At 73.6% G+C, this 55,311-nt stretch carries 54 protein-coding genes, 1 tRNA gene and 1 riboswitch (1 of these 56 running past the window's edge); of the genes, 18 read left to right on the plus strand and 37 right to left on the minus strand.

The window, feature by feature from the left end:
• Window positions 1-275 precede the first annotated feature (275 nt).
• Both ACIQVT_RS11445 and ACIQVT_RS11450 read right to left on the minus strand, forming a co-directional pair.
• Window positions 276-1,451, minus strand: coding sequence for a hypothetical protein (locus ACIQVT_RS11445; protein WP_403750796.1), 1,176 nt, complete (start codon window positions 1,449-1,451; stop codon window positions 276-278).
• Window positions 1,451-2,113 (minus strand): RNA polymerase sigma factor, encoded by a 663-nt coding sequence (locus ACIQVT_RS11450; protein WP_403750798.1) that lies wholly within the window; start codon window positions 2,111-2,113, stop codon window positions 1,451-1,453. Before ACIQVT_RS11450 ends, ACIQVT_RS11445 begins: the two co-directional genes overlap by 1 nt.
• A gap of 434 nt (window positions 2,114-2,547) precedes the next feature.
• On the opposite strand from ACIQVT_RS11450, the gene ACIQVT_RS11455 reads away from it, so the two are divergent.
• Complete coding sequence (locus ACIQVT_RS11455) at window positions 2,548-3,138, plus strand: Uma2 family endonuclease (RefSeq protein WP_403750800.1); 591 nt, start codon at window positions 2,548-2,550, stop codon at window positions 3,136-3,138.
• On the opposite strand, the gene ACIQVT_RS11460 is transcribed toward ACIQVT_RS11455, so the two are convergent.
• The 5 genes from ACIQVT_RS11460 to ACIQVT_RS11480 form a co-directional block, all read right to left on the minus strand.
• Entirely contained in the window at window positions 3,135-3,899 is a 765-nt protein-coding gene (locus tag ACIQVT_RS11460) for a hypothetical protein (RefSeq protein WP_403750802.1), read from the minus strand. The two genes, ACIQVT_RS11455 and ACIQVT_RS11460, sit on opposite strands and share 4 nt — an antisense overlap.
• Window positions 3,900-3,977: 78 nt before the next feature.
• A complete protein-coding gene (locus ACIQVT_RS11465; protein WP_403750804.1) occupies window positions 3,978-4,619 on the minus strand; it encodes an RNA polymerase sigma factor in 642 nt (213 codons plus the stop codon).
• Window positions 4,620-4,752: 133 nt separating this feature from the next.
• Window positions 4,753-5,094, minus strand: coding sequence for a hypothetical protein (locus ACIQVT_RS11470; protein WP_403750957.1), 342 nt, complete (start codon window positions 5,092-5,094; stop codon window positions 4,753-4,755).
• A 214-nt stretch (window positions 5,095-5,308) separates the two neighbouring features.
• Window positions 5,309-5,875, minus strand: a complete 567-nt coding sequence (locus ACIQVT_RS11475; protein ID WP_403750806.1) for a hypothetical protein — start codon at window positions 5,873-5,875, stop codon at window positions 5,309-5,311.
• Between the two features lie 144 nt (window positions 5,876-6,019).
• Window positions 6,020-7,708 (minus strand): glycoside hydrolase family 20 protein, encoded by a 1,689-nt coding sequence (locus ACIQVT_RS11480; RefSeq protein ID WP_403750808.1) that lies wholly within the window; start codon window positions 7,706-7,708, stop codon window positions 6,020-6,022.
• A gap of 151 nt (window positions 7,709-7,859) precedes the next feature.
• On the opposite strand from ACIQVT_RS11480, the gene ACIQVT_RS11485 reads away from it, so the two are divergent.
• The 9 genes from ACIQVT_RS11485 to ACIQVT_RS11525 all read left to right on the plus strand — a co-directional run bounded on the left by ACIQVT_RS11485 (window position 7,860) and on the right by ACIQVT_RS11525 (window position 15,519).
• Entirely contained in the window at window positions 7,860-8,408 is a 549-nt protein-coding gene (locus ACIQVT_RS11485) for a 2-oxo-4-hydroxy-4-carboxy-5-ureidoimidazoline decarboxylase (protein ID WP_403750810.1), read from the plus strand.
• Window positions 8,409-8,598: 190 nt separating this feature from the next.
• Window positions 8,599-8,979, plus strand: a complete 381-nt coding sequence (gene sdhC / locus ACIQVT_RS11490; protein ID WP_403750812.1) for a succinate dehydrogenase, cytochrome b556 subunit — start codon at window positions 8,599-8,601, stop codon at window positions 8,977-8,979.
• Between the two features lie 8 nt (window positions 8,980-8,987).
• The gene (locus ACIQVT_RS11495; protein ID WP_121787255.1) at window positions 8,988-9,482 is read left to right on the plus strand and encodes a succinate dehydrogenase hydrophobic membrane anchor subunit; all 495 of its coding nucleotides are present in this window, start codon (window positions 8,988-8,990) and stop codon (window positions 9,480-9,482) included.
• A gap of 19 nt (window positions 9,483-9,501) precedes the next feature.
• Entirely contained in the window at window positions 9,502-11,256 is a 1,755-nt protein-coding gene (gene sdhA / locus ACIQVT_RS11500; protein ID WP_403750814.1) for a succinate dehydrogenase flavoprotein subunit, read from the plus strand.
• On the plus strand, window positions 11,256-12,035 hold the full coding sequence (locus tag ACIQVT_RS11505) for a succinate dehydrogenase iron-sulfur subunit (RefSeq protein WP_403750816.1): 780 nt from the start codon (window positions 11,256-11,258) through the stop codon (window positions 12,033-12,035). The genes sdhA and ACIQVT_RS11505 overlap by 1 nt, the downstream gene beginning before the upstream one ends.
• A 124-nt stretch (window positions 12,036-12,159) precedes the next feature.
• Window positions 12,160-13,533, plus strand: a complete 1,374-nt coding sequence (locus tag ACIQVT_RS11510) for an FG-GAP and VCBS repeat-containing protein (RefSeq protein ID WP_403750818.1) — start codon at window positions 12,160-12,162, stop codon at window positions 13,531-13,533.
• Window positions 13,534-13,622: 89 nt separating this feature from the next.
• Window positions 13,623-14,033 (plus strand): VOC family protein, encoded by a 411-nt coding sequence (locus tag ACIQVT_RS11515; protein ID WP_403750819.1) that lies wholly within the window; start codon window positions 13,623-13,625, stop codon window positions 14,031-14,033.
• Between the two features lie 43 nt (window positions 14,034-14,076).
• A complete protein-coding gene (locus ACIQVT_RS11520; protein ID WP_403750821.1) occupies window positions 14,077-14,817 on the plus strand; it encodes a TetR/AcrR family transcriptional regulator in 741 nt (246 codons plus the stop codon).
• Between the two features lie 90 nt (window positions 14,818-14,907).
• Window positions 14,908-15,519: a Uma2 family endonuclease gene (locus ACIQVT_RS11525; protein WP_403750823.1), complete on the plus strand. Its 612-nt coding sequence runs from the start codon at window positions 14,908-14,910 to the stop codon at window positions 15,517-15,519.
• Window positions 15,520-15,529: 10 nt separating this feature from the next.
• On the opposite strand, the gene ACIQVT_RS11530 is transcribed toward ACIQVT_RS11525, so the two are convergent.
• Both ACIQVT_RS11530 and ACIQVT_RS11535 read right to left on the minus strand, forming a co-directional pair.
• On the minus strand, window positions 15,530-17,074 hold the full coding sequence (locus tag ACIQVT_RS11530; RefSeq protein WP_403750825.1) for an ABC transporter substrate-binding protein: 1,545 nt from the start codon (window positions 17,072-17,074) through the stop codon (window positions 15,530-15,532).
• 175 nt (window positions 17,075-17,249) lie between these two features.
• Window positions 17,250-17,489, minus strand: a complete 240-nt coding sequence (locus tag ACIQVT_RS11535; protein ID WP_403750827.1) for an SCO4848 family membrane protein — start codon at window positions 17,487-17,489, stop codon at window positions 17,250-17,252.
• A 91-nt stretch (window positions 17,490-17,580) separates the two neighbouring features.
• On the opposite strand from ACIQVT_RS11535, the gene ACIQVT_RS11540 reads away from it, so the two are divergent.
• Window positions 17,581-18,816 (plus strand): D-alanyl-D-alanine carboxypeptidase family protein, encoded by a 1,236-nt coding sequence (locus ACIQVT_RS11540; RefSeq protein WP_403750829.1) that lies wholly within the window; start codon window positions 17,581-17,583, stop codon window positions 18,814-18,816.
• Here ACIQVT_RS11540 and ACIQVT_RS11545 read toward each other — a convergent pair.
• The gene (locus tag ACIQVT_RS11545) at window positions 18,764-19,672 is read right to left on the minus strand and encodes a YihY/virulence factor BrkB family protein (RefSeq protein ID WP_403750831.1); all 909 of its coding nucleotides are present in this window, start codon (window positions 19,670-19,672) and stop codon (window positions 18,764-18,766) included. The two genes, ACIQVT_RS11540 and ACIQVT_RS11545, sit on opposite strands and share 53 nt — an antisense overlap.
• Before the next feature lie 85 nt (window positions 19,673-19,757).
• On the opposite strand from ACIQVT_RS11545, the gene ACIQVT_RS11550 reads away from it, so the two are divergent.
• The gene (locus ACIQVT_RS11550) at window positions 19,758-20,513 is read left to right on the plus strand and encodes an SDR family NAD(P)-dependent oxidoreductase (RefSeq protein WP_403750833.1); all 756 of its coding nucleotides are present in this window, start codon (window positions 19,758-19,760) and stop codon (window positions 20,511-20,513) included.
• Window positions 20,514-20,534: 21 nt separating this feature from the next.
• Here the strand turns inward: ACIQVT_RS11550 and ACIQVT_RS11555 are convergent, their stop codons facing one another.
• From ACIQVT_RS11555 to ACIQVT_RS11575, 5 genes are all read right to left on the minus strand, one after another.
• A complete protein-coding gene (locus tag ACIQVT_RS11555; protein ID WP_403750835.1) occupies window positions 20,535-21,119 on the minus strand; it encodes a 2'-5' RNA ligase family protein in 585 nt (194 codons plus the stop codon).
• Between the two features lie 159 nt (window positions 21,120-21,278).
• A complete protein-coding gene (gene trpS, locus ACIQVT_RS11560; protein WP_403750837.1) occupies window positions 21,279-22,292 on the minus strand; it encodes a tryptophan--tRNA ligase in 1,014 nt (337 codons plus the stop codon).
• Window positions 22,293-22,393: 101 nt separating this feature from the next.
• The gene (locus ACIQVT_RS11565; RefSeq protein WP_403750839.1) at window positions 22,394-23,848 is read right to left on the minus strand and encodes a glycine hydroxymethyltransferase; all 1,455 of its coding nucleotides are present in this window, start codon (window positions 23,846-23,848) and stop codon (window positions 22,394-22,396) included.
• A gap of 32 nt (window positions 23,849-23,880) precedes the next feature.
• Window positions 23,881-23,971, minus strand: a riboswitch (ZMP/ZTP riboswitch).
• A 101-nt stretch (window positions 23,972-24,072) separates the two neighbouring features.
• Window positions 24,073-25,257 (minus strand): glutathionylspermidine synthase family protein, encoded by a 1,185-nt coding sequence (locus ACIQVT_RS11570; protein WP_403750841.1) that lies wholly within the window; start codon window positions 25,255-25,257, stop codon window positions 24,073-24,075.
• Between the two features lie 13 nt (window positions 25,258-25,270).
• Complete coding sequence (locus ACIQVT_RS11575) at window positions 25,271-25,675, minus strand: hypothetical protein (RefSeq protein ID WP_403750843.1); 405 nt, start codon at window positions 25,673-25,675, stop codon at window positions 25,271-25,273.
• 117 nt (window positions 25,676-25,792) lie between these two features.
• Here ACIQVT_RS11575 and ACIQVT_RS11580 point away from each other — a divergent pair, with 117 nt between their 5' ends.
• Entirely contained in the window at window positions 25,793-26,629 is an 837-nt protein-coding gene (locus tag ACIQVT_RS11580; RefSeq protein WP_403750959.1) for a hypothetical protein, read from the plus strand.
• Window positions 26,630-26,700: 71 nt separating this feature from the next.
• On the opposite strand, the gene ACIQVT_RS11585 is transcribed toward ACIQVT_RS11580, so the two are convergent.
• Complete coding sequence (locus ACIQVT_RS11585; protein WP_403750845.1) at window positions 26,701-28,101, minus strand: PLP-dependent aminotransferase family protein; 1,401 nt, start codon at window positions 28,099-28,101, stop codon at window positions 26,701-26,703.
• A gap of 46 nt (window positions 28,102-28,147) precedes the next feature.
• On the opposite strand from ACIQVT_RS11585, the gene ACIQVT_RS11590 reads away from it, so the two are divergent.
• Complete coding sequence (locus ACIQVT_RS11590; protein WP_403750847.1) at window positions 28,148-28,648, plus strand: carboxymuconolactone decarboxylase family protein; 501 nt, start codon at window positions 28,148-28,150, stop codon at window positions 28,646-28,648.
• Window positions 28,645-29,367 carry an isocitrate lyase/phosphoenolpyruvate mutase family protein gene (locus tag ACIQVT_RS11595; RefSeq protein ID WP_403750849.1) on the plus strand — a complete coding sequence of 241 codons (723 nt, stop codon included), beginning with the start codon at window positions 28,645-28,647 and terminating at the stop codon, window positions 29,365-29,367. Before ACIQVT_RS11590 ends, ACIQVT_RS11595 begins: the two co-directional genes overlap by 4 nt.
• A gap of 6 nt (window positions 29,368-29,373) precedes the next feature.
• On the opposite strand, the gene ACIQVT_RS11600 is transcribed toward ACIQVT_RS11595, so the two are convergent.
• From ACIQVT_RS11600 to ACIQVT_RS11625, 6 genes are all read right to left on the minus strand, one after another.
• Window positions 29,374-30,327, minus strand: a complete 954-nt coding sequence (locus ACIQVT_RS11600) for an ABC transporter substrate-binding protein (RefSeq protein WP_403750851.1) — start codon at window positions 30,325-30,327, stop codon at window positions 29,374-29,376.
• 1 nt (window position 30,328) lies between these two features.
• Window positions 30,329-32,275: an ABC transporter permease gene (locus ACIQVT_RS11605; protein ID WP_403750853.1), complete on the minus strand. Its 1,947-nt coding sequence runs from the start codon at window positions 32,273-32,275 to the stop codon at window positions 30,329-30,331.
• Window positions 32,275-33,612: a glycine betaine/L-proline ABC transporter ATP-binding protein gene (locus tag ACIQVT_RS11610; protein ID WP_403750855.1), complete on the minus strand. Its 1,338-nt coding sequence runs from the start codon at window positions 33,610-33,612 to the stop codon at window positions 32,275-32,277. The genes ACIQVT_RS11605 and ACIQVT_RS11610 overlap by 1 nt, the downstream gene beginning before the upstream one ends.
• Window positions 33,609-35,141, minus strand: a complete 1,533-nt coding sequence (locus ACIQVT_RS11615) for a GMC family oxidoreductase (protein WP_403750857.1) — start codon at window positions 35,139-35,141, stop codon at window positions 33,609-33,611. The genes ACIQVT_RS11610 and ACIQVT_RS11615 overlap by 4 nt, the downstream gene beginning before the upstream one ends.
• Before the next feature lie 42 nt (window positions 35,142-35,183).
• Window positions 35,184-36,704: an aldehyde dehydrogenase family protein gene (locus tag ACIQVT_RS11620; protein ID WP_403750859.1), complete on the minus strand. Its 1,521-nt coding sequence runs from the start codon at window positions 36,702-36,704 to the stop codon at window positions 35,184-35,186.
• Window positions 36,705-36,853: 149 nt separating this feature from the next.
• Entirely contained in the window at window positions 36,854-37,819 is a 966-nt protein-coding gene (locus ACIQVT_RS11625; protein ID WP_403750861.1) for a LysR family transcriptional regulator, read from the minus strand.
• 100 nt (window positions 37,820-37,919) lie between these two features.
• On the opposite strand from ACIQVT_RS11625, the gene ACIQVT_RS11630 reads away from it, so the two are divergent.
• Window positions 37,920-39,341 (plus strand): MFS transporter, encoded by a 1,422-nt coding sequence (locus tag ACIQVT_RS11630; RefSeq protein ID WP_403750864.1) that lies wholly within the window; start codon window positions 37,920-37,922, stop codon window positions 39,339-39,341.
• A 620-nt stretch (window positions 39,342-39,961) separates the two neighbouring features.
• A complete protein-coding gene (locus ACIQVT_RS11635) occupies window positions 39,962-40,900 on the plus strand; it encodes a serine hydrolase domain-containing protein (RefSeq protein ID WP_403750866.1) in 939 nt (312 codons plus the stop codon).
• A 58-nt stretch (window positions 40,901-40,958) separates the two neighbouring features.
• Here ACIQVT_RS11635 and ACIQVT_RS11640 read toward each other — a convergent pair.
• The 5 genes from ACIQVT_RS11640 to ACIQVT_RS11660 all read right to left on the minus strand — a co-directional run bounded on the left by ACIQVT_RS11640 (window position 40,959) and on the right by ACIQVT_RS11660 (window position 45,253).
• Window positions 40,959-41,031: transfer RNA gene (locus tag ACIQVT_RS11640), tRNA-Gly, on the minus strand.
• 77 nt (window positions 41,032-41,108) lie between these two features.
• Window positions 41,109-42,098, minus strand: a complete 990-nt coding sequence (locus tag ACIQVT_RS11645; protein WP_403750868.1) for a malate dehydrogenase — start codon at window positions 42,096-42,098, stop codon at window positions 41,109-41,111.
• A 352-nt stretch (window positions 42,099-42,450) separates the two neighbouring features.
• On the minus strand, window positions 42,451-43,794 hold the full coding sequence (locus ACIQVT_RS11650) for a DUF2690 domain-containing protein (protein WP_403750870.1): 1,344 nt from the start codon (window positions 43,792-43,794) through the stop codon (window positions 42,451-42,453).
• Between the two features lie 141 nt (window positions 43,795-43,935).
• The gene (locus ACIQVT_RS11655) at window positions 43,936-44,409 is read right to left on the minus strand and encodes a DUF3017 domain-containing protein (protein WP_403750872.1); all 474 of its coding nucleotides are present in this window, start codon (window positions 44,407-44,409) and stop codon (window positions 43,936-43,938) included.
• Complete coding sequence (locus ACIQVT_RS11660) at window positions 44,399-45,253, minus strand: bifunctional methylenetetrahydrofolate dehydrogenase/methenyltetrahydrofolate cyclohydrolase (protein WP_403750874.1); 855 nt, start codon at window positions 45,251-45,253, stop codon at window positions 44,399-44,401. Before ACIQVT_RS11660 ends, ACIQVT_RS11655 begins: the two co-directional genes overlap by 11 nt.
• A gap of 242 nt (window positions 45,254-45,495) precedes the next feature.
• Between ACIQVT_RS11660 and ACIQVT_RS11665 the strand changes: the two genes are divergently transcribed.
• Window positions 45,496-46,101, plus strand: coding sequence for a hypothetical protein (locus tag ACIQVT_RS11665; protein ID WP_403750876.1), 606 nt, complete (start codon window positions 45,496-45,498; stop codon window positions 46,099-46,101).
• Between the two features lie 81 nt (window positions 46,102-46,182).
• Here the strand turns inward: ACIQVT_RS11665 and ACIQVT_RS11670 are convergent, their stop codons facing one another.
• From ACIQVT_RS11670 to ACIQVT_RS11715, 10 genes are all read right to left on the minus strand, one after another.
• On the minus strand, window positions 46,183-46,827 hold the full coding sequence (locus ACIQVT_RS11670) for a LuxR C-terminal-related transcriptional regulator (RefSeq protein WP_403750878.1): 645 nt from the start codon (window positions 46,825-46,827) through the stop codon (window positions 46,183-46,185).
• Window positions 46,791-48,113 (minus strand): histidine kinase, encoded by a 1,323-nt coding sequence (locus ACIQVT_RS11675; RefSeq protein WP_403750881.1) that lies wholly within the window; start codon window positions 48,111-48,113, stop codon window positions 46,791-46,793. The genes ACIQVT_RS11670 and ACIQVT_RS11675 overlap by 37 nt, the downstream gene beginning before the upstream one ends.
• Window positions 48,114-48,259: 146 nt before the next feature.
• Complete coding sequence (locus ACIQVT_RS11680; RefSeq protein WP_403750883.1) at window positions 48,260-48,715, minus strand: MaoC family dehydratase; 456 nt, start codon at window positions 48,713-48,715, stop codon at window positions 48,260-48,262.
• Window positions 48,716-48,844: 129 nt separating this feature from the next.
• On the minus strand, window positions 48,845-49,888 hold the full coding sequence (gene sbnB / locus ACIQVT_RS11685; protein ID WP_403750885.1) for a 2,3-diaminopropionate biosynthesis protein SbnB: 1,044 nt from the start codon (window positions 49,886-49,888) through the stop codon (window positions 48,845-48,847).
• 108 nt (window positions 49,889-49,996) lie between these two features.
• Complete coding sequence (locus ACIQVT_RS11690) at window positions 49,997-51,715, minus strand: phytoene desaturase family protein (RefSeq protein ID WP_403750887.1); 1,719 nt, start codon at window positions 51,713-51,715, stop codon at window positions 49,997-49,999.
• Window positions 51,715-52,443, minus strand: coding sequence for a 3-oxoacyl-[acyl-carrier-protein] reductase (gene fabG, locus ACIQVT_RS11695; RefSeq protein ID WP_403750889.1), 729 nt, complete (start codon window positions 52,441-52,443; stop codon window positions 51,715-51,717). Before fabG ends, ACIQVT_RS11690 begins: the two co-directional genes overlap by 1 nt.
• Window positions 52,440-53,567: a beta-ketoacyl synthase N-terminal-like domain-containing protein gene (locus ACIQVT_RS11700; RefSeq protein ID WP_403750891.1), complete on the minus strand. Its 1,128-nt coding sequence runs from the start codon at window positions 53,565-53,567 to the stop codon at window positions 52,440-52,442. Before ACIQVT_RS11700 ends, fabG begins: the two co-directional genes overlap by 4 nt.
• Entirely contained in the window at window positions 53,564-54,832 is a 1,269-nt protein-coding gene (locus ACIQVT_RS11705) for a beta-ketoacyl-[acyl-carrier-protein] synthase family protein (protein ID WP_403750893.1), read from the minus strand. The genes ACIQVT_RS11700 and ACIQVT_RS11705 overlap by 4 nt, the downstream gene beginning before the upstream one ends.
• Before the next feature lie 5 nt (window positions 54,833-54,837).
• Window positions 54,838-55,089 carry an acyl carrier protein gene (locus ACIQVT_RS11710; RefSeq protein ID WP_403750895.1) on the minus strand — a complete coding sequence of 84 codons (252 nt, stop codon included), beginning with the start codon at window positions 55,087-55,089 and terminating at the stop codon, window positions 54,838-54,840.
• A gap of 199 nt (window positions 55,090-55,288) precedes the next feature.
• On the minus strand, window positions 55,289-55,311 hold the 3' portion of the coding sequence (locus ACIQVT_RS11715; protein WP_403750897.1) for an ABC transporter permease. The gene runs 835 nt beyond the window's last position; only the last 23 of its 858 coding nucleotides appear in the window; its start codon lies beyond the right edge, outside the window; its stop codon occupies window positions 55,289-55,291.

Raw genomic sequence — 55,311 nt, forward strand, 5'->3', positions numbered from 1 at the left:
TAGGGGGGGGGGGGGGGGGGGGGGGGGGGGGGGGGGGGGGGGGGGGGGGGGGGGGGGTGGGGGGGGGGGGGGGGGGGGGGGGGGGGGCGGGGGGCACGGGCCCCCCCCCGCGCCAGGTGCACGAGCCGTGGGTACGGGGGGAACCCCGGCTCAGTGCGACGGCCGATGACCAGTCGGCTCACTCTCTACTGCGTACGACGGTCCAGAAACGTCACACCTGGCGCCGAAAAATTTTCGACGCCAGGGAAACCGCAGGTCAGGTGGGGTTGCTTCGGTCAGGGCGCGGTGTATGCGGGAGTCGGCGAGGGGGCCGCGGGAGCGTGGACGGAGGGAACGGGGACGGAGACGGCGCCACCGCGGTGACGGCCGCCCTTGCCGCCGGTACCACCGCCGTCGCCCTTCCCATGCCCCCTGCCACCGGCGTGGCCCTTGCCCCCGCCGTGCCCCTCGCCCTCGCCCCCGCCTTTGTCCTTGTCCCCACCCGCGCCCTTGTCCCCGCCGGCGCCCTTGCCCTTGTCCCCGCCGTTGCCGTTGCCGTCGCCGTCGCCGTCGCCCCGGCCGGTGGTCTTCCCGGCGCCCGTGCCGCCGGTACCGGAGCCGGTACCGCCCAGCACGACCTTGCAGTACTTGGTCACGCGGGCCGAGCCGCCCGCCAGGTCGACCAGGGCGCGCCTGCGGCCGGTGTCCAGTACCCGGCCGTCCCGCAGGACCCGGCAGGCCTCGGCGGCGCCGGCCCACCCGGCGCCGTTCGTCGCGGAGGGCGCCCCGGAACCCGGGGTGCCGCTCGGGTCGGTCCCGCCGGCCGGACCGGACGACTCGCCGGAGGCGTCGGTGCGGCGGTCCCCCGGCCTGCCGCCCGGCGTGCCCGTGGCCGAACCCGAACCCGGACCCGTGCCCGTCACGTGGTCCGGTGTGGCCCCGGGAGACGGCGGGGTGAGCGGCTCCTCGGAGGTCTCGTCGGCGGGGACGGACGCGGCGGGGCCGGGCTTCTCGTCCCCGAACGGCGTGGGCAGCACTCCGCTCCCGGCGGCGACGGCGACACCGCCGAGCGTGCCCGCGGCCACCGCCGCGGCGAGCGCCAGGCGCACCGGGCGGCCCCAGCGGGGCCGCCGGGACGGCATTCCGGTACGGGTCCGGGCCCCGATGCGGACCAGGCCGGCGTCGGAACAGGGCACCGCCGCGCGGGAGCCGTCGGCCGCGGGCGAGGTGGCGGCCCGGTCGGCGTCGGCGGCCTCGCGGGCCTTGCGGAACGCGGCCAGGGCGGCCTGTTCGCCGGGCAGCTCACCGGTGCCGGGGGCGGCCTCCGCGGCCAGCCCGGACAGCGCGCCGAGCGCCTGGGAAAGGCGTTCTGCCTGGTCACGGGCGTGAGCATCGACGGCTTCAGGGGTCTCACCGCGCAGTAGGCGGTCCGCCGTCGCACGGTTGAGCCACCTGTACTGCTCGTCGGCCATCACATGTCCTTCTGCGTCCGCGTACGCGTATGCGTCACAGTTGCGGACGTCACCGCGCCACGGTGTGGTTCTCGTTGGGGCGGAAGCGCGTCGAGTCCGCCCGCCGATTCCGGATCGGCGCCGATCAGCTCCGCGAGCCGCTTCAGACCGCGGTGCGCCGCGGTACGGACTGCGCCGGCGCGCTTGCCGAGCGTCTCGGCGGCGGTCTTCGCGTCCAGGCCGACGACCACGCGCAGGACGACCGCCTCGGCCTGGTCCTGCGGGAGCCGGGCGATCAGCGAGAGGGTGCGGTCGGTGGTCAGGGCCTCGATGGCCTCGCCGGCCGTGTCGGACTCGGCGGCCCGGCCGGTCAACTCCGTCTCGTCGCCGCCGATGGCGGGGCGGCGGCCCCGCATGCGTATGTGGTCCAGCGCGCGGTTGCGGGCGATCCGGGCGGCCCAGCCGCGGAACCGGTCGGCGTCCCCGCTGAACCGGTCCAGGTCGCGGGCGATCTGGAGCCAGGCCTCGGAGGCCACGTCCTCGGCGTCCGGATCACCGACCAGTGTGCGCACGTATCCGAGCAGCCGCGGGTGCACCGCGCGGTACACCGCTCGGAACGCGGTCTCATCACCGGTCTGTGCCGCACGCACCGCGGCGGTCAGCTCCGCGTCGTCCCCCAGCACCGCACTCCCTTTAACGCCTGTCTTCGGTCGGCGCGAAAGGCACGTTACGGCGTGAAACCGTCTTCCGTCCACGTCTGTAGAAGATGCAACTAACTCGTGACCGGGCTCGGGTGTGCGCAGGGTGAGGCCGGGTCGGGGCGGTGTGTGCCCGAGGTGTGGCGGGGTGTGACAGAAACCGTGTGTGCGGCGCTGAAGAAAATACGGGCCGTGCGCGGCCCGTCCGCGCGACGGCCGGGGCCTCTCCTGTGGGGGGTGGCGGCCCCGGCCGTCGCCCCGGCCCACCACTCACGCCGGACGGCGACAGAGGGCGTGAGCGTCCGCGGCCACGGGGGCGACCGCCACTCGTCGAGGAGCGGAGTCAATTACGCTGACGCCAGGTGCGTGGTCCATGTGATCAGCCCGGGATCGATGCCCCGACCGCTCCTTGGCAATGCATGGAGGAAGCCGTGACCGCCGAACTCCCCGACTGGATGATCCCTCCCCGGCCCAGCGGCTGGGAAGCCGACGACCTCGATCACCTCCCCCAGGCCCCGCGGCACACCGAACTGATCGACGGAGCCCTGATCTTCATGCTGTCGCCACAGCGGTCCTGGCACTCCCGGCTCGTGGAGAACATGACCTTCGCCCTACGGCAGGCGGTTCCCACGGGGTTCGAGGTCGAGCGCGAGATGACCGTACGCCTCGACGGCAAGAGCCGGCCAGAACCCGACATCCTGGTCACCACCGCCGCGTACGACCCCGACCGCACCTGGTACGCACCCGACGACGTCGCCCTCGTCATCGAGGTCGTCTCGGAGGAATCGGCCGACCGCGACCGCTCGCTCAAACCCTTCAAGTACGCGCAGGCCGGGATCACCCACTTCTGGCGCGTCGAGGACGAGGCCGGGTCCCCCGCCGTCCACACCTACGAGCTCGACACCATGACCGGTACCTACGTGCCCATCGGCATCCACCGGGGCCGGCTGAGGACTCCCGTGCCGTTCCCGGTCGACATCGATCTCGACCTCCTCCTGCCCAAGGTCTAGCGCTTGCCCTTCGCCGGGGGTGCGGGCTTGGCGTTCTCGTGCGTGCCCCGGCCCTTCTTGTCGCCCTTCGCCCGGCCGGGCCGGCTGCCCCGGCCCTTCCCCGTGTCGGTGGTGGCGCGGGCGCGTGACCTGCCGGGGGGATCGGTCCGGGGGCCCGGCGTCGGGGCGGCGCAGTGGGCGGCGGCCTTTCCGGGACCGCCCGCCGCGGTGACCGGTCGCCGCCGGGCCGCCTGCGCCGGGGCGCCGCCCCGCTTCCCGGTCGGGACGTGGGCCCGGCAGTGGGCAGGGGTGTCCCGAGCGGCCGCCGGGTGCGCGGGTGCCGGGGTGACGGGACCGGCGGAACCGGTGTCCCCGCGCCCGGTCGGGCGGGCGTCGGCGGAGACGGCCGGGGCCGCCGGGGACGGGGGCGCGGGGCGCGGGCCGGAGTCGGCGGAGCCGATCGCGGCGACGGCGACCCCGCCCAGCGTGAGGCTGGCCAGGGCCAGCGACAGCGTGGTCCGTAACGACCGGCGGGCCCGGCGCGGGCGACCGGGCCGCCAGTCGTCCCGGGCCCGGGTCCGCGCGTCGTGGGCGCCGGCCGCGCGGGCGGCCCGGAAGGCGGCGACGGCGCCCCGCTCGGCCTCGGGGTCGACCTCGTCCCGGCGCAGTGCCGCGCGGAACCGGCTCTCGAACCCGGGGGCGTCGGGGGTGGAGACGGCGGCGGCGAAGGGGTGCGCGGACCGGTGGCCGGGCGGCCCCTCGCCGCTGTGCCGTTCAGCCATGCCCGTTCCCGTCCCTGTGTCCGCACCCGTGTCCGTACACGCCGTACGTCCGTTCATACGTGCCGCATGCCGTGGCGTTCATCCCGACTCCCCCAGCGCCGGGGCGTCGCCGTCCGTCACACCACCGCCGGTGCCGTCCGCCGGGCGGGGCTCGCCGAGCCGCCGGGCCAGGCGGCGCAGGCCCCGGTACGCGGCCGTGCGCACCGCGCCGGGGCGCTTGCCCAGGACCCGGGCGGCGGCCGGCCCGTCGAGGCCGACGACCACCCGCAGCAGCACCGCCTCGGCCTGGTCGCGGGGCAGCGCCCGCACCAGTTCCAGCGCGCGGGCGGTGGACAGCGACTCCAGGGCCTGCTCGTGCGTGCTGTGCCCGCCGGGCAGGTCCAGGGCGTCCTGCCCGAGCTGCGCCGCCCGCGGCCGTATCCGCTGGCGGCGCAGGTGGTCCAGGGCCCGGTGCCGGGCGATGGTCGCCGTCCAGCCGCGGAAGCCGGCGCCGTCGCCGCGGAACCGGCCGATGTCCCGGGCGATCTCCAGCCAGGCGTCGGACGCGACGTCCTCGGCGTCCTCGCCGACCAGGCCCCGCAGATAGCCCAGCAGACCGGGCTGCACGATCCGGTAGGCCACCGCGAAGGCGCTCTCGTCACCGTCCTGGGCCCGCGCGACGGCCGCGCCCAGCTCCCCGTCCCGCGGCTGCGGGCGGCGGGGTTCCCCTCCCTGGCCCAAGACCGTCCTCGTTCGTGCCGAGTTCCTGGCCACTGCGTGGCGCCTGTCTCACGGTCCGGCACGCCCGGCCGTGTCACCGCCCTCCACGATCATCAGCGTCGGCCCGGACGGAAGTGTCACAGCGGGCGGCCGGTCAGCCGCGGGCGGTCGCGTCGCGGCACAGCAGCCGGAGCGAGCCGTGGCCGTCGTAGCAGCGGCGGGCCTCGTCGACGGGGTCCCACAGCCGGCCGTCGGGGGTGCGCAGCCAGTGCTCGCCGCCGCTCGCCCACCACTCGGCGCCCGTCTGGCGGACGATCACCTCGCCGGCGTAGGCGCCGAGAGCGCGCAGCACGTGCGCGACGGCCTCGTCCGGCGGGCCCTCACGGCGTATCTCCTCGATCATCCGGTCGACGCGCCACAGGCTCTGCGCCGAGTAGTCGAGCCGGACGCGGGCGCCCTCGCGCAGGGTGGCCACCGCGTCCGCCGCCCACCGCACGGGTCTGGCCGCGGCCTGCGGCCTGGTCTCCTGCCGCGCCGTCCCGTACGGGTCCGTCGCCCGGCCTGTCGCGTGCTCTGTCGCGTGGTGCGTCGCATGGGTCGTCACATAGGGAAGAGCGAGCCGGGCGGGAGTTCTGTCACCCGGTCCGCGGCGTTCCGGCGAACGTCGCGGGAACGCCGCAGGTCCGCCGCGGGACGGGGACGAAACGTCCTCAGGCGCCCGGCCCGGCGGCGCCGCGCGCCCGGCGGGAGACGACCGCGCGCAGTACGCGACGGCCCTCGACGGACACCTCCAGCGCCGCGCGCAGGCCGTGCGCGCCGTGTCCGGCGACGAGTTCCAGCACCGCCGTCTGGCGGCGCAGCTCGGCGGCGACCAGCGGCGACGGGCCCCCCGTGTCCCCCGCACCGTCGGCGTCCGGGTCGGCGGCGGGGTCGAGCAGCCGGTGGACGCGCAGCGAGGCGGCCGAGCAGGCGTCGGCCCAGGGGCGGAGGGCTTCGGCGGTGCGCTCGGCGGGGGCGGTCTCCAGCATGCGGCGGACGAGCCGCGCGGCGTCGTCCGCGACGGACCCGGTGACCCCGGCGGCCTCCACGGGCCCGAGTGCCGCGCGGGCCTTCTTGAGGTTCCCGGCCCAGTCGGAGTCGTCGGCGAGGTTCGCCCAGAGGGGGCGCAGCAGCTCGTCGTCGCCGCCGAGCAGCGGCAGACACCGATCCGTACAAGCCAATCCGCCGGCGGCCAGTCCGCGCGCGTCGGCCCGTGCGACCAGTTCGACCAGGCTCATGAAATGTCCCCTCGCCAGGGCGCCGACCGGTACGGAGCCCGCACTTCCCCTTACTGCGTGCGACGGCGCGGGAGTGTCACATCAGCCGGTTTTCGGCCAACCGCGGACCGCGCGTACGGCTCCCGGAGCGGGGGCACCCGGCCCTCAGCCCAGTCGGTCGGCCAGCTTGCGGAAGTCGGCCCAGGAGAGCGCGGGGGTGCGCGGGTCCCAGAGCTTCTGCACGGTGGCCCGCAGCGGCATCCTGATCCCCGCGGCGACCTGGCCCTCCGTCTGCGCGCCGGCCCGGTCGCACCAGACGGCGAACGAGCCGCCGAGGATCTGCGCGTCGTAGCGGGCCGGTACGGCGGTCGTGCCGCGCAGCACCCGCGGGTTCCACTGCTGGTAGATGCGCTGTCCGGTCGGGTAGACAAAGGTCTGCGGCTGCCCGAGGACGTAGTAGAGGAACTCGTCGTTGTAGTTGAGGACCTTCCGGCCGGCGCTCAGGTACTCGGCCGGTGGCCGGGCGCCGATCTCCTTGCCGGTCCAGTAGGCGACCTGGAGCCCCTGATCGGGCTGGACGGCGGTGTTCCGGAGGAAGCCGTCGTTCCAGGCGCGGACGGTCCTGCCGTGGGCGCGGACGGTGGCGTAACGGTCGTTGAGCCAGTCGGTGGTGAGGTCGGCGACGGTGCCGCCGGCGCCGTGGGCCTGCCGCGCGGCGGCGGCCAGCTGGGGGTAGGAGGTCTGCGGGTCCCGCACGGTGAGCGCCTGGTACTCGTCACCGCCCAGGTGCCACCGGCCGCCCGGGAACAGCGGCGCGTACTCGTTCAGCAGGTCGTCGACGATCCGGGCGGAGGCGTCCTTGGAGATGTCGACGGCCCCCTTGGTGGGGACGCCGCTCGCGTTGCGCAGTTGGAGGTCGGGGTGGGCGGCGATGACGGCCCCGAGGTGCCCCGGCGAGTCGATCTCCGGGACGACGGTGATGTGCCGGGCGGCGGCCAGCGCCACGATCCGTTCGACCTGCGCCTTGGTCAGATGGTTCGGGGAGACGATCTCCGGGTGGGTACTGGACTCGATCCGGAAGGCCTGGTCGTCGGAGAAGTGCAGTCCCAGCTCGTTGAACTTCAGGTCCCCCAGCTCGCGTATCCGGTCCTCGATCCAGGTCTCGGAGAACGGCTTGCGGGCGATGTCGAGCATGAAGCCGCGGTCCGGCTTGGCCGGCCGGTCCCGGACGACGCCCTCCGGTGCCGTGCCGCCGCCGTGGACCTCCTGCTTCAGGGTGCGGGTGCCGTAGAAGACCCCGGCCTCGCCCGGCCCGCCGATGTCGACCCGCCCGTCGTGGACGGTCAGGGTGTACGACTCCTGGCCGCCGCCCCCGCCGCCGAGGGTGAGCCGGACGTCCCCGGCCCGGACGTCGCCCGCGCCCTTGCGCCCCGCGTAGGTCAGCCCGAGCTCCCCGGCTATGAGCCGGCCCTCGTCGGCCAGCTTCGGGTCGCCCACCACCACCCGCTCCCCGTGCCGGGGCCGCCAGCCGGGGCCGCGCGCGGGGGTGTGGGAGCGGACCGCGGGTATCGTGCGCGGGGCCCGCGACAGCGGGTAGGACCGGCTGGGCGTCGGGGCGGCCGAGGCGGCGGCCCTGTCGCCGGGGTCGGCGGCCGAGGGGGCCGTTCGGTCCGTGCCGGACACCCGTCCGGCCGACGGCCGCGGCGCGCTCCGGTCGGGCTGCGCGCCACCGCCGTCCGAGGCCCACACGCCGACGCCGGTGCCCAGCGCGACCGTCCCGACGAACGCGGCGGCCACCACCGCCCGCTTCGGTATCACCTGCCGCGCCGTTCCCCGGCGCTTGTGCTGGGTCACCCTGCCACCGTACGGCTCCGTCCGGCACAGCGGTCATCGAGGTGTTCGGAAACTCTTCCGTTCGAGTGAAATTCACGCATCACGGCGACACACCGTGACCACTCTCGATAACCTGACCACATCTTTCACAGGACCCCCTGCCACACCGCATGTGACGCGAGGACCCACGCTGCCCGCCCACCGTCTGCCGTATCTCCCGACGCCCCTCGACGCCCTCAACACCGCTGCCGCCGACGAGGTCCACGCCCTCCTCACGCGCTGTCTGCGCAGCGCGCGCTGGTCCCGCCGGATCGCGGACCACCGCCCGTACCCCGACGTGGACGCCCTGCTGGCGGCGGCGGACGAGGCGGCGTACGACCTGTCGCCGGGCGATCTGGCGGAGGCGCTGGCGGGCGAGTCACTGCCGGAGCTGCCCGGCGGCACCTACTCGGCGGCGCACATGGCGCTGGGCGCGGCGCAGGCGGCGTACGAGGCGCGCTTCGGACACGGGTTCGTCATCTATCTCGGCGACGTGCCCCCGGACGAGGCCCTCGACCGGGTCCTGGAGGCGATCCGGTCACGATTGGCGAACGATCCCGAGGAGGAACGGGTCACCGCCGCGGAGGAGCTGCGACGCCTCGCGCGGGGCCGTCTGGGCCAGTTCCTCGGGACCACCGGAAGCCGCGCGACCAGCCCGAACGCCCCCGTATCGGGCAAATGACCGCATCACGCGTCCCGGGTGGCTCCCCGCTAGCCCAACCGCGTGCCAGTTTGATCACACAGCCAGGCCCCCCGTCAGCGACGGCGCGGCGCCTCGCTACGATGCTTAGGGCCGGTGGACCGTACCCGGCCGGGCCCGACCGACAGTGAAGCCGGCGCGGCCCTAATCCCCGCTCCCGGAGGGTTCTTCCGTGCCGGCTGGAACGCTGTACCGCGGCCGGGAAGGAATGTGGTCCTGGGTGGCTCACCGAGTCACCGGCGTCCTCATTTTCTTCTTCCTGTTCGTTCATGTGCTGGACACCGCTCTCGTGCGTGTCTCCCCCGAGGACTACGACAAGGTCGTAGCCACGTACAAGACGCCGATCGTCGCGCTGCTGGAGTACGGCCTCGTCGCCGCCATCCTCTTCCACGCGCTCAACGGCCTGCGTGTCATCGCCGTCGACTTCTGGTCGAAGGGCACGCGCTACCAGAAGCAGATGTTCTGGGCCGTGATGGGTGTCTGGATCGTCCTGATGGCCGGGGCGATCTACCCGGTCCTCGGCCACGCCGCCCGTGTCCTCTTTGGGAGCTGACGCCGCCGATGTCGAATAACTCAGTCACGACTGAAACCGCCGCGTCCGGGGTCGGCCCCGTCGAGGGTGCCCCCGTGTACACCGTCGACAACCCGGCTCCGCTGATCGAGGCGCCGCGCAAGCGGACCAAGAAGTCCCCGAAGTCGACCCGCGGCAACTTCGAGCTGGCGGCGTGGGTCTTCATGCGCCTGTCCGGCATCGTGCTGGTCGTCCTGGTCCTCGGCCACCTGCTGATCCAGCTCGTGCTGGACGGCGGTGTCTCCAAGATCGGCTTCGCCTTCGTGGCCGGCCGCTGGGCGTCCCCGTTCTGGCAGGTCTGGGATCTGCTGATGCTGTGGCTGGCGATGCTGCACGGCGCCAACGGCCTGCGCACGGTCATCAACGACTACGCCGAGCGGCCCAACAGCCGCCTGTGGCTCAAGGGCCTGCTCTACACCGCCACGGTGTTCACCATCCTGCTGGGCACGCTGGTGATCTTCACCTTCGACCCGAACATCCGCTAGGCACGGGGCTGCGAGAATCATGAAGATCCACAAGTACGACACCGTCATCGTCGGCGCCGGCGGCGCGGGCATGCGCGCCGCCATCGAGGCGACGAAGCGCAGCCGCACCGCGGTCCTGACCAAGCTCTACCCCACTCGCTCCCACACGGGCGCCGCGCAGGGCGGCATGGCCGCCGCGCTGGCCAACGTGGAGGAGGACAACTGGGAGTGGCACACCTTCGACACGGTCAAGGGCGGTGACTACCTGGTCGACCAGGACGCCGCCGAGATCCTGGCGAAGGAGGCCATCGACGCCGTCCTCGACCTGGAGAAGATGGGCCTGCCGTTCAACCGGACCCCGGACGGCACCATCGACCAGCGCCGCTTCGGCGGTCACAGCCGCAACCACGGCGAGGCCCCGGTCCGCCGGTCCTGCTACGCCGCGGACCGCACCGGCCACATGATCCTCCAGACGCTGTACCAGAACTGCGTCAAGGAGGGCGTGGAGTTCTTCAACGAGTTCTACGTCCTCGACCAGCTGATGGCCGAGGTCGACGGTGTGAAGCGGTCGGCCGGCGTGGTGGCGTACGAGCTGGCCACCGGCGAGATCCACATCTTCCAGGCCAAGGCCGTGATCTACGCCTCGGGCGGCACCGGCAAGTTCTTCAAGGTGACGTCGAACGCCCACACGCTGACCGGTGACGGCCAGGCGGCGGTCTACCGGCGCGGGCTGCCGCTGGAGGACATGGAGTTCTTCCAGTTCCACCCGACCGGCATCTGGCGCATGGGCATCCTGCTGACGGAGGGCGCCCGCGGTGAGGGCGGCATCCTGCGCAACAAGGACGGCGAGCGCTTCATGGAGAAGTACGCGCCGGTCATGAAGGACCTCGCCTCCCGTGACGTCGTCTCGCGCTCCATCTACACGGAGATCCGCGAGGGCCGCGGCTGCGGTCCCGAGGGCGACCACGTCTACCTGGACCTGACCCACCTGCCGCCGGAGCAGCTGGACGCCAAGCTCCCGGACATCACCGAGTTCGCGCGGACGTACCTCGGCATCGAGCCCTACACGGACCCGATCCCGATCCAGCCGACCGCGCACTACGCGATGGGCGGCATCCCGACCAACGTCGAGGGTGAGGTCCTGGCGGACAACACCACCGTCGTCCCGGGTCTGTACGCGGCCGGCGAGGTCGCCTGTGTCTCCGTGCACGGCGCCAACCGCCTGGGCACCAACTCGCTGCTGGACATCAACGTCTTCGGTCGCCGGGCGGGCATCGCCGCCGCCGAGTACTCCGCGAAGGCCGACTACGTCGACCTGCCGGAGGCGCCGGAGTCCCTCGTCGTCGAGCAGATCGAGCGGCTGCGCAACTCCACCGGCAGCGAGCGGGTGGCCACGCTGCGCCGCGAGCTCCAGGAGACCATGGACGCCAACGTCATGGTGTTCCGCACCGAGCAGACGATCAAGACGGCCGTGGAGAAGATCGCCGAGCTGCGCGAGCGCTACCGCAACGTGGCGATCCAGGACAAGGGCAAGCGGTTCAACACGGACCTCCTCGAGGCGATCGAGCTGGGCAACCTGCTCGACCTGGCCGAGGTCATGGCGGTGTCGGCGCTGGCCCGCAAGGAGTCCCGCGGCGGTCACTACCGCGAGGACTACCCGAACCGCGACGACGTCAACTTCATGCGCCACACCATGGCGTACCGCGAGGTCGGCGCCGACGGCTCGGAAACCGTCCGTCTCGACTACAAGCCGGTCGTCCAGACCCGCTACCAGCCGATGGAGCGTAAGTACTGATGGCTACCCCTGTTCTGGACAAGGCGGACGAGGCCGGCCGGCCCGAGCCCGGTTTCGCCGACTCCCCCTACATCACGGTCACCGTCCGCGTCCGCCGGTACAACCCGGAGGTCTCGGCCGAGGCGAGCTGGGAAGACTTCCAGCTGGAGATCGACCCCAAGGAGCGTGTCCTCGACGCCCTCCACAAGATCAAGTGGGATGTCGACGGCAGCCTGACGTTCCGCCGCTCGTGCGCGCACGGCATCTGCGGCTCGGACGCCATGCGGATCAACGGCAAGAACCGTCTGGCCTGCAAGACGCTGATCAAGGACATCAACCCCGAGAAGCCGATCACGGTCGAGCCCATAAAGGGCCTGACGGTCCTGAAGGACCTGGTCGTCGACATGGAGCCGTTCTTCCAGGCGTACCGGGACGTGATGCCGTTCCTGATCACGAACGACACCAACGAGCCGACCCGGGAGCGACTCCAGTCCGCCGAGGACCGCGAGCGCTTCGACGACACCACCAAGTGCATCCTGTGCGCCGCGTGCACGTCGTCCTGCCCGGTGTTCTGGAACGACGGCCAGTACTTCGGTCCGGCCGCGATCGTCAACGCCCACCGGTTCATCTTCGACAGCCGTGACGACGCGGGCGAGCAGCGCCTGGAGATCCTCAACGACCGCGACGGCGTGTGGCGCTGCCGCACGACCTTCAACTGCACGGACGCCTGCCCGCGCGGTATCGAGGTCACGAAGGCGATCCAGGAGGTCAAGCGCGCGCTGATCACGCGTCGCTACTGATCCGCCGTACCTCTGCGGCTCCTCGGGCCCCGCTCCCGGTCACGCGACCGGGAGCGGGGCCCGCGCCGTACAACCGTCGCGCGGCGTCGTGGGTCTGCCTGTGTGTACGCGATCAAGGAGACACATGCGCACGCACAGGAAGCTCGCCGTCGCCCTCGCGACGGCCACGGCCGCCTCGCTGACCGGCGGCCTGCTGGCCCTCTCGGCCGGCCCGGCCGCCGCGGCCGGCCCCGCCAAGTACGCCGACGACTTCAACGGCGACGGCTACCGCGACTACGCCACCGGCTGGGACGGCGCGGTCACCGTCACCTACGGCACGGCGACCGGGCCGGGCCCGAAGACGGTCCGCTTCACCCAGGACAGCCCCGGCATCCCCGGCACCGCGGGCGACGCCGGCGGCTACGCCGACAGCTTCGGCAACCAGCTCGCCCAGGCCGACCTCAACGGCGACGGATACGCCGACCTCGCCGTGGCCGACAGCAGCGAGAAGAGCGGTACGACGGCCGGCGCGGGCGCCGTCACCATTCTGTGGGGCTCGAAGACCGGCCTCGGCACGCAGGCCACCCGCCTCTCGGCGCGGTCCAGGACGGCGTTCGGCGCGGCCCTCGCCGCCGGCGACTTCAACGGCGACGGCAAGCCGGACCTGGCCGTCACCGACGCCACCGGCACCCTCTACGTCTACCGGGGCGGCTTCTCCCGCTCCGGTACGACGGGCAGCGTCACCAAGCTGGAGGTGAGCCCCAGCGGCGCCGAGGTGCTGGAGCCGACCGATCTCGTCGCCGGCAAGGTGAACAAGGACAAGGCCACCGACCTCTACCTGATCGGCCAGGGGTACAAGAACGGCCGGATGACGCAGGCCGCGTTGTTCGTGCAGGGCGGCTCGACCATCAAGCGCGGCAAGTACACCACGTACAACGCCGCGCAGGCGGACTTCGGTGCCACCGGCGTGATCGCCGACTTCGACAAGAACGGCTACGGGGACCTCGCCGTCAGCGACACGCCGTACAACAGCGGCGCGGGTTCCGTGGTGGTCCTGCGCGGCGGCGCGAGCGGCCCGGGCACCTCCTACCGCCTGACGCAGTCCACCGCCGGGGTGGCGACGGCGGCCACGAAGAACGACCGTTTCGGCTACTCCCTCTCCGCCGGCGACACCAACCGCGACGGCTACCCGGACCTCGCCGTGGGCGTGCCCGAGGAGGAGTCCGGCACGGTCCACAACGCGGGCGGCGTGCACGTCCTGCGCGGCGGGAGCAAGGGCCTGACCGGCACCGGCTCCCAGTGGTTCACCCGCGCCACGGCGGGCGTGCCGGGCAGCGCCACGGCGGACGAGATGGCCGGCCTCAACGTGCGCCTGCGCGACTTCGACCGGGACGGCGACGCCGACCTGCTGTTCTCCGGCGACCCGTACCGCAGGAGCGTGCTGCTGCGGGCGTCCGCGAGCGGCATCACGACCGGCGGCGCCTCGGAGACCGGCCTGTTCCCGGCCTTCCCGCAGTGACGGTCCCGCCGTGACCCGGGGGAGCCCCACCGCGATCCGCTGCGGTGGGGCTCCTCGCATCCGGGCAGCCGGGCTCCTAGTGTGACGACATGTCAGACGAAGGGTCGTACGAACTGCTCGGTCTCGACAACGTGCTGCTGCCCGTCGGTGACCTCGGCGAGGCGGTCGCCTACTACGAGCGGGCCGGGTTCACCGTGGGCTTCCGGTTCGACGAGGGCGGCCTCGCCCTGCTGAAGGTCGGCGCCGAGACCCCGGGCATCCTGCTCCAGGCCGAGGAGCAGCTGGGGCACCGGTCGCCGCCGTGGCCGTCGGCGCGGATCTGGCTGGAGGTGCCGGACGCGCGGGCGGCGGCACGGGAGCTGGCCGCCGCGGGGATCGCGCCGCTGGACGAGGTCGCGCAGGGGGCCACCGGCTGGACCGTGGAGATCGCCGACCCGTGGGGCAACGTCCTGGGCTTCACGGACTACACCAAGCGCCCCCAGCTGGGCCGGCGCGGCTGAGCCGGGGCGCCGGGGCGGCCAGGTCACTCGTTAGGCTCCTACCGTGCCCGCGAAGAACGACGGCCCCGGTGCGGCCGGCCCCCAGAGCAGCAAGTCCGAGCAGACCCGCGCGCTGATCCTGGAGACCGCGATGCGGTTGTTCCAGGAACGCGGGTACGACAAGACGACGATGCGGGCCATCGCCACGGAGGCGGGTGTCTCCGTCGGCAACGCCTACTACTACTTCGAGGGCAAGGAACACCTGATCCAGGGGTTCTACGACCGGATCGCCGCCGAGCACCGGGCGGCGGTCCGGGAGGTGCTGGACCGGGAGACCGACTTCGAGGCGCGGCTCGCGGGGGTGCTCACCGTGTGGCTGGACATCGCCCGGCCGTACCACGAGTTCGCGGTGCAGTTCTTCAAGAACGCCGCCGACCCCGACAGTCCGCTCAGCCCCTTCTCCCCGGAGAGCGAGCACGCGCGCGAGGCGGCGATCAGCGTGCACCGGGAGGTCCTGGCGGGTTCGAAGTCCAAGGTGGCGCCCGAACTGCGGGACGTCCTGCCGGAGCTGATGTGGCTCGCGCAGATGGGTCTGGTCCTGTACTGGGTCTTCGACCGCACGGAGGACCGCGAGCGCAGCTACCGCCTGGCCCGGCGGGGCGCCCGGTTGACGGCGCGCGGTGTGTCTTTGGCCCGCTTCCGCGTCCTGCGCCCTCTGGTCCTGGAGGTCCACGAGCTGTTCACGGACTTCCTGCCGGGCATGACGAAGGCACTCCCGTCCCCGGACCGCAAGCGGGACGCGTGATCACTTTCGGGTGAACGCGTGGAAAGGGGCCGTCCGACCCCCGCTCTGCCTACGATGTTGTTCTCGACACCAGCCCCTGGGAGGCACGCGATGTCCGCTGCATCCGTCGAGCAGCCGCCCTTCCACGACGATGAGCCGTTCTCCCTCACGGCCATCGCCGACGAGATCATGGAGCGTCATCCGGGCTACCGCGTCGAGATCGTCGGAGGCCACCTCCTCGTGACCCCTTCACCGGATGCCCCCCACGCCATCGTCCTGACGGATCTCATGATCCCCTTCCTCGCCGCAGGACTGCACGGCACGGAAACCCGGGTCCTCCAGAACGTCGGGCTGTGGCTGCCGACCGGCGCCGACGACTACGTCATCCCCGACCTCGTCGTGGTGGACGCCGACATCAAAGACCATCTGGTGGAGAGAGGCGCGTACGACCCGGTCTGCTTCCGCCTGGTCCTGGAGGTCACCTCCGGTAACTGGAAGGACGACCTGAAGACCAAGGTCGCCGCCTACGCCGAGGCCAAGGTCCCGGTCTACGTGGTCGTGGACCGCAAACACCAGCGTCTGCACGTGCTCACGGACCTGGACGGGAGCGAGTACAGCAGCCACCGCGTCCACGCACCGGGTGAGACCGTCACACTGCCCGACTCCATCGGCGCGGAGGTCGTCCTGGACGTCGCTCGGATCATCGAGGCCGGCCGGCCGTAGCCGGGCCGGATCAGATCCACTCCAGCCGCCACAACCGGAACACGCCCGTGCCGTCCGTCAGGTACTGGCCGCCGCCCACGTCCTCCGTGCTGACCACGTACTCCTTGCGCTGCCACAGCGGGATCAGCGGGACGTCCTCGGCCACGTCGGTCTGGATGTCGCGGAAGTCGTTGGCGGCGCGGCCGCGGTCGGCGAACTGCTGGCTGTCCAGGACGAGGCGGTCGACTGTCTTGTTGCCGTAGCCGGTGCTCATCGTGGAACCGGTGCCGACGAGCGCGGCGCCGAAGGTGTCGGGGTCGGGGTAGTCGGCGACCCAGCCGACCGCCCAGGCGTCGATCGACCCGGCCGCCCAGCGCTTCTGGAAGTCGGTCCACTCGTAGCCCTTGAGCTCCACCTTGAACAGGCCGGTCGCCTCCAGCTGCTTCTTCAGCTCCCTGGCCTCCTCCGCGCTCGCGCCCCGGCCGATGCCGTAGCCGAAGGTGAAGCGCACCGGCAGGCTCACCCCGGCCCCGGTGAGCAGGTCCCGCGCCTTCCTGGTGCTCCGCTCCGGGTAGCGGTCGAAGAAGGACGTGGTGTGGCCGACGATGCCGGTCGGGATCAGCGAGTACAGGGGGTCGACGGTCCCCTCGTACACGGTCGCCGCCAGTTCCTCCCGGTCGACCAGCCAGGCCAGCGCGCGGCGCACCCGTACGTCGTGCAGCGGGGAGCCGGCGCGGGTGTTGAGGTACAGGTTGCGGGTCTCGGCGCTGTCGGACTCGGTGACCCGCAGCCCGGGGTCGCTCGGGTTGAGCGCGGAGAGCACCCGGGGCGGCAGGGTCCGCGTGGCGACGTCGACCCGGTGGCCCTTCCAGGCGCGGTCGAGCCGGTCGGAGTCGGGGTAGTAGCGCAGCTCGATCGGGCGGCCGGTGGCGCCGAGGTAGCCCTTGTAGTGGGTGTTCGGCGCGAGGTCGGCCCGGTGGTCCTTGGTGTAGGCCGTCAGCCGGTAGGGCCCGGTGCCGTCGACGGCGGCGTCCTCGCGCAGGCGGCCCGCCGGGTACTTCTCCCGGTCCACGATGGAGCCGGCGCCGGTGGCCGCCTTCAGCGGGAAGGTGGCGTCGGAGGACGACAGGTGGAAGGTGACGGTGTGCGCGTCGTCGGCGGTGACCGAGGCGAGCGTGCCGAACAGGGAAGCCGGGCCGACGTCGTCGTTGATCCTGCGGACCCGGTCGAAGGAGAACTTCACGTCCGCGGCCGTCATCTCGCGCCCGCTCGGGAAGGTGATCCCGGAGCGCAGGGTGCACCGGTAGGTCCGCAGGCCGCTGCCCGTGAAGGCGCAGCCCTTCGCCGCGTCCGGCACCGGCTCGGTGCCGCCCGGCTCGAACGTCAGCAGGGACTGGAAGACGTTGCTGTACAGCGCCCACGAGCCGGCGTCGTAGGCGCCGGCCGGGTCGAGCGCGGTCACCGCGTCGGTGGTGCCTACGGTGATGGTGTCGTTCTTGTACTCCTGCGACGGCAGTAACTGCCAGCCACCGATCCCCGCGACGGCGAGTAAGAGCAACGTCACGGCTACGCGCATGCGAACAGATCGCACGGTGGTGCCCTCCCCAGGCCCGGCAGGGCCCAACCCCTGGCCCAGCGCGAAACGGCCGCCTCCCCTCAGGCGGCGCGGCTCACCTAATCACACGGGTTTCAGTCGGGGAAGGGCTTTCTGACCAGATGGGAAAGAACTTACCCGGGGCGGCGGCGTCCGGTCATGACGTCCGGCGCAGGGCGCGCAGACCGCGCAACCCGATGCCTCCGATGACCGTCCCCCATACGAAGGAGACGACCGCCAGCAGCAGGTGCACCCAGAAGTACGCGGTCGGGTGGCCGTCGTCGAAGGCGAGTCCGCTGCTGTCCTTGACGAGGTTCTTGACGAAAGTGACCCAGATGACCCAACTCCACACCCCGAAGACGAGCAGGAACCAGGAGACCGGGCGGCTGAGCTTCATGTCCCCAGTATCGCCGCCCCGTGTCCGGCTCCGTGTCGGGGGTGGGGCGCCGGACGGGACTTCGCGTTCCGGTACGGGTACGTTCTCGACCGTGCCCGCACCGAAGAGGACCGCCCGCCGCCCGCTGCTGGTGACCTCCGCCGCCCTGCTGTCCCTGTCCGTCACCACGCCGGCCGCCCTCGCCGCGCCGGTCCCCCCGCCGAGCCCGGCGGTCACCCCGCCGGCCGAGATGTCCACGGTCGGCGGTGTCCGGCTGGGCCGGCCCGGTACCCAGGTCAACCTCGCGCCGGGTGTGCCCGTGCTGCCCAAGGACCTCACCGCCCGTTCCTGGATCGTCTCGGACGCCGAGTCGGGGGAGGTGCTGGCCGCGCACAACGCGCACTGGCGGCTGCCCCCGGCGAGCACGCTGAAGATGCTGTTCGCCGACACCGTGCTGCCCCGTTTCCCCAGGGGGACGCACCACACGGTCGTCGCGTCGGACCTCGCCGGCATGGGCGTCGGCTCCAGCGTGGTGGGGATGCGGGAGGGGCGCACCTACAGCGTCCACGACCTGTGGCTCGGGGTGTTCCTGCGGTCGGGCAACGACGCGGTGCGCACCCTGGCCGCGATGAACGGCGGCGTCGCGCGGACCGTCCAGGACATGCAGGAGCACGCCGAGCGGCTCCAGGCGGTGGACACGCACGTGGTCTCCCCCGACGGCTACGATGCCCCGGGGCAGGTGTCGTCGGCGTACGACCTGTCGCTGTTCGCCCGGTCCGGGCTCCAGAAGAAGGACTTCCGCGAGTACTGCTCGACGGTGCGGGCCACGTTCGGGTCCGCCACGATCCAGAACACCAACCGGCTGCTGAGCGGCGACACCGACGTCCCGGTCTACCCGGGGATCGCCGGGGTGAAGAACGGCAACACCACGCACGCGGGCGCCACCCTCACCGCGGTCGCCGAGCGGGGCGGCAAGGTGCTGCTGGTCACGGTGATGAACCCGGAGAAGCACGAGCACAACGAGGTCTACAAGGAGGGTGCGCGGCTCCTGGACTGGGGTTTCCAGGCGGTCGGCAAGGTCAACGCGGTGGGTGAGCTGGTGCCGCCGAAGGACGCCGTGCCGGCCACCGGGGAGCCGGCCACCGGCGCGTCCGCCGGGCAGGCGGCCGGGAAGGGGGTCTCCGGTGCCGAGGCGGTGGTGCGCGCCTCCACCGGGTCGGGGGCCGGTGGTGCGGGGATCGCGCTGGCCGTCGCGGGCGGCCTGCTGCTCCTGCTCGGCGGCGGGGCGTTCCTGGTCAACCGCCGGTGGCCGCTGCCCGAGCTGATGCGGCGTCGGACACGTCACTGACCTCGCTGTCCTTGCCGGGCGTGGCCGTCCAGGAGGCGCAGAACAGCACCAGCTTGGCCGTGAAGTTGATCCACAGCAGCAGGGCCACGGGGACGCCGAACGCGCCGTACATGCTCTTCGCGGCGACTCCCTGGACGTAGCCGCTGAGCAGCAGCTTCAGCAGTTCGAAGCCGACCGCCCCGAGGAGCGCGGAGACCAGCAGGCGGCGGCGCGGCGGCTCGACCCCGGGCAGCAGCGTCAGGACGTACAGCAGGACCAGGAAGTCGGCGAGGACGGCGACGGCGAACGCGACGACCTGGAGCAGGACGCTGCCCCAGCCGTGCTCGGCCAGGCCGAACTGCCCGGACAGCCAGCCGACGGCGGCCGAGGCGAGCGTGGAGATGGCGAGGGTGACCAGCAGGGCGCCGCCGAAGCCGAACAGGATGCCGGCGTCCTTGGCCTTGGTGACGAGGGGGTTCTCCGCCCGGTCCGGGAGCTCCCAGACCGCGCGCAGGCAGTCCCGGACCTGGCCGACCCAGCCGACGCCGGTGAACAGCAGCACCGCGCCCGCGATGATGCCGACGGTGCCGGCGTTCTGCACCAGGGAGGTGAGGTCCAGCTGGTCGCCGAGGCCCGGGAACTGCTCGGCGATCTTGTGTTCGACCGTCTTCTGGCTGCCGGCGCTGAGGGTGGCGGCGGTGATCGCGGCGGCCACGGTGAGCAGCGGGAACAGGGCCACGAAGCTGACGAACGTCATGGCGGCGGCCAGCCGGGTCCACTTCACCCGGTCCAGCCGCTCGTACGACCGCCACGCGTGCGTCGCCATCAGCCGGGTGACCACCGGCCCGATGCCGGGGAGCTTCTTCAGCCAGTCCATGATCCGACCATGCCCCCTCCGCGGGAGCGTGAACACCGCGTTTCTTCACCGACACGGTCATATGCGGGCGATACGGTCAGCTGTCATGAAGGATGCCACCGCACCGCCCCGTTCCCTGCTCGTCCTCGGCGGCACGTCCGAGATCGCGCTGGCCACCGCGCGTCGGCTGATCGCCCGCCGTACCCGCACGGTGTGGCTGGCGGGCCGCCCCTCCGCCGCCCTGGAGGCAGCCGCCGAGGGCCTGCGCGCGCTCGGCGCCGACGTGCGCACCACCGCCTTCGACGCGCTCGACCCCGAGTCCCACGAGACGGACCTCGGCAAGGTGTTCGCCGAGGGCCCGGTCGACATGGTGCTGTTCGCGTTCGGCGTCCCCGGCGACCAGGCCCACGACGAACGTGACCCGCTCCGCGCGGTGCGGGTCGCCCGGACCAACTACACCGGGGCCGTCTCGGCGGGGCTGGTCACCGGCCAGGCACTCCAGGCACAGGGGCACGGCTGCCTGGTCGTGCTGTCCTCCGTGGCCGCCGAACGCGCCCGACGCGGCGACTTCATCTACGGCTCCAGCAAGGCGGGCCTCGACGTCTTCGCCCAGGGCCTGGGCGACGCCCTGCACGGCACCGGTGTGCGCGTCATGGTGGTGCGCCCCGGGCCCGTGCGGAGCCGGGGCACGGCCGGACGGCACCGGTCCACGCTCTCCACCACGCCGGAGGCGGTCGCCACCGCCGTCGAACTCGGCCTGCGCCGGGGCTCGGAGACGGTGTGGGTGCCGGGGGTCCTGCGTCCGGTGATGTGGGCGCTGCGGCACGCCCCGCGCGCGCTGTACCGCCGGCTGGAGGTGTGACGGGGGGCCGGCCGCGTACGGTCAGCGGCCGGCCGGCGTGCCGTGACCGACGTCCGCGTGGCCGGCCTGGGGCGGGACCACCGCTGAGCCGAAGGTGTACTCGCGCAGCTTGCGCCACACCCCGTCGGCGCCCTGTTCGTAGAGCGCGAAGCCGGTGCACGACCACTCGGCGTCGAAGTCCGCCAGCTCCTCGAAGGCGCGGTCCATCGCCGCGTCGTCGATGCCGTGGGCCACCGTGACGTGCGGGTGGTAGGGGAACTGGAGCTCGCGCGGCACCGGGCCGGAGGCGTCGCGGACGCGGCTCTGGAGCCGGGCGCACGTCTCGGCGCCCCGGACGACCCGGACGTACACCACGGGCGACAGGGGCCGGAAGGTGCCGGTGCCGGACAGCCGCATCGGGAACGGTCGGCCGGCCGCCGCGACCTCGCCGAGGTGCGCGTCGACGGCCGGCAGGTCCGCCTCGTCCACCTCGGTCGGCGGCAGCAGCGTGACGTGCGTGGGGATGCCGTGAGCCGCGGCGTCGCCGAAGCCCGCGCGCCGCTCCTGGAGCAGGCTGCCGTGAGGCTCCGGGACCGCGATCGACACGCCGATCGTTACGGTCCCCACGTCATCTCCTTCGTCGCGTTCGTCGCGTTCGTCGTCGTCCCGGCCGTCCCGTCCCGGCCGTCGGCTATCGACTGTACGGCCACGGGTGTCCCGTCGGCAGGCGCACCGCGAGTGATGTGCAGCGCTCCGCCCGCCGGGACATGTGTGCGGTCGTGCGCCTCAGTGCTTGGCGGGCAGGAAACCCACGCGGTCGTACGTCTGAGCGAGTGTTTCGGCGGCGACGGCGCGCGCCTTCTCGGCGCCCTTGGCCAGGACGGAGTCGAGCGTCTCGGGGTCGTCCAGGTACTGCTGGGTGCGCTCGCGGAACGGCGTCACGAACTCGACCATGATCTCGGCCAGGTCGGTCTTGAGCGCGCCGTACATCTTGCCCTCGTACTCCCGCTCCAGCTCGGCGACCGGCTTGCCGGTGAGCGTGGAGACAATGGTGAGCAGGTTGGACACGCCCGGCTTGTTCTCGGGGTCGTAGCGGATCACCGTGTCGGTGTCGGTGACCGCGCTCTTCACCTTCTTCGCCGTGGCCTTCGGCTCGTCCAGGAGGTTGATGAGGCCCTTCGGCGTGGACGCCGACTTGCTCATCTTGACCGTCGGGTCCTGGAGGTCGTAGATCTTCGCCGTCTCGCGCAGGATGTACGGCTCCGGGACCGTGAACGTCGCGCCGAAGCGGCCGTTGAACCGCTCGGCGAGGTCGCGGGTCAGCTCGATGTGCTGGCGCTGGTCCTCGCCGACGGGCACCTGGTTGGCCTGGTACAGCAGGATGTCGGCGACCTGGAGGACCGGGTAGGTGAACAGGCCGACGGAGGCGCGGTCGGCGCCCTGCCTGGCGGACTTGTCCTTGAACTGGGTCATCCGGCTGGCCTCGCCGAAACCGGTCAGGCAGTTCATGACCCAGGCGAGCTGCGCGTGCTCGGGGACGTGGCTCTGCACGAACAGCGTGCAGCGGTCCGGGTCCAGGCCGGCGGCGAGCAGCTGGGCGGCGGCGAGGCGGGTGTTGGCCCGCAGCTCGGCCGGGTCCTGCGGCACCGTGATCGCGTGCAGGTCGACGACCATGTAGAACGCGTCGTGGGACTCCTGGAGGGCCACCCACTGGCGGACGGCGCCGAGGTAGTTGCCGAGGTGGAACGAGCCTGCGGTGGGCTGGATTCCGGAGAGCACGCGGGGTCGGTCAGTGGCCATGTTTTTCATTGTCGCAGAGAGTGCGGGAGCTTCGGTGCGGTGGGGAACCGCGGGCCGGGACGGGCCGGCGGCGCGGTTCCCCGAGCGGGTGCCGGGGCCGCTCAGCCCAGGTCGACCTCCGGGTACAGCGGGAAGCCCGCGACCAGGTCGGTGGCGCGTCCGGCGATCTCCCGCGCCACCTTCTCCTCCAGGACGTGGGCGGCGCGCGAGGGGGCGCCGGACTTGGTGGTGCCCGGCTCGGTGGCGGTCAGGACGCGGTCGATCAGCCCGGCCACCTCGTCCATCTCGGCGGTGCCCAGGCCGCGGGTGGTGAGCGCGGGGGTGCCGACGCGGATGCCGGAGGTGTACCAGGCCCCGTTCGGGTCGGCCGGGATGGCGTTGCGGTTGGTGACGATGCCCGAGTCGAGGAGCGCCGCCTCGGCCTGCCGGCCGGTGAGGCCGTAGGAGGTGGCCACGTCGATCAGGTTGAGGTGGTTGTCCGTGCCGCCCGTGACCAGGGTGGCGCCGCGGCGCATCAGGCCCTCGGCGAGCGCGCGGGAGTTGTCGACGATCCGCTGGGCGTAGTCCTGGAACGCGGGCCGGCGGGCCTCGGCGAGGGCGACGGCCTTGGCGGCCATGACGTGCGGGAGGGGACCGCCGAGGACCATCGGGCAGCCCCGGTCGACCTGGTCCTTCAGGGAGTCGTCGCACAGCACCATGCCGCCGCGCGGGCCGCGCAGGGACTTGTGGGTGGTCGTGGTGACGATCTGCGCGTGCGGCACCGGGTCGAAGTCGCCGGTGAGGACCTTGCCGGCGACCAGACCGGCGAAGTGCGCCATGTCGACCATGAGGGTGGCGCCGACCTCGTCGGCGATCTCCCGCATGCGCCGGAAGTCCACCAGCCGGGGGTAGGCGGAGTAGCCGGCGACGATGATCAGCGGCTTGAACTCGCGGGCCTGGGCGCGCAGGGCGTCGTAGTCGATCAGGCCGGTGGCCGGGTCGGTGCCGTAGGAGCGCTGGTCGAACATCTTGCCGGAGATGTTCGGGCGGAAGCCGTGGGTGAGGTGGCCGCCGGCGTCCAGGGACATGCCGAGCATGCGCTGGTTGCCGAAGGCGCGGCGCAGCTCGGCCCAGTCGGCGTCGGTCAGGTCGTTGATCTGGCGGACGCCGGTCCGCTCCAGGAAGGGCGCCTCGACGCGGTCGGCGAGGACGGCCCAGAAGGCGACGAGGTTGGCGTCGATGCCGGAATGCGGCTGAACGTAGGCGTGGCGGGCGCCGAACAGCTCGCGGGCGTGTTCGGCGGCGAGGGACTCGACGGTGTCGACGTTGCGGCAGCCGGCGTAGAAGCGGCGGCCGACGGTGCCCTCGGCGTACTTGTCGCTGAACCAGTTGCCCATGGCGAGCAGGGTCGCCGGGGAGGCGTAGTTCTCGGAGGCGATCAGCTTCAGCATCTCGCGCTGGTCGGCGACCTCCTGGCCGATGGCGTCGGCGACGCGCGGCTCGACGGCGCGGACCACGTCGAGGGCGGCGCGGAAGGCCGTGGACTCGGTGGAGAGGGGGGCGGAATTCTCGGGCATCGGGACCTCCGGACGGCGTGCGTACAGCGTTCACGTTCGGCCCAGGCGCACGGCACTCTTTCCGGCTCGGACCGCTCCCCGATGGTCCGTCCCATCCCAAGCGCGCCAGTCACGGCCCGCTCGTCAGCCTACCCGGCGCACCGGACGGCGCCGGGTGCGCGTCCACCATGCGAGCGAGCGGGCCGGCCCCGGTGCCCGGTGCCCGGTGCCCGGTGCCCGGTGGGTCAGAGGATCACGTGGGGCAGGAAGCGGGCGTACCCGTCGGTGATCAGGCCGGCGGACTCGCGCAGGCCGAGGCCGGCCGGCTCGTCCCGGACGACCCAGGCGCCGAGGACGACGTGGTTGCCGTCGAAGGCGGGCAGGGGCGCGAGCCGCTGGTAGCAGCAGGGGTCTTCCCGGACGGCGGCGGGCGCGCCCGGCTCGTGCACGGTGACGCCCTCGCCCTCCCGGCCGAGGAGCGGCTTGGCGACGTAGCCGGTGGTCGCGGCCAGCTCTCGGGGGCCGTCCAGGTAGGCGGGCAGGAGATTGCGATGGCCGGGGTACAGCTCCCAGAGGACCGCCAGCAGGGCCTTGTTGCTCAGCAGCATCTTCCAGGCGGGTTCGATCCACAGGGTGGTGCCGGTGCCGCCGCCGTTGTCCAGGGTGTCCAGGACGTGCCGGCCGAAGGCGTCGGTGGTGAGCCATTCCCAGGGGTAGAGCTTGAACAGGGCGCGGATGAAGCCGAGCCGGTTGTCGACGAAGCGGCCGGAGAGGGTGTCCCAGCCGATCTCCTCCATGGTGAGCCAGTCGGTTCTCAGGCCGGCCTGTTCGGCGGTCTCCTTCAGGTAGGCGACCGTCATCAGGTCCTCGCCGAGCTCGTCGGCCGAGGAGTGCGCGAAGTGCAGGGGGCTGCCGGGCGGCAGGAGCGCGGCCTGGGCGCGCCAGGCGTCGACCAGCCGTTCGTGCAGGCAGTTCCACTGGTCGGCGCCGGGGAAGCGGTCCTCCATCCAGAACCACTGCGGTGCGGCGGCCTCCACCAGGGAGGTCGGGGTGTCGGCGTTGTACTCCAGCAGCCTGGCCGGTCCCGTGCCGTCGTAGTGCAGGTCGAAGCGGCCGTACACGGACGGCAGTTCCTCCCGGCGGTGCCAGGACTCGGCGACGGCGGCGGCCACCCGCGGGTCGGTGATGCCGAGGTCGGCGAACCGGTCCTCGGCCACGATGTGCCCGGCCGCCGCCAGACACATGCGGTGCAGATCGGCGACGGTCTCCTCCAGCGCCTCGACCTCGTCCGGGGAGAAGACGTAGTAGGCGCTCTCGTCCCAGTAGGGGCGCAGGGAGCCGTCGGGGTGGCGGGTGAGGGGGTAGATCAGGCTCTGTGCCTCGACGGTGCGCTGCCAGCCTGGGCGCGGGGTGATGGTGCGGCGTTCCATGCTCGTGTCCCCGTCAGCCGCCGGAGCCGCCCTTGCCGCCGCCGAAGCCGCCGCGGTGCACCCCGCTGCCGTGGTGGTCGTCGTCCGACGAACCGCCGCCGCTCCGGCCGGGCTCGGTGAAGGAGCCGCCGTCGACCCAGCCGTGCTCCTCGTCGCCCTCGTAGTACCAGGCGGCGTCGGCCGACCCGCGCGGCGACCTCCCGGCGGTCTTCCGCCCCGCGCCCGTCCTCGACGAGGTCGCGCCGGTCCCGCAGTTCTTGTCGGAGACGACCTTGTAGCCCTTGGCGAGGCTGTGGCTGTCGCGGTCGACGCAGCGCTTGTCCGGCTCGGACGAGCAGGCCGTGAGGGCGGCGGCCAGCAGGCCCATCCCGCCGAGGACGACCGTGCCGGACCGCAGTCGCCGACGTGTGTCCGTCATGGTGGTGTCTCCGCCGTCCGCCGTTGTCTCCGGCCGACAGCCTAGGGACCGGTGTGCGCACCCGCACCGGCGACCCCCGCGTCCACGCTCGCCTAGAGTCACTGCGTGCTTCTCGGAATGGTGTGCGCCCTCGGCGCGGCGGTCTGCTTCGGTACGGCGACGGTGCTCCAGGCGGTGGCCGCGCGCGCGGCGGTCGCCGACGCGGACGGTGGTGACGGCGGGTCCGGCGCGCTGCTGCTGCGGGCGCTGCGGCAGTGGCGGTACCTGGCCGGGCTCGCGCTGGACGGGCTCGGGTTCCTGCTCCAGATCGCGGCCCTGCGATCGCTGCCGATCTACGCGGTGGGCGCGGCGCTGGCGGCGAGCCTCGCGGTGACGGCGGTGGTGGCGGCGCGGCTGCTGCGGGTCCGGCTGAGCGGGGTCGAGTGGGCCGCGGTGGGCGTGGTGTGCGCGGGACTGGCCCTGCTGGGGCTCGCCTCGGGCGCGGAGGGCGAGCGGGAGGGGCCCGGCTGGCTGCGGTACGCGATGGTCGCGGTGGCGGTGGGGGTGCTGCTGCTCAGCGCGGCCGGCGGGCGCCTGACGGGCCGGACCCGGGCGTTGCTCCTGGGGCTCGGCGCGGGGTTCGGGTTCGGGGTGGTGGAGGTGGCGGTCCGGCTGATCGACTCCCTGCACCCGGCCGAGCTGCTCACCAACCCGGCGACGTACGCCCTGCTGCTCGGCGGCGGCGCCGCGTTCCTGCTGCTCACCTCGGCCCTCCAGCGGGGCTCGGTGACCACCGCGACCGCCGGCATAGTCATCGGCGAGACGCTCGGCCCCGCCGCGGTGGGCGTGGTCTGGCTCGGCGACCGGACCCGGGAGGGCCTGGGCTGGCTGGCGGCCCTGGGCTTCGCGGTGGCGGTGGCGGGAGCCCTGCTGCTGGCCCGCTTCGGCGAGGCACCGGCGGCGGCGGAGAGCTGAGGACGCGGGACCGGCGTGGTCCCTGGGTCCTGTCTTGCGTCGCGCGGCGGTCGCGAATGGTCGGGCAGGGCCTACGGCAGTACCCGGCACAGGGCGCGCAGGGTGTCGGCCCAGGCGCTGTCCGGTGGGGTGCCGTAGCCGACGACCAGGGCGTCCAGGGGGGTGGCGCGGGCCTGGGGGTGGCGGTGGAAGGCGAGGCCGTGCAGGGCCAGGCCCTGCCGGGCGGCGGCCCGGACCACCGGCTGTTCCGTGCCCGGCGGCAGGCGCAGCACCGCGTGCAGGCCGGCCGCGATGCCCGTGACCCGCACGCCCGGCGCGTGGCCGGCGACGGCCTCGGCGAGGGCGTCGCGGCGGCGCCGGTAGCGCAGGCGGGCGGAGCGGACGTGGCGGTCGTACGCGCCGGAGGTGAGGAACTCGGCGAGGGTGAGCTGGTCCAGGGCGCCCACCGTGTCGGTGTGGCCCTTCGCCGCGGTCGCCTCCTCGGCCAGGGCCGGTGGCAGCACCATCCATCCCAGGCGCAGTCCGGGGGCGAGGGACTTGCTGGCGGTGCCGAGGTGGACGACCCGGTCGGGGTCCAGGCCCTGGAGGGCGCCGACGGGCTGGCGGTCGTAGCGGAACTCGCCGTCGTAGTCGTCCTCCAGCACCAGTCCGCCGGTGCGGCGCGCCCAGTCGACGACGGCGGCCCGGCGGTCGGGGTGCAGGGCGGTGCCCATGGGGAACTGGTGGGCGGGGGTGAGCAGGACCGCGCCCGCGTCGCCCGGTGCCCGCGGGTCGGTGCCGAGTTCGTCGTAGGGCAGCGCGGGCGTGGCGAGGCCGGCGTTCCCCAGCAGCCGCCAGTACACGTCGAGGCCGTACGACTCGACCGCCACCGCCTCGACGCCGCGCGCCCGCAGCACCTTGCCGAGGATGCCCAGGGCGTGCGAGAAGCCCGCGGTGATCACGACGGTCTCCGGGGTGGCGCGGACGCCCCGGGCGCGGGCGAGGTAGCCGGCGAGGGCGGTGCGCAGTTCGGGACGGCCGCGCGGGTCGCCGTAGCCGAGGGCCTGGAAGGGGGCGGTGGCCAGGGCGCGGCGGGCGGCCCGGAGCCATTCGGTGCGCGGGAAGGAGGCGAGGTCCGGGGAGCCGGGGGTGAGGTCGTGGACCGGGGCCGGGGTGGCGCGGCGGGGCGCGGGGCGGCCGGCGGGGGCGGGCGGGGCGCTGTGGGGCACGCCGGCGGCGACGCGGGTGCCGGAGCCCTGCCGGGCGGTGAGCCAGCCCTCGGCGACCAGGTCGGCGTAGGTCTCGGCGACGGTGTTGCGGGCGACGCCGAGGTCGGCGGCGAGGGTGCGGGAGGACGGCAGGCGGGTGCCGGGGGTGAGGCGGCCGGTGCGGACGGCGTCCCGCAGGGCGTCGGTCAGGCCGCGGCGCAGCCCACCGGAGCGGGCGGGTTCGAGGTGCAGGTCGACGCCCAGAGTGGCCCAAGGTCTTGCCATGGAAATGGACCATACTCCCGGGCTGCCCCGCTTCTAGGGTCGAGGCATGAGCACTACGCAGGAGAGCGGCGTCCACGCCGCCGAGGAAGCCCCGCGGCTGGGCTGGGCCGAGCACGCACCCGAGGTCTACAAGGCGATGATCCGACTGGAGACCGCCGCGAAGAAGGGCCTGGACCCGGCGCTGTACGAGCTGGTGAAGATCCGCGCCTCCCAGATCAACCGCTGCGCGTTCTGCCTCGACATGCACACCCAGGACGCCCTCGCGGCCGGGGAGAGCGTCGGGCGGATCGTGCAGCTCAGCGCCTGGCAGGAGTCGCGGCACTTCTACACGGAGAAGGAACTGGCGGCCATCGAGCTGACCGAGGCGGTCACCGTACTGACCGACGGCTTCGTCCCGGACGAGGTGTACGGACGGGCCGCCGAGCACTTCGAGGAGGCCGAACTCGCCCAGCTGATCGCCGCGATCACGGTGATCAACGCCTGGAACCGGTTCGGCGTGACCACCAGGATGACCCCGGGCCACTACCGGCCGGGGCAGCACGGGTGAACCGGGCGGAGGCGTTCCGCGCCCTGCACGTCCGGCGCGGGCCGGGCGATCCGCTGGTGCTGCCCGGCCCCTGGGACGCGGCCGGCGCCCGGGTGTTCGCGGCGGCCGGGTTCCCGGCGCTGGCCACGCCGAGCGCCGGGATCGCCGCCTCGCTCGGGTACGAGGACGGGCACACCCCGGCCGGTGAGATGTTCGCGGCGGTGGCCCGCATCACGCGGGCGGTGGACGTGCCGGTGTCGGCGGACGTCGAGGGCGGGTACGGGCTGGCGGCCGGGGAGCTGGTGGAACGGCTGCTGGAGGCCGGCGCGGTCGGGTGCAACCTCGAGGACTCGCACGACGGGGTCCTCGAGGACCGGCACGCGCACGCCGAGTACCTCGCGGAGGTCCGCGCGGCCGCCGGGGACCGGCTCTTCGTCAACGCACGCATCGACGTCTTCCTGCACGGCGACGGCGACCCCGAGCGGGCCATCGAGCGGGCCGCGTCGTACGTGGCGGCGGGCGCGGACTGCGTCTACCCGATCATGGCCCCGCCCGCCGTGCTGCCGCTGCTGCGCTCCGGCGTCCAGGGCCCGCTGAACGCCTTGGCCCGGCTGGACGGGGACGGCCCCTCGCCCGCCGAACTCGGCGGACTCGGGGCCACCCGGGTCACGTTCGGGCCGGGCTTCCAGCGGCGGGCGTACGCCGCACTGGACGAGATCGCCCGCTCCCTGCGCGGCTGAGAGGGGTCAGGACAGCCACTTCTTCCACACGTCGCGGTGGCCGTCCACCCACTCGCGCGCCGCCTCGGCCGGGGCCATCTTCCGCTCGGCGATCATCAGCGCCACCTCGTTCTGGTCCTCGGTGGTCCACCGGAACCTCTTCAGGAAGGCCGCGGCCCGGCCGCCGTCCTTCGCGAAGCCGGCGTTGAGGTACTTCTGGAGCGGGGTGTGCGGGTAGGCGCAGGTGATCTTCGCGGTGTCCGCGTCGCAGCCCTTCTTGTACGGCGGCAGCTTCACCTCCGTCATGGGGACCTTCTCGAACAGCCACTGGGGGGCGTACCAGTAGGTCAGGAACGGCTTCTTCTCCTTGGCGAACTGCTTGATCTGGGTGATCTGCGCGGCCTCGGACCCGGCGAAGACGACCTGGTAGTCCAGCTTCAGGTTCTTCACCAGCGCCTTGTCGTTGGTGACGTAGGACGGGGAGCCGTCCATCAGCTGGCCCTTGCCGCCGCTCTCCGCGGTGCGGAAGAGGGAGGCGTACTTGTTCAGGTTCCTCCAGTCCGTGATGTCCGGGTGCTGTTTCACCAGGTAGGTCGGCACGTACCAGCCGATGTGGCCGGTCACGCCGAGGCCGCCGCCGGGCGCGATCGTCCTCTTGTCGTGGACGTACCGCCGCTCCTGGTCCGGGTGGCCCCAGTCCTCCAGCAGGGCGTCGACCCGGCCCTGGCTGAGCGCGTCCCACGCGGGGACCTCGTCGACCTGGACGGTGTCGACGCGGTAGCCCAGCTCGTGTTCGAGGATGTACTGGGCGACGGCCACGTCGGCCTGCGCGCCCACCCAGGACTGCACGGACAGCGTGACCGTCTTCGCGCCCCGGGCGTTCGCGAACGGGCTGGCCTGCTTCGTCATGTCGGCGGCGCCGCAGCCGGTCGCGGTCAGCAGCATGAGTGCGCCCGCCAGGGCGGTCGTACGTCGTCGCACGTCAGGCTCCCTTCCTCGCGCGTCGTTCGGTCGGCTGGGTGACCCGGTCGAGCATCAGGCCCAGGCAGACGATCGCCGCGCCGGCGACCAGCCCGGTCGCCAGGTCGCCCTGGGCGAGGCCGAAGGCGACGTCGTAGCCGAGGGCGCCGCCGCCGACCAGGCCGCCGATGATGACGACGGCCAGCACCAGGACGACGCCCTGGTTCACGGCGAGCAGCAGCGAGCGCCGGGCCAGCGGGAGCTGGACCTGCCACAGCTGTTGGCGGCCGGTCGCGCCGAGGGAGCGCGCGGACTCCAGCGCTGCCTCGTCGACCTGGCGCAGGCCCTGCGCGGTGATCCGGACGACGGCCGGCAGGGCGTAGACGACGGCCGCGGCGACCGCGGGGGCGCGGCCGACGCCGAAGAGGGCGACGACCGGGATGAGGTACACGAACTGCGGCATCGTCTGGCACACGTCCAGCACGGGCCGCAGGACCCGCTCGACCCGGTCGCTGCGGGCCGCGGCGATACCGGTGGCGAAGCCCAGCACCAGGGTCACCGCGACCGCGGCGAGCACCTGGGAGAGGGTGTCCAGGGACGGCTCCCACACGCCGAGCACACCGATCGCGGCCATGGCGAGGACGGCGGTCAGCGCGGTCCGCCAGGTGCCGATCAGCCAGGCCAGGGCGGCGACGGCGAACAGCACCGACCACCAGGGCAGCCACTGGAGGCCGTCGCGGACGGGGTTCAGGACCCAGGTGGTGAAGTGGCCCGCCCAGTCGGCCGTACCGCCGACGACCGGGACGCCGGAGTACAGATGGGAGGTCATCCAGTCGACGGCGCGGTCGACCGGTCCGGCGATGGGCAGCGTCCAGCCGGCGGGCCAGTCGAGCGCGCCGAGCAGGCGGGCGGCGAGCGCGGCGGCGACGGTGACCGCGAGGGCGTACGGCCAGCCGATCGTGCGGGGCCGGCCGGTGGCCGGGGCGCCGGTGCCGGCCGCGCCGGTGACGCGGTCCAGGACCACGGCCAGCAGCACGATGGGGATGCCGGCCGCGAGGGCGGCGCCGACGTCGACCGAGGCGAGGGCCTGGTAGACGCGGTCGCCGAGGCCACCGGCGCCGATGACCGCCGCGATGACGGCCATGGACAGCGCCATCATGATCGTCTGGTTGAGGCCGAGGAGGAGTTCCCGGCGGGCCAGCGGGACACGGGCGGTCAGCAGCCGCTGGCGCCGGGTGGAGCCGAGCGACTCCACGGCCTCCAGGACTTCGGGGTCGGCGCCGCGCAGGCCCAGCGAGGTGAGCCGGGCCATCGGCGGGGCGGCGTAGACCACGGTGGCGAGGACGGCCGCGGGGACGCCGATGCCGAAGACCAGGACGACGGGGAGGAGGTAGGCGAACGCGGGGAGCACCTGCATGGTGTCCAGCACCGGGCGCAGGGCGCGGTCGAGCCGGTCGGAGAGGCCGGCGCCGACACCGAGGACGACGCCCACGGCGACGGAGACGAGGACGGCGACGACCATCAGGGCGAGGGTCTGCATCGTCGGCACCCACATGCCGAGCGCTCCGCAGGCCAGAACGGCGACCCCGGTGCCGGCCGCGAGCCGGACGCCGCCCAGCCGCCAGGCGGTGAGCGCGCCGAACGCGGTGACGCCGGCCCAGCCCGCGGCCAGCAGGGTCAGGTAGACGGCGCGGACGGCCCAGATGATCGCGTTGCTGATGTAGCCGAAGAAGTAGAGGAACAGGGGGTGGCTGTCCCGGTTGTCCATGACCCAGTCGCCGGCCCGGGCGAGGGGCTCGGTGAGGCTGACCGTCAGTTCGTGGGGCCAGGCGGCGCCGGGCCAGCGGCCTGCCGCCCAGGGGGCCAGGACGGCGGCGAGGACGGCGAGCAGGAGCAGCTTGCCGGCGGCTCCGCCGCGCAGGGCGCGGGGGAAGCCCGCGCGGGCGGCGGGGGCGGTGACCGTCGCCATCACACGGCCTCCGGGCTGGTGCGGGGGGCGGGCGGGGGCGTGGTCCCCGGGCCGGTACGGGCGGACCGCTGGTCCGCCGCCCGGTGGCTGCCGGGTGCCGGCCTGCCGGGGAGGGACGCGGGTCCGGCGGCACGGGGGCCGGGGGCCGCGTCGGCGGTGCCCGGGGCGCGGGTGCCGGTGCCGGTGCCTTGGGCGCCGCCGGTGCCGGGGGCGTCGCCGAACGGGTCACCGAGGTCTGAGGCGTCACCGGCCGGGGCGGCGGCCGTGTCCGCCGCCGTCGGTATGCCGGCGACGACGCCGAGGAGCTGCTCGTGGTCGACCACGCCCACGCAGGCGCTCCCGTTCATCACCCGGGCCGGACCGCCCGCCCTGGCCACCGCCTCGATCGCCTCCGCCACCGTGGCCTCCGGCCGCAGCGCGGGTCCGCTCCCGGCCTCCCGCCCGGACGCGGGCCGCATCGCCGTACGCACGGTCATCACCTGTTCGCGGTGGACCTCCCGGACGAACTCGCGGACGTAGTCGTCGGCGGGGGATCCCACGATCTCCTCGGGCGTGCCCAGCTGCACCACCCGGCCGTCGCGCATGAGGGCGATGCGGTCGCCGAGCTTCAGGGCCTCGTTCAGGTCGTGGGTGATGAAGACCATCGTGCGACCCTCCTCGCGGTGCAGGCGGCCCACCTCGTCCTGCATGTCGCGGCGGATCAGCGGGTCGAGGGCGCTGAACGGCTCGTCGAAGAGCAGCACCTCGGGGTCCACGGCCAGGGCCCGGGCGAGGCCCACCCGCTGGCGCTGACCGCCGGAGAGCTGGTCGGGCCGGCGCCCCTCCATGCCCTCCAGGCCGACCTTGGCGACGAACTCGGCGGCCCGCTCGCGGCGTTCGGACCTGCCGACGCCCTGGATCTCCAGGCCGTAGGCGACGTTGTCGAGGACGGTGCGGTGCGGGAGCAGGCCGAAGTGCTGGAAGACCATCGCGGCGCGGTGGCGGCGCAGTTCGCGCAGCCGGGCCCGGTCCATCGCGCGAACGTCCTCGCCGTCGATGGAGATGGAGCCGGCGGTGGGCTCGATCAGCCGGGTCAGGCAGCGGACCAGGGTGGACTTGCCCGAGCCGGACAGGCCCATGACCACGAAGACCTCGCCCTTGCGGACGTCGAAGGAGACGTCGCGGACGGCGGCCGTGCAGCCGGTGCGGGCCCGCAGGTCGGCCGGGTCCAGCCCGCTCAGTTCCGGGTCGGCCGGGACGCGGTCGGCCTTGGGCCCGAACACCTTCCACAGGCCGGAGACCGAGAAGACGGGTGCGTCGGCGGTGGGCGGTTTGCGGGTGGGGACGGTGGGAGTCATCGGGGATCGCCTCCGATCAGGTCGACGGCCTTCTCCCCGACCATGAGCACCCCGATCATCGGGTTCACGGCGGTCATGGTGGGGAAGACGGACGCGTCGGCGATGCGAATGCCGGACAGACCGCGGATCCTCAAGGACGGGTCGACCACGGCCAGTTCGTCGTCGGCGGCGCCCATCTTGCAGGTGCCGGCCGGGTGGTAGACGGTGTGCGCGGCCCTGCGCGCGTACTCGCTCAGCTCCTCGTCGCCGACGACCTCCGGACCGGGGCAGACCTCGCGCTTGAGCCAGCCGGCCAGCGGCTCGGCCGCCGCGATCTCACGGGCGATGCGGATGCCGTCGACGAGGGTCCGGGCGTCGTAGTCGTCCTCGTCGGTGAAGTACCGGAAGTCCAGGGCGGGCTTGACGGACGGGTCGGCGCTGGTGAGGTAGAGCCGGCCGCGGCTCCTCGGCTTGGGGATGTTCGGGGTCATCGAGACGCCGTACGGCGGCCGTTCGTAGCCCAGGCGCTCGGGGTTGTCGGTGAACGGGATCTGGTAGAAGTGGAACATCAGGTCCGGGCCCGCGTGCCCGGCGTCGCGGCGCACGAACAGGCCCGCGTCGGAGTCCATCGCGGAGTTGTCCGGGATGGGTCCGTGGGTCTCCCAGACGATCACCGACTCGGGGTGGTCGAGCAGGTTCTCGCCGACACCGGGCAGGTCGTGGACGACCGGGATGCCGAGCGCCCGGAGGTCCTCGCGGGGGCCGATGCCCGAGTGCAGCAGCAGCCGCGGGGTGTCGACGGCGCCCGCGCACACCACGACCTCGCGACGGGCCCTGATCAGCAGTTCCTCGCCGTCCCCGGTGCGCACGTGGACGCCCTCGGCGCGGGTGCCGTCCAGCTCCAGCCGGAACGCCCAGGTCTCCAGGAAGAGGTGGAGGTTGGGGCGCTCGTCCAGCACGGGGTGCAGGTAGGCCACGGAGGCGGAGGAGCGTTTGTTGTCCTCGGGGTGGTAGGCGAGGTCGAAGAAGCCGGCGCCCTCGGTGAACGGGGCGCGGTTGAAGCCGTCGACCGCGGGTACCCCGAGTGCCGAGCGGGCGGCGTCGACGAAGTCGCGGGCGATGGCGTTCCGGTCCTTCTCGTCGACGGTGACGATGTTGTTCTCGAGGCGGTCGAAGTAGCCGTCCATCGCGGTGGCGCCCCAGCCCTTCGCGCCGGCCGCCTCCCACTCGTCCCAGTCGGAGGGCAGGGGCTTGAACGAGATGAGGGTGTTGTGCGAGGAGCAGCCGCCCAGGACGCGGGCACGGCTGTGCCGGATGTGGGAGTTGCCGCGGGGCTGTTCCACCGTCGGGTAGTCGTAGTCGAGTTCGCCGCCGAGCAGGCCCATCCAGCGGCGCAGGGTGAGGACGTCGTCGCGGCCGACGTCGCTCGGGCCGCCCTCGATGACGGCGACGGTGACGTCCGGGTCCTCGGTGAGGCGGGAGGCGATGACGGAGCCCGCGGTGCCGCCGCCGATGACGACGTAGTCGTAGAGGTGGGGGGTCTGGGACATGGGGGTGCTGCTCCGGAGGTGTGGAAGGGGTCGGGCGGGGACTCAGCCGGCGAACCAGCGGACCGGCGCGGGCGCCAGGTTCTGGTAGACGTGCTTGGTCTCGCGGTACTCGGCGAGCCCGGCGGGCCCGAGTTCGCGGCCGGTGCCGCTCCTGCCGAAGCCGCCCCACTCCGCCTGCGGCAGGTAGGGGTGGAAGTCGTTGATCCAGACGGTGCCGTGGCGCAGCCGGGCGGCGACGCGCCGGGCGCGGCCGGGGTCGGTGGTCCAGACGGCGCCGGCGAGGCCGTACTCGGTGTCGTTGGCGAGGAACACGGCCTCCTCCTCGGTGCGGAAGGTCTCCACGGTGAGGACCGGGCCGAACACCTCCTCGCGGACGACCTTCATCTCGCGGTGGCAGGCGTCGAGGACGGTCGGCTCGTAGAAGTAGCCGGCCTCCGGGCGGGCCGGCGAGGGCTCGGGCCGCTTCCCGCCGCAGCGCAGCACCGCGCCCTCCGCGAGCGCGGAGGCGACGTACGACTCGGTCCTGGCGCGCTGCTGCTCGGAGACGAGCGGGCCGCACTCGACGCCTTCCTCGGTGCCGCGGCCCAGGCGTATCTTCGTGGCGCGGCGGGCGATTTCGGCGACGAAGCGTTCGCGGACCGACTCCTCGACGATGAGCCGGGAGCCGGCCGAGCAGACCTGGCCGCTGTGGATGAAGGCCGCGTTCAGGGCCTGGTCGACGGCGGTGTCGAAGCCCTCCTCGGTGGCGCACGCGTCGGCGAAGACCACGTTGGGGTTCTTGCCGCCGAGTTCCAGGGCGACCTTCTTGACGCCGGGCGCGGCGGCCTGGGCGACCTTGACGCCACTGGTGAGGCCACCGGTGAAGGAGACGAGGTCGACGCCGGGGTGTTCGGCGAGCCGGGCACCGACGGTGTGGCCGGGGCCGGTGACGAGGTTGGCGACGCCCTCGGGCAGGCCGGCCTCGGCGAGCAGTCCGATCAGCGCGATCGTGGTCATCGGGGTGATCTCGCTGGGTTTGATCACGAAGGTGTTGCCGGCGGCGAGCGCCGGGGCGATCTTCCAGCTGGCCTGGAGGAGCGGGTAGTTCCACGGGGTGATCAGCGCGCAGACGCCGACCGGTTCGTGGACGACCACGCTGTGGATGTCGGGCGAGCCCGCGTCGACGACCCGGCCGGGGGCCTCGGCGGCGACCAGGTCGGCGAAGTAGCGGAAGGCGTCGGCGACGCAGTCGATGTCGACGCGGCCCTCCTCGACGGTCTTGCCCGCGTCCCGGCTCTCCAGCAGGCCGAGTTCCTCGCGGTCGCGGACGAGGAGAGCGGCGACGCGGCGCAGCAGGGCGGCGCGGTCGGCGACCGGGGTGCGGGGCCAGGGTCCGTGATCGAAGGCCTGCCGGGCGGCGGCCACCGCGCGCTCGGCGTCCTTCTCGTCGCCCTCCGCGACCACGGCGAAGGGTCTGGCGTCCGCGGGGTCCAGGATCTCGCGGGTCGCGCCGGAGACCGATTCCAGCCACTCGCCGCCCGCGTGGATCGTCGCCCGGGGGTGTCGTTCCGTTCTGTCCGCCATGATCGGTGTCGCCTTCCGTTCCTGTTCGGTGCCCCTGTGTCACACGCAGGTCACGCTCGGGGACCGCGGTCGCCTGCCCAGACGCCTGCCACGCATGCGCGATCGGTGGCCGAAAGTGCGCCGGGTCACGGAAAAGGCGGCTGAAAGGCTCACAAAGGCGGGCGCGGGTCAGGCGTGGCGGACGGGCCGGAGTGGGGCCGCCCGGTGTCCGGGCCCTGGAGCATGGCCTCCCGGAAGCAGCCGCGCAGCCAGGCGTGAGCGGGGTCGGCGTCGTGCCGCGGGTGCCAGGCGAAGCCGATCGGGACGGCCGGCAGCGGCAGCGGCACCTCGAAGGTGACCAGGCCGAGGGTGTCGGCCAGCGGGCGGCCCCACTGGTTGACCAGCCCGATCAGATCGGTCTCGCGCAGCACGAACAGGGAGGCCGGGTAGGTGCCGACGCTGCCCACCACCCGGCGGTCCAGGCCGAGCGCGGCCAAGGCGTCGTCGACCGGTCCGCGCGACCGGCCGCGCCGCGAGACGATCAGGTGCCCCGCCTCCCCCGCGAACCGCTCGGGCGTCAACTCACCCTCGAGCAAGGGGTGTCCGGCCCGTACGACACCGAGCATGCGGTCCTCGTACACGGTCTCCACGTGCACCTCGGGCGCGGTCGTGTCGATCACGCCCACCTCCAGGTCGGCGGTGCCCTGGCGCAGGTAGGGGGCGTCCACGTGACTCTCGGACAGGAACCGCAGCCGGATGCCGGGCGCCTCGCGGGCGGCGCGGGCGAACAGGGCCGCGCCGTGGGTGGCGGCGATCGCGTCGTGGCCGAGGACGGTGAAGGTCCGGCTGACCGTGCGCGGGTCGGTGTCCCGGTCCGGCGCGAACACGGCACGGGCCCGCTCCACCACGGCGGCGACCTCCGCCCGTACGGCGAGGGCGCGCGGGGTGGGCACCATCCGGCGGCCGGCCCGCACCAGCACCGGATCGCCGAGCGCCCGGCGGATACGGCCGAGGGTGCGGCTCATGGCCGGCTCGGACAGGTGCAGTCGCCGGGCGGCGCCCCGCACGCTCTCCTCCTCCAGCAGGACGTCGAGCGCCACCAGCAGGTTCAGGTCCAGGTCCGCGGATTGCGTCATGCGCAGGTATTCCTTGCGAAGGTTGCACTGGTCAGCAGGTCGGAGCCGACCCTACGGTGAGAGCGCGTCCCCCACCACCCATCAGCTCCCGGGAGGAGCCGTGCCCGCGCACGCCCTGAAACGCCCGACCCTGCTGACCCTGTGCGCCTGCGTCCTGGTCGCGCAGAGCATGGTCGCGGCCGTCAATCTGCTGATCCCCCAGCTCGCGTCGTCCACCCCGCACCCCTCGCACACCGAACTGCTGTGGACGGTCGACGCGTACGTCATCGTCTTCGCGGGCCTGCTGATCCCGGCGGGCGCGCTCGGCGACCGGTACGGCCGCAAGGGCGCCCTGCTCTGCGGGCTGGCCCTGTTCGCCGCCGGCGCCGCGACCAGCGCGCTCGCGCCCGGCCCGGCGCTGCTCATCGCCGGCCGGGGCGTGTCCGGTGCCGGGGCCGCGCTGATCACCCCCGCGACCCTGTCGATCCTGGTGCACCTGGCCGGCCCCGGACACCGCGCCCAGGCGATGGCGTCCTGGACGCTGGCCATCGGGCTGGGCGGCCTGGCCGGCAACCTCGGCGGCGGGCTGGCCGGCCAGTTCCTGTCCTGGCGGGCGCTGTTCGCCGTGATGGTCCCGCTGGCCGGCGTCCTCGCCGCCGCCGTGGCCGTGACCACCCCGCGCACGGCCCGCTCCCCGCAGGCCGGCCCGGACCCGGCCGGCACGCTGCTGCTCACGGCCGGCCTGGTCGCCGTGCTCCTCGGCATCATCGAGGGCCCCGGCCGCGGCTGGACCTCGGCGCGCGTCCTGGCCGCGTTCGCGGCGGGCGTCCTGCTGCTCACGGCGTTCACGGTCCACGCCCTGCGCTCCCGGACCCCGCTGTTCGACCCGCGCGTCTTCCGCTCCGCCGGGCTGCGCGCGGCGACGCTGGGCCTGGCGACCGGCTTCTTCGGCCTGTTCGCGCTGTTCTTCGTCAACTCGCAGTACCTCCAAGAGGTGAAGGGGTTCGGGCCGGCGACGACGGGCGTCGCGATCGTGCCGCTGATCACCGGCATGGCCCTGGTCCCGAAGTTCGCGGCCCGCTGGTCGGCGCGCCCTCGCCCGGTCGTCGGCACCGGGCTCGCCCTGATCGGCGCGGGCCTGCTGGCCGCGTCCACCGCGGACGCGCACACGCCCTACCCGCTGTACGCCTGCTGGCTGCTGGTCATCTCGGCGGGCACGGGGCTGGCCATGCCGGCGCTCACCCTCGGCGTGGTCGTGTCGCTCCCCCCGCACCGGGCGGGGCTCGGCTCCGGCCTCGGCACCTCCGCCCGCGAGATCGGCGCGGCCCTCGGCGTCGCCGTCGCCGGCACCGGCCTGGCGGGCCACACCGGTTTCGCGAACGGGATGGGTCCGGCCCTGCGGGTCGTCGGCACGGTCGTACTCCTGGCCACGGCCGTGGTCGTCACCGGCTACCGCACCCCCGCGCGCCCGTCCCGCCCCACCCCGGGAACACCGGCACCGGCCGAACCGACGACGACCACCGCGGGACCGACCCCGCCCTGACCGGTCCCGGCGCCACGGCCGACTGCCCGGGACCCACGCCCACGTCCGGGGGGTTCTGATGCCGGGAGGCCGCGCACCGACCGGGACCACGCCGGTGCCCCGGAGCCGGAGCAGCGGCCGACGGCGAACCGGGTGCCCGCCCGAGGGACGGGAGCGCCCTGGCCAAGTCGCGCCCGGGGCTCGCCGCTGCCGGGAGGCCGGAGCTGCGGCGAGGGCGAGCCGGTGAGCGAAGGCGAACGTCGGCCGGGAGCCGGGAGCCGGCCGCTGGACGGGCGCCCTGGGCGAGTCGCGGCCCGGGACCCGTCGGTGCCGGGAGGCCGGCCGCGGACCGTGGAGCCGACGGTGGGCCGAGGGACAGCGGCGGACGAAGGCCGGTCGGTGGGCGGGAACCACGCCGATAGCCGGAGACGGTCGCGGGACGGAAGACGAGAGGCGAGCCGGGAAGCCGTTGGCCGGGATCGGGCCTACGGCCGGGGGCCCGCCGGTGCCGCGGCGGCGGCCGGGTCCACGCCGGTGACCGGAGGGGGAACGCCGGCCGGGGGTCGGCCACAGGGCGGGGGCGTCCTGGCCGAGTCCGGCCCGGGGTCCGTCGGTGCCGGGGGTCGACCGTGGAGCCGACGGTGGGCCGAGGGACAGCGGTGGGCGTGAGCGCCTCGGTGGGTGGGGGTGGTGGCCTGAACTTGATCACGGGTGGGTGGGGGCGTCGCAGAATGTGGTGTCGAGCGAAAGGACGTGCCATGTTCCGTGTCCCGACCTGCGTGCTGACCGGCGTGGGGCCGCCCCGGGTGACCGGCGGGCACGCGGTGGACCGGTACGTCCAGATCGGCTCGCTGACGAAGCCGCTGACCGGCACCCTCCTCGCCCGGATGGCCGAGACGGGCGCGGTCCGCCTCGACGACCCCGTCGAACGGTGGCTGCCGGCGCCGCCCGGCACCGGGATCACCCTGCTGAACCTGGCCCGGCACACCTCGGGCCTCCCCCGGTTGCCGCCCGGCCTGCGCGGCCGGGACCCGTACGCGGCCTTCGGCCCGGCCGAACTGCTGCGGCTGGTGCGCGGCATGGACACCGTCGCCGTACGCCCGCCGGGCGAGGAGGAGTACTCCAACCTGGGGTACGCCGTCCTCGGCGCGGCGCTGGCCGCGGCGGGCGGGGCAGGTTACGAGGAGCTGCTCGACACGTACGTCCTGCACCCGGCGGAGCTGACCGGGGTGAGCGCCGATCCCGCCCCCGGACGGCGGCTGCTCGCCCCCGGCCTCGCCGGCACGCGGCGCAGGCCCTGGACGATGAACGGGGCGATCCTCCCGGCGGGCGGCCTGTGGGCGACCCCGCGCGCCGTGGCCGGACTCGTCGTGGGGCTGCTGGTGGAGCGGCGGCTGGGCGAACCGGCCGTGAGCTGGCAGACGGCCGGCCCGCTGCGGTGGCACAACGGCGCCACCCGGGACGCGTCCGTGTTCGCCGGGGCGGCAGAGGACGGACGGTGGGTGGTCGTGCACCGGCTGAACGGACGCTCCGAGGACACCGACCGCGCCGCGCTGGAGGCGCTCCGCCGGGAGGGTTGACCACTGGGTGCGACAACGACGAGATCCCCTCCCGCCGAGCGGGAGGGGATCTCGTGTGTGGAGCGCCGGGCAGGCCTTGCACCTGCATCTCCCCGCAGGAAGCGGGGCGTCTTTCCTTGGACCACCAACGCATCACCTGGTGCCGGTTTCCCGGCGGCCGGTGCGTGATCAACTATAACCCACGACCGCCGGGTCGCACCACGTCGGATCAGATGAGGCCGAGGCCGCGGACCGCCTCGCGCTCCTCCACGAGCTCCTGGACGGAGGCGTCGATGCGGGCGCGGGAGAACTCGTTGATGTCCAGGCCCTGGACGATCCGGTACGTGCCGTTCTCGGTGGTGACGGGGAAGGAGGAGATCAGACCCTCCGGGACGCCGTAGGAGCCGTCCGAGGGGATGCCCATGGAGGTCCAGTCGCCCTCGGCGGTGCCGTTGACCCAGGTGTGCACGTGGTCGATGGCGGCGTTGGCGGCGGAGGCGGCGGAGGACGCGCCCCGCGCCTCGATGATCGCGGCGCCGCGCTTGGCGACGGTCGGGATGAAGTCCTCGGCCAGCCACTTCTCGTCGTTCACGGCCTCGGCGGCGTTCTTGCCGGCGACCGTGGCGTGGAAGATGTCCGGGTACTGGGTCGCGGAGTGGTTGCCCCAGATGGTGAGGCGCTTGATGTCGGCGACCGCGGTGCCGGTCTTCTTCGCCAGCTGGGTCAGCGCGCGGTTGTGGTCCAGGCGGGTCATCGCGGTGAAGCGCTCGGCGGGGACGTCCGGCGCGGCGGCCTGCGCGATGAGCGCGTTGGTGTTGGCCGGGTTGCCGACGACGAGGACCTTGATGTCGTCCGCGGCGTGGTCGTTGATGGCCTTGCCCTGCGGCTTGAAGATGCCGCCGTTGGCCTCCAGCAGGTCGCCGCGCTCCATGCCCTTGGTGCGCGGGCGGGCGCCCACCAGCAGGGCCACGTTGGCGCCGTCGAACGCGACGTTGGGGTCGTCGGTGATGTCGATGCCCTGGAGCAGCGGGAAGGCGCAGTCGTCCAGCTCCATGGCCGTGCCCTCGGCCGCCTTCAGCGCCGGGGTGATCTCCAGCAGGCGCAGCTTGACCGGCACGTCCGCGCCGAGCAGCTGGCCGGAGGCGATGCGGAAGAGCAGGGCGTAACCGATCTGGCCGGCCGCGCCGGTGACGGTGACGTTCACGGGAGTGCGGGTCATGGCGTTCTCCGTATGACAGCTGGCGGTGGGGCGTCCCTGCCCCGGGCGGATGATCGATCTCTTGGCATCAAGAGAGATCCAGCGGTCAGGCTATCGCGCATCCGGCATGCGAGACGTACGGGGCCGTGTGGCTCAGCCCACAGGGTCCGCCGGGCATGCCCGTCACCCGGTGCGGGGCCCGCGAGCGGGTGAAAAAAGGCGGCCGTCCGTTCGAGGGGGGGTGAACGAGGACGGCCGCCGAGGGGGGTACCGGGGTGCCGGACTCCCGTGGGGGTACGGCAACACCTGCCCCGGTTCCGGCCCGGGCATGCGCACCGGCGCGGAATTTCGTCCTCCGCCTCTGTCCGCGCGGCTAGTCGGTGCAGCCCGTCCGCCCGGAGGCGAGCGTGGCGCAGGCCCGGGACCGCGCCGGGTCCCGTACGGCGGCCATCGGGGTGTACGCGATGGTGTCCCCGGTCGCGGTGATGTCACCCGACTGCCGGACCCCGCCCACGGTGAGCCGCACGGTGTCGCCGGGCGCGCCGCCGGTGATCCGGCCCCAGACCGTGCCGCACGTCCTGCTGTAGCGGACCTCCAGGACGGTGGTGCCGAGGGTGACGGACTTGGCGGTCGTCACCAGGTCGCCGCTGCACCCCATCGCCTCGGCGTCCTTGCCGGTGCACGCGGAACCGGAGCACTTCACGCCCGGCGGCAGGCTCGGCCGGGGGCGGGCGGACCGGGAGGAGGCGGCCGCGTCCTGGCCCCGGTGACCGCCGTCCCGGTGGGTGAGGAGGAAGACACCGCCGATGAGGACGAATACGCCGGCCATGCCCGCGAAGAACATCAGCACCTGCTGCCGGCGCGGGGGCACCGGTTCCGCGGGGCCGGAGCGCCCGGGCGCCGGGTGCCCGGCACGGGGGGCCGGTGTCCCGGCGGGGGTGTTCGCGGGGACCGGCGCGGTCGGGAGGCCGATGGGGGTGACCCGGGTCGGGGCGGTGGTGCCGGCGGCCCCGGCGGTGGCGCCCGGGATGCCGTCCGGTGCGGCCGGGGCCGGGGTGCGCGGAGCGCCCGGGGCCGGGGCGGTGGTGGCCGACGGGCCGGTGGGGCCGGCCGGGGTGCCCGCCGGGCGGACGGTCGCCTTCGACGGACCCAGGTATCCCGCCAGCCCCCAGGAGTTGGCGCCGGGCGCGGGAGCGGCACCGGCCCCCACACGGGCGCCGTCGCCGGACGCCGGACCGGTGCCGGTGGACGTGCCCGTGCCCGTGGACGTGCCGGTGCCGGTGGACGTGCCGGTGCCCCTGCCGGTGCCGGTGCCCGTGCCGGTGCCGGTGCCCGTGCCGGTGCCGGTGGACGTGCCGGTGCCCGTGCCCGTGGCCGCGCCCGCCGTCGCGGCGGGCCGGGCGGGGGCGGCGCCGTTCGCGCGCCCGGTGTCGTCGGGGTCCGATTCCGCCCGGCTCCAGGCGCGTTCGGCCAGCTCCCACAGGCCGGTCAGGTCGGCGGTGGGGGTGCCGGTGACCTCGGCCAGCGCGACGACCGCGCCCTTGGGCGCCAGGAGCCGGCCGGCCAGGTACCGCTCCCAGGACGTCCTGCCGTACCCGGTGGTGTCGGCCAGCTCCACGACGCTCAGGCCGCCGTGGTCGACGAGCCGCCGCATCCGCTCGACGAACTCCCCGATCTGCGGGTCCAGTTCCTCCGGCAGGGTGTTCCAGCGAGGCATCGCTTCCCCCTCCTCCCCTCTTCCCCCGTGTTCCGTGCGCACGTCCAAGGATCCCAGCTCCGGGCCGTGCCGGCGGCAGGGGACACGGCGGGTGGCCCGCGTCCGGTGCGGGACGCGGGCCACCTGCCGTACGAGGAGCCGCTACTTGGTGACCGTGAGGTGCAGGGTGTCCTTCAGGAACGGGATCTCCAGCCACGGCTTGGGCTGGGCCATCATCGCCAGCAGCACGATCGCCAGGCCGAGGACGCCGTAGGTGGCGATGTCCGTGAAGCGGGAGCGGACGGCGAGCATGCCGACGCTGGGCAGCACCCAGCGTATGACCGCGCCGGCCAGCAGGGCGGCGCCGATCAGCAGGGTGCCGACCCGGAACAGGTCCAGGGCGGTCAGCAGCAGGCCGAGCGCGACGGCCGACAGGACCACGAGCAGGGGCCACTGGCGGGCGGGCGCCGGGGCGTCGCCGGGCGCGGCCCGGCCGCCGCCCTCCGGCCGGGCGGTGTCCCGCGTGAACAGCGGGAAGCGGCGGGTGACGCGGCGCGGGCGCCCCTCGGCGTCGGGGGCGCTGATCGCGTCCCGCACGGTCGGTTCCGCGGACTCGCGGGCGTCCTCAGCCGGCACTGCGCTCCGCCGCCTCGACCACGTTGACCAGCAGGAGGGCCCGGGTCATCGGGCCGACGCCGCCGGGGTTGGGGGAGATCCAGCCGGCCACCCCGGCCACGTCCGGGTGGACGTCGCCGACGATCCTGCCGTCGGCGTCGCGGGAGACGCCGACGTCGAGGACGGCCGCGCCCGCCTTGACGTCCTCGGCGCGGATCAGGTGCGGGGAGCCGGCCGCGGCGATGACGATGTCGGCCCGCCTCAGGTGGGCGGAGAGGTCGCGGGTGCCGGTGTGGCACTGGGTCACGGTGGCGTTCTCGCTGCGCCGGGTCAGCAGCAGCGGCATCGGACGGCCGATGGTGACACCGCGGCCGACGACCACGACCTCGGCGCCCTTGATCTCCACGCCGTGGGCGCGCAGCAGGGTGAGGATGCCGTTGGGGGTGCAGGGCAGCGGGGCCGGCTCGTTCAGGACGAGGCGGCCGAGGTTGGTCGGGTGCAGGCCGTCGGCGTCCTTGGCCGGGTCCATGAGTTCCAGGACGCGGTTCTCGTCGATGCCCCGGGGCAGCGGCAGCTGGACGATGTAGCCGGTGCAGGCCGGGTCCTCGTTCAGCTCGCGGACGACCGCCTCGATCTCCGCCTGGGTGGCGGTGGCGGGCAGCTCGCGCTGGATGGAGGCGATGCCCACCTGGGCACAGTCGCGGTGCTTGCCGGCGACGTACTTCTGGCTGCCGGGGTCGTCCCCGACCAGGATCGTGCCGAGGCCGGGCGTGACGCCCTTCTCCTTCAGCGCCGCCACGCGGGCGGTCAGATCAGACTTGATCGCGGCTGCGGTGGCCTTGCCATCGAGAATCTGGGCGGTCATGGGTCCCATCCTCGCGGATGACCCGGCCCGGGGACGAATCCGGGTGTCACAGCTTGATCAGCGATGTTGCACTTGCACAACACCTGACGTATCCGGCTGGACAAGTAAGAGCCCGTTAAAGAACGATGACCACACAGTGCCGCGGGCAGTACCGGGGGGACGGACCGCATCTGTAGAACTTTCCTCCGCACCGTGCCGCGCGTCGTCCCCGCACTTGAGCATCGCAACGGAGGAAGACCGCCATGAGCTTTGGCGACCCGAACAACCCCTACGGCGCGCCGCAGGGCCAGCAGCCCGGATACCCGCCCCCGCCCCCGCAGGGCCAGCCCGGCTACGGCTACCCGGCCGCCCCCCAGGGCCAGCCCGGTTACGGCTACCCGGCCGCGCCCCCGCTCCACCAGCACGGCTACGGCCTCCCGATGGAGATGCCCGGCCTGATGAAGACCGCGCGGGTGCTGCTGTTCATCCTGTCCGGCTTCCAGATCCTGGCCGGTTTCGTCGTCGGCGCGGCGGTCGGTGCCGTCCAGGACGTGTCCAACGGCGTCGGCTCCGGTGACAGCACCGACGGCCTGGCCGGTCTGGGCTACCTCTTCGCGGCGCTGCTGCTGGGCCTGGGCGCGCTGTCGATCTTCCTGGGCGTGAAGTTCAAGAACGGCGGCAGCGGCATCCGCATCACCACGATCGTCTACGCGGGTCTGATGATCCTCGGCGGCATCACCAACATGGTCAACGGCGCGAACGGCTCCGCCACCTTCTTCGGGCTGATCTCGCTGGCCATGGCCGGCATCATCCTGGCGTCGATGGTCACCGGTGCCGCCACGGCGTGGTTCAACCGTCCGCGGTACTGATCCGCGGGGGGCCGGTGTCCCGGGGCCGTGTCCCGTCCGGACGGACGGGGCGCGGCCCGCTGCGTCCCCCGGGCCGCCGGCTCACTGGTCGAGATAGGTCAGGACGGCCAGCACCCGGCGGTTGTCGCCGTCCGTCGGGAGCAGGCCGAGCTTGGTGAAGATGTTGCCGATGTGCTTGGCGACGGCCTTCTCGGTGACGAACAGGGCTGCCGCGATGCCCGCGTTGGAGCGGCCCTGGGCGAGGAGTTCGAGCACCTCGCGTTCCCGTTCGGTGAGGCTGCCGACGGCCTCGTCGCGCTCCTTGCGGACCAGCAGCTGGGAGATGACCTCGGGGTCCATGGCCGTACCGCCCGCGGCCACCCGCTGGATGGAGTCCAGGAACTGGGCGCCGTTGGTGACGCGGTCCTTGAGCATGTAGCCGACGCCCCGGCCGCCGCTGGTGAGCAGCTCACGGGCGTAGAGGGGCTCGACGTACTGGGAGAGCAGGAGGACCGCCAGGTCGGGGTTCTCCTTGCGGGCGGCGAGGACGGCGCGCAGGCCCTCGTCGGTGAAGTTCGGCGGGAGCCGGACGTCGACGACGGCGACGTCCGGCTGTTCCCTGCCCAGGGCCTCCAGCAGGTCGGTGCCGTTGTCCACGGCGGCCACCACGTCGTGGCCGTAGGCCCCGAGCAGGCGGATCAGCCCGTCCCTCAGGAGGAAGTGGTCTTCGGCGAGGACAATACGCACGGGATCTCCATCGTCACCATCGTCGGCCCGTTGACCGGGCTGCTCAGGGCCAGCACGCCGTCGAAGGTGGCGAGCCGCCGCTCGATGCCCCGCAGTCCGGTGCCGAGGGAGGCGTCGGCACCGCCGTGACCGTCGTCGGTGACGGTGATGTGGAGCATGCCGCGATCGTAACGAAGGTCGATCCAGGCCCGGTCGGCCCGCGCGTGCTTCGCCACGTTCGTGAGGATCTCGGAGATGGCGAAGTAGGCGGCGGACTCCACCGGCATCTCCGGGCGGCCCGGCAGGTCGACCTGGACCTCGGTGCGTACGGGGCACACCATGGCCAACGCCCTGATGGCGTCGGCGAGTCCGCGGTCGGCGAGGACGGGCGGGTGGATGCCGCGGACCAGGTTGCGCAGTTCCTCCAGGGCGGCGGAGGAGGACTGGCGGGCCTCGATGAGCAGGGCGCGGACGGCCTCGGGGTTGGTCTCCAGCAGGTGCTCTGCCGCGTCGAGGGTCATGCCCATGGCAACCAGACGGGCCTGGGCGCCGTCGTGCAGGTCCCGCTCGATCCGGCGGATCTCGGCCATCTGGGTGTCCACCGCGTCGGAGCGGGTGGCGGCCAGGTGCTGGATCCGGCTGGCCATCAGCTCGCTCTCGCTCGGCGCGAGCATCGCCCTCGTGTACAGGGCGTGCCGGCGCACCGCGCGCGGGGCCGCCCACAGGGCCAGCGGCAGTTGGAGCAGACCGAGCAGACCGGCGAGGACCGCGGTGGCCTGGCCCTCGATCGGGATGAACTGGTACCACAGGCCGTCCCACTCGGTGGACAGCGGAACCCCGAAGAAGGCGAGGAAGACGCCCCACGCCCCGCTGAGGATCAGCGCGAGCGGGAAGAACGCGAGGAAGCCGCCGGCCAGCGGTTCGGTGAGCACCCACACGTACTCGCGCCGCGTCTGCGGGTCGCTCATGATCCAGCGGTAGCGGGCCACGGCACCCGAGGCACCCGCGGGCGCGGGCGGCAGCGGTCCGGGCGGGCCCGGGATCGCCACGCCGGCCCAGCGCAGCGCCAGTTCACGCTGGTGCGCGGCCAGGGACCGCACCCCCTCCATGGCCCGCGGCACCATGCCGAGGCCCGGACCGACCAGGCTGATCGCCCCGGACACGGCGAGGGAACGGCCGAAAGCCGCCATCGACATCCAGCACAGCGCCAGCGCCCGCCGCAGTCCCGTCATGCCGGCGGCCACCGAGAACCCTCTGATCGCCGCCGGCTGGCGGACCCCGCCGAGCTGCATCGTGCGGTCGTCCATGCGTCCCGCTCCTTCCTCGCCCCGCCCCGCCGTGAGCGGTGCCGGTGTCGTACGTCCGTCGTGGGCCGAAGGGCCCGCCCCCTCATTGTGGTGGCCGGGGGGCGGCGAAATCGGTGGTAAAAACACCCCTCTTGGCCCCGCGTCCGTCAGGGGCCGACGAACAGCGACAGCGTGTCGGCCACGCAGGCGGCCCGGGACCGCCCCTCGACCTCCACCGTCATCCGGACGGCGGCCAGGTGGCCGACCGGCGTCTCCCGCACCCCGGTGAGCTTCGCGCCGCCGCGCACCCGGGAGCCGACCGGCACCGGATGCGGGAAACGCACCTTGTCCAGGCCGAAGTTGACGCCCATCTCGACCTTCTCGATGTCGAAGATGGCACGCATCATGGTGGGCAGCAGGGCCAGGGTCATGTAACCGTGCAGGATGGTGCCGCCGAACGGCCCGGTCGCCGCGCGCTCGGGGTCCGTGTGGATCCACTGGAGGTCGCCGGTGGCGCCGGCGAACTGGTCCACCTGCTCCTGGGTCACCGGCGTCCACGGGCTGTGGCCCAGGTGTTCGCCGACGGCGGCGGAGAACTCGTCCAGGGTGGCGAAAGATCTCATGGCGTCGATTCTGTGCGGCTGCCGGAGGGCCGGACAAGGCGGTCGCCCGCGGCGCGGCCGTTCGGTCAGCGGGTCGTCATCCGTTCGTCAGCGCGCGCCGGGGCCTGGCCGGCCCCGGCGCGCGCGGGCTCAGCCGTAGCGCTTGAGTTCGTGGAAGAAGCCGGGCACGGTGTGCAGCAGGTCGGCCTCGCGGACGCGGTCGTGGACGTACTTGGCCACCGCCAGGTCGAGCACGCCGAGCCCGAACGGCGAGAAGACCACCGGCCGGTCGGCGGGCGGGGTGATGGCGCCGGTCAGCACGTCGAACAGGGTGCCGGCGAGGAACTCCCGGGTGCCGGTGAGCTGTTCGGCGAGGTGGGGCGAGGTGCCGGCCTTCAGGCAGTGGTCGATGTCGTCGACCGCGTTCCACGCGGACAGGACGACCTCCGGGGCCAGGTCGCGCAGCGACACGTGCAGCACCAGCGGGTTGTGCGTGAACCATCCGGGGTCGGTCACGTGCGGCTCGCCCGCGACGGTGGCGAAGACCACGAGGTCGCTGGAGCGGATCAGGTCCTCGGGCTTGTCGTACACGGTGATCTCCGCCCGGTCCCCGGCCGCGCGCCGCAGGTACCCGGTGAAGCCCTCGGCGTGCTCGGCGGACAGGTCGTGCACGCCGAGGGCGTCGAAGTCGAAGCCGCCGGCGGCCAGGTAGGTGTGTATGTAGCGGGCGATCAGGCCGGTGCCGAAGAACCCGACCCGGGTGGGCCGGGTACCGCGCGCCCGGCTGATCCGGTCGGCGGCGAGGGCCGCGGAGGCCGCGGTGCGCGCGGCGCTGATGATGGAGGACTCCAGGCAGGCGAACGGGTAGCCGGTCTCGGCGTCGTTGAGGACGAGGACGGCCGAGGCGCGTGGCAGGCCGGCGGCCACGTTCTCCGGGAAGCTGGAGATCCACTTGATGCCGTGCACGTCGACGTCACCGCCCACCGAGGCGGGCAGCGCGATGATCCGGGAGGACGGCCGGTCCGGGAAGCGCAGGAAGTACGAGTCCGGGTTGACGGTCCGCGCCTCGCCGTGCAGCCGGTAGGCGGCCTCGACGGTGGAGACGACCTCGTCCTCCGCGCCGGTGAGCACCTGGTGCACCTGGGCACCGGAGATCACGGAGAAGGAAGGGGCCTGGGACACTTGTGGGGTCATGGGAACAGCGCTCCGATACGGGTTCGGGAAGGTGGGGCCGGCCGGTGCGCGACCGGCGTGCGGTGACGGGGCGGCCGGTCGGCCGATGCGGGGCGGGCGATGGGACGGTCAGCCGATGCGGGCGAGGCCCTTGGCGTGCTGCCGGGCCCGTCCCCGCGACACCCGCAGCGGGTCCCAGCCGGCGTCGCGCCGGGGCAGCAGCGCCGGGTCGCCGAGCACCGTGCCGGCGAACACCTCCGGGAGCAGCGGCCGGCCCAGGATGTGGGAGACCGCGGCCATGCCGCCGGCGGCGACCCCGGCCATGCCGCTGCCGTGCCGGGTGTTCTGACCCACCACGTACAGCCCCTCGATGTCGGTGCGCACGTCGGGCCGCTGCCGCCCCGCGCCCCAGGTGGCCATGCCGTACGGGGAGCCGCCGCCGGCGCGGATGTAGCGCTCGTTGGTGAGCGGGGTGGCCGTCTCCACGTGGGTGATGCGGTCCCGGAACGGGCCGAGGACCTGTTCGGCGGCGTCCAGGGCCAGCTCGGTGACCTCCCGCTTGCGGGCCAGGTAGGCGGGGCGGCGGCGGTACGGTTCGCCGGTGAGCGGGCCGCCGCCGGCGCCCCAGAACCCCTCCCCCGACGGGAGGATCGTCATCAGCTGGAAGTTGCTGTGCCCGGGCGGGCACACCGCGGGCGAGCCGGCGTCCTTGACGGAGGCGAAGGAGAAGGCGAGCTGGGGGATGCGGTCCAGGGTCCCGGTGCGGGCGTGGTGCTCCAGCATCGCGGCGTGCGCGCCCTCCATGTCGTCCGTGGCGTGCCACCAGATGTTGGCGTTGGGCAGGCCGGGCAACTCGGTGTCCAGGGCGACGTAGACCGCGACGACCGCGTCCCGCATGGTGGCCGCCCGGGTCCGGGCGACCAGGTCGGCCGGGAACGCCTCCTCGCCGCCGCACAGGTTCAGCACGGTGTTGCGGTAGTCGGCGTTGGACACCACCAGCGGGGCCAGGACGCGGGTGCCGTCGGTGAGTTCGACGCCGGTGGTGCGGCCCTTCTCGATCAGGATGCGCCGCACCTCGCAGCGGGTGCGCAGCTCGCCGCCGTACGCCTCCAGGGCCTCCACGAACGCGGCGACGAGGGCCTGGCCGCCGCCCTCGGGGTAGTAGGCGCCGCGCAGGTAGTGGTCCAGCATGGTGACGTGCTCGGCGAAACCGACGTCGTCGGGCATGGCGCCGTAGTTGCCGGCCTGCGCGGCGAGCAGGGTGCGGCCCTTGGCGGACAGCCCGCAGTGGTCCAGGGCCTGGCCGAGCGTGCGCCGGTTCCAGCGCATGGTCTGCGGCGACCGGCGGAACAGCTCCACCATCGGGGTGCCGAGCAGGCTGGCCCGGCCGGCGCCGGCCACGGCCGCGGCGAGGTCGACGAAGCGGTGCATGGCGTCGGCCTCGGCGGGCAGGGCCGCGGCGAGACGCTCGCGGTAGCGGTCCCAGCCGGCCGGTACGTCGACCACGGCGGTCGGCGTGATGATCCGGTCGAAGCCGCCCTCGTTGTCCAGCGGCCGGAACGTCACCCGGCCGGCGACGCCGAGTCCGGACAGGACGGCGGGCAGCAGGCCGTCCGGGCCGCAGTCCCCGAGGTAGTGGGTGCCGACGTCGAACTCGTACCTGCGCCGGCGGCGGAAGACGTGGGCGTTGCCGCCCGCCACGTCGTGCTGTTCCAGCACGAGGACCCGGCGGCCGTCGGCGGCCAGGTAGCCGGCCGTCACCAGGCCGCCGACACCGCTGCCGACCACCACGGCGTCGTACCGCTGCACCGCCGTCCCCGCCCCCGTGCCCCGCATCTGCTCCCCCATCAGAAGACGCCGCCCCCGTGGATCTCCACGACCGATCCGGTGATGTACGCGGCCCGGTCGGACACCAGGAACGACACCAGGTCGGCGACCTCCTCGGCCCGGCCGAGCCGGCCCAGCGGCACGCTCTTCAGCTGGCGTTCGCGGGCGGCCTCGGGCATGCCGCCGACCATGTCGGTCTCGATCAGGCCGGGGGCGACGACGTTGGCGCGCACGCCCCGCGGGCCCAGCTCCCGTGCCAGGGACTTGGTGAAGCCGATGATCCCGGCCTTGGACGCCGCGTAGTTCGCCTGTCCGGTGTTGCCGTGGATGCCGGCCACGGAGGACAGGTTGACGATGACGCCGGTGCGCCGCTTGCTCATCGAGAACGCGGCGGAGCGGCACACGTGGTAGACGCCGTCGAGGTTGGTGCGCAGCACCGCGTCCCAGTCCTCCTGGCCCATCAGCACCAGCGGCCGGTCGCGGGTGATGCCCGCGGAGGTGACGACGGCGTCGACGGGGCCGAGTTCGCGTTCGGTGCGCGCGTACCACTCGCGGACATCGGCGGCGTCGGCCACGTCGCAGCGCACGGCGAGCACCCGGGTGCCCGCCTCGGCGGCCTCCTTGGCGAGCTCCTCGGCGGCGTCCTGCCGGGAGCGGTAGCAGAACGACACGTCGTGGCCGTCCCGCGCGAGCCGCAGGACGACGGCCCGGCCGATGCCCCGGGACCCACCACTGACCAGCGCGATCACGCGTCCTCCCCGAACAGTCTGAGGACGGCCGCGGCGACGGCCCCGTCCCGGTCCACGGCGGTCACCAGCGCGATCCGCCCCCGGGAGTCCGGGTCGGCCGCGGCGACGGACAGCACCGCCGCGATCTGGAAGGAGGCGGAGGCGGCGCTGGTGTCGCCGAGCAGCTCCATCGACGGCACCCGGCCCAGTGCCGCGGTCGGCACCAGCGCGGCGAGCGCCTCGTGCTCGGCACGGCCGGCGGCGCTCGGCGCCGCCGAGGGCACGGCCGCCCAGACCTCGTCGGCGCCGGCACCGGCCCGCTCCAGGGCGCGGCGGGCGCAGGCGGAGACCGCGGCGAACGGGTCGTCGTCGATGTCGACGCGGGTCTCGACGGCCAGCACGGCCGCCAGCGGCGGGCGCTCGGCGCGGCCGGCGGGCTCGACGAGGAACAGGCCGCAGCCCTCGCCGAGCAGCGGCGCCGGCTCGCCGGGCTGGGCGGCGGTCGCCTCGTACCAGGCGTGCGCGGCGGAGAACTCCTCCGCCGACCCCGCCACGTACTGGGTGGCCCGGCCCTGCGCGAGCAGCCGGCGGGCGTAGTTCAGGGCGAGCAGGCCGGCGGCCCGGCCGCCGGCGACGGTGGTGTTGGGGCCCTTCAGGCCGTGCCGGATGGCGCAGGCGCCGGCGGCGTGGTTGAGGCTGCCGAACGGGATGCGGCCGGCGTCGACGTAGAAGGGCCGCTCGTTGGTGTAGGACTGGCGCAGGAAGTCGGTGACGTTCTCCAGGCTGCCCATGGTGATGCCGAGGACGACGCCGGTGCGGTCGTCGGTGGCGACCGACGGCGCGCCGTCGGCGTCGCGCAGCAGCCCGTCGGAGGCGACCAGCGCCAGCGCGGTGAGCCGGTCCATCTTGGCGGTGCCGCGCTTGCCGAGCAGTTCCTGCACGTCGAAGCCGGGCACGGTGCACACCTCCGGCGACGGCAGGGTGCCCGAAGCGGCGTCCGCCTTCACCGCGGTCTTCGCCCCGGCGCGCACGCCGGCGGCGAACGCCGCGCGGCCCACGCCGTACGGCGACACCGCCGACCAGCCGGTGATGACGGGCGTGTCCGGGGGCAGCGCGGCCCCGGAGGCGGCGTCTGCGTTGCTCATGGCCGTACCTTCTCCCCGTAGGTGCCCAGGATCAGCACGGCGTTGTTGCCGGCGAAGGCACTCGAGTTGTTCTGCACGATCCGTACGTCGGCCTCGACCGCCTTGTTCGGTACGACGTCGAGGGGGCACTCCGGGTCGGTCTCGCGATGGTTGATGGTGGGCGGGATGAACCCGTGCTCGATGGCGAGGCCGCAGGCGATCGCGCCGAGCGCGCTGGCGGCGCCCATCGAGTGGCCCAGCATCGACTTCACGGCGACCGTGCGCGGCGGGGCGTCCCCGTACACGTCGAGGATGGCCGCGGTCTCCGTGCTGTCGTTGGCCCGGGTGCCGGTGCCGTGCGCGGAGATGAAGTCGACCTCGCGCCGCTCGACGCCCGCGTCGGCCAGGGCCAGCCGGATGCCCCGGGCGATGCCGTCGCGGTTGGGTGCGGTGGGGTGGGCGGCGTCGCAGCTCAGGCCGTAGCCGAGGACCTCGGCGTGGATGCGCGCGCCGCGGGCCAGGGCCGACTCCAGGCTCTCCATGACGAGGATGCCGGCCCCCTCGCCGGTGAGGATGCCCTGGCGGTCCTTGTCGAAGGGGCGCACCACGTCGGGGCTGAGCGCCCCGAACCGCTTGAACAGGGCGAACGCCTTGCGGTTGACGGCGTCCGCGCCGCCGCACAGCGCCAGGTCGACCTCGCCGGAGCGGATGGCGTCCAGGCCGTAGCCGATGGAGTAGTTCCCGGCGGCGCACGCGGTGGTGACGGTGGTCGCCTCCACGTTCGGCATGCGCAGTTCCCGGGCGATCGCGGTGGACAGCCGGCCGGCGTTGATGCGGCGGGCGCGGACCGGGTCCATCGCCTCCGGGTCGCCGGCGGCCAGCTCCTGCTCCAGCAGGACGGCGATGTCGTGGGACTCGCCGTCGGTGGTGCCGACGGTGATGACGGCGGCCCGGTCGGCGAGGGCGGCGTCGTCCAGCCCGGCGTCCTCGACGGCCATGCGGGCCGCGGCGACGGCGAACCGGCCGGCGCGGCCCACGTGGTCGAGCGGCAGGTTGCGGATCCAGCGCTCCGGCTCGAAGTCGGGGACCTCGCAGGCCGTGTTCTGCCCGAAGCCCTCGGTGTCGAAGCGGGTGATCGGCCGGGCACCGGACCGGCCGGCCCGCAGGCCGGCGGTGTACTCCTCGACGCCGGTGCCGATGCTGGAGATCACGCCGAAGCCGGTGACGACGACCCGCCGGTGGCCGGTCCGGCCGGTGGTCCGCTCCGTGGACTGCTGCGTGGACATGGGCGTCACCAGCCGGCGGCTGTGGCGGCCACCTGGTAGGTCGCCGCCACGTTGACCATGTTCGGCAGTTCGTTCATGTCGATGACGATGGAGTACTCCATCTCCAGTGCGCTGAGGACGTCGATCAGCTTGAGCGAGTCGGCGCCGAGTTCGTCGATGAAGAGCGCGGTGTCGGAGAGACGCTCGGGGTCGACGTCGATGTTCTCGGCGATGATTTCCCGGATGCGGGTGAGGCGCTCGGGAGCGGCCGTGGTCATGGCTCGGTCCTCCGTTGTCGGGATTCCCGGTCGGTGACGCGGGAAGAAGGCGGGAGAAGTGGTGCGAGGAGCGGTGCGGCTGCGCGGCAGAAGGGGCAGCCGAGCGGCCCGGTCAGAAACCTAGTCAGCGCCGATGACTGTCCAGTGACCGCCAACTGACGGACCGCTGACGGCGGTCGGCCGGGGGAAACCCCCGGTGTCAGCGGGTGCCCGCGCGGCGGA

Source organism: Streptomyces sp. NPDC100445 (assembly GCF_044759735.1).
GTDB lineage: Bacteria > Actinomycetota > Actinomycetes > Streptomycetales > Streptomycetaceae > Streptomyces.

Coding starts and splice junctions, on each gene's coding strand:
- ACIQVT_RS11445 (WP_403750796.1), bottom strand. CDS start 1,451: ATGGCCGACGAGCAGTACAGGTGGCTCAACCGTGCGACGGCGGACCGC.
- ACIQVT_RS11645 (WP_403750868.1), bottom strand. CDS start 42,098: ATGACCCGCACTCCCGTGAACGTCACCGTCACCGGCGCGGCCGGCCAG.
- ACIQVT_RS11495 (WP_121787255.1), top strand. CDS start 8,988: ATGTCGAATAACTCAGTCACGACTGAAACCGCCGCGTCCGGGGTCGGC.
- ACIQVT_RS11515 (WP_403750819.1), top strand. CDS start 13,623: ATGTCAGACGAAGGGTCGTACGAACTGCTCGGTCTCGACAACGTGCTG.
- ACIQVT_RS11665 (WP_403750876.1), top strand. CDS start 45,496: ATGAGCTTTGGCGACCCGAACAACCCCTACGGCGCGCCGCAGGGCCAG.
- ACIQVT_RS11565 (WP_403750839.1), bottom strand. CDS start 23,848: ATGCCCGAGAATTCCGCCCCCCTCTCCACCGAGTCCACGGCCTTCCGC.
- ACIQVT_RS11615 (WP_403750857.1), bottom strand. CDS start 35,141: ATGTCCCAGACCCCCCACCTCTACGACTACGTCGTCATCGGCGGCGGC.
- trpS (WP_403750837.1), bottom strand. CDS start 22,292: ATGGCCACTGACCGACCCCGCGTGCTCTCCGGAATCCAGCCCACCGCA.
- ACIQVT_RS11705 (WP_403750893.1), bottom strand. CDS start 54,832: ATGTCCACGCAGCAGTCCACGGAGCGGACCACCGGCCGGACCGGCCAC.
- ACIQVT_RS11625 (WP_403750861.1), bottom strand. CDS start 37,819: ATGACGCAATCCGCGGACCTGGACCTGAACCTGCTGGTGGCGCTCGAC.
- ACIQVT_RS11710 (WP_403750895.1), bottom strand. CDS start 55,089: ATGACCACGGCCGCTCCCGAGCGCCTCACCCGCATCCGGGAAATCATC.
- ACIQVT_RS11475 (WP_403750806.1), bottom strand. CDS start 5,875: ATGAGCCTGGTCGAACTGGTCGCACGGGCCGACGCGCGCGGACTGGCC.
- ACIQVT_RS11575 (WP_403750843.1), bottom strand. CDS start 25,675: ATGACGGACACACGTCGGCGACTGCGGTCCGGCACGGTCGTCCTCGGC.
- ACIQVT_RS11510 (WP_403750818.1), top strand. CDS start 12,160: ATGCGCACGCACAGGAAGCTCGCCGTCGCCCTCGCGACGGCCACGGCC.
- ACIQVT_RS11530 (WP_403750825.1), bottom strand. CDS start 17,074: ATGCGCGTAGCCGTGACGTTGCTCTTACTCGCCGTCGCGGGGATCGGT.
- ACIQVT_RS11460 (WP_403750802.1), bottom strand. CDS start 3,899: ATGGCTGAACGGCACAGCGGCGAGGGGCCGCCCGGCCACCGGTCCGCG.
- ACIQVT_RS11535 (WP_403750827.1), bottom strand. CDS start 17,489: ATGAAGCTCAGCCGCCCGGTCTCCTGGTTCCTGCTCGTCTTCGGGGTG.
- ACIQVT_RS11690 (WP_403750887.1), bottom strand. CDS start 51,715: ATGGGGGAGCAGATGCGGGGCACGGGGGCGGGGACGGCGGTGCAGCGG.
- ACIQVT_RS11700 (WP_403750891.1), bottom strand. CDS start 53,567: ATGAGCAACGCAGACGCCGCCTCCGGGGCCGCGCTGCCCCCGGACACG.
- ACIQVT_RS11455 (WP_403750800.1), top strand. CDS start 2,548: ATGGAGGAAGCCGTGACCGCCGAACTCCCCGACTGGATGATCCCTCCC.
- ACIQVT_RS11605 (WP_403750853.1), bottom strand. CDS start 32,275: ATGGCGACGGTCACCGCCCCCGCCGCCCGCGCGGGCTTCCCCCGCGCC.
- ACIQVT_RS11620 (WP_403750859.1), bottom strand. CDS start 36,704: ATGGCGGACAGAACGGAACGACACCCCCGGGCGACGATCCACGCGGGC.
- ACIQVT_RS11580 (WP_403750959.1), top strand. CDS start 25,793: ATGGTGTGCGCCCTCGGCGCGGCGGTCTGCTTCGGTACGGCGACGGTG.
- sbnB (WP_403750885.1), bottom strand. CDS start 49,888: ATGACCCCACAAGTGTCCCAGGCCCCTTCCTTCTCCGTGATCTCCGGT.
- ACIQVT_RS11505 (WP_403750816.1), top strand. CDS start 11,256: ATGGCTACCCCTGTTCTGGACAAGGCGGACGAGGCCGGCCGGCCCGAG.
- ACIQVT_RS11610 (WP_403750855.1), bottom strand. CDS start 33,612: ATGACTCCCACCGTCCCCACCCGCAAACCGCCCACCGCCGACGCACCC.
- ACIQVT_RS11675 (WP_403750881.1), bottom strand. CDS start 48,113: ATGGACGACCGCACGATGCAGCTCGGCGGGGTCCGCCAGCCGGCGGCG.
- ACIQVT_RS11650 (WP_403750870.1), bottom strand. CDS start 43,794: ATGCCTCGCTGGAACACCCTGCCGGAGGAACTGGACCCGCAGATCGGG.
- ACIQVT_RS11680 (WP_403750883.1), bottom strand. CDS start 48,715: ATGAGATCTTTCGCCACCCTGGACGAGTTCTCCGCCGCCGTCGGCGAA.
- ACIQVT_RS11570 (WP_403750841.1), bottom strand. CDS start 25,257: ATGGAACGCCGCACCATCACCCCGCGCCCAGGCTGGCAGCGCACCGTC.
- sdhA (WP_403750814.1), top strand. CDS start 9,502: ATGAAGATCCACAAGTACGACACCGTCATCGTCGGCGCCGGCGGCGCG.
- ACIQVT_RS11550 (WP_403750833.1), top strand. CDS start 19,758: ATGAAGGATGCCACCGCACCGCCCCGTTCCCTGCTCGTCCTCGGCGGC.
- ACIQVT_RS11585 (WP_403750845.1), bottom strand. CDS start 28,101: ATGGCAAGACCTTGGGCCACTCTGGGCGTCGACCTGCACCTCGAACCC.
- ACIQVT_RS11590 (WP_403750847.1), top strand. CDS start 28,148: ATGAGCACTACGCAGGAGAGCGGCGTCCACGCCGCCGAGGAAGCCCCG.
- ACIQVT_RS11545 (WP_403750831.1), bottom strand. CDS start 19,672: ATGGACTGGCTGAAGAAGCTCCCCGGCATCGGGCCGGTGGTCACCCGG.
- ACIQVT_RS11525 (WP_403750823.1), top strand. CDS start 14,908: ATGTCCGCTGCATCCGTCGAGCAGCCGCCCTTCCACGACGATGAGCCG.
- ACIQVT_RS11660 (WP_403750874.1), bottom strand. CDS start 45,253: ATGACCGCCCAGATTCTCGATGGCAAGGCCACCGCAGCCGCGATCAAG.